46 protein-coding genes (2 of these 46 only partly in view) are annotated in these 57,671 nt (G+C 47.4%); 16 read left to right on the forward strand and 30 right to left on the reverse strand.

What is annotated here, in order from left to right; genetic code table 11:
- Window positions 1–675, forward strand: partial view of a flavodoxin family protein gene (locus tag CRN95_RS04970; RefSeq protein WP_097020245.1) — the 3' portion only. It extends 81 nt beyond the left edge of the window; 675 of the gene's 756 nt are visible here — the last part of the coding sequence; its start codon lies beyond the left edge, outside the window; the stop codon is at window positions 673–675.
- A 218-nt stretch (window positions 676–893) separates the two neighbouring features.
- Here CRN95_RS04970 and rpsI read toward each other — a convergent pair whose 3' ends face one another.
- The 4 genes from rpsI to sppA all read right to left on the reverse strand — a co-directional run bounded on the left by rpsI (window position 894) and on the right by sppA (window position 5,785).
- Window positions 894–1,298, reverse strand: coding sequence for a 30S ribosomal protein S9 (rpsI, locus tag CRN95_RS04975; protein ID WP_014545713.1), 405 nt, complete (start codon window positions 1,296–1,298; stop codon window positions 894–896).
- Between the two features lie 18 nt (window positions 1,299–1,316).
- Window positions 1,317–1,745: a 50S ribosomal protein L13 gene (gene rplM, locus CRN95_RS04980; protein WP_014545714.1), complete on the reverse strand. Its 429-nt coding sequence runs from the start codon at window positions 1,743–1,745 to the stop codon at window positions 1,317–1,319.
- 614 nt (window positions 1,746–2,359) lie between these two features.
- Window positions 2,360–3,418: a hemolysin family protein gene (locus tag CRN95_RS04985; RefSeq protein WP_097020246.1), complete on the reverse strand. Its 1,059-nt coding sequence runs from the start codon at window positions 3,416–3,418 to the stop codon at window positions 2,360–2,362.
- 57 nt (window positions 3,419–3,475) lie between these two features.
- Complete coding sequence (sppA, locus tag CRN95_RS04990; RefSeq protein ID WP_235002883.1) at window positions 3,476–5,785, reverse strand: signal peptide peptidase SppA; 2,310 nt, start codon at window positions 5,783–5,785, stop codon at window positions 3,476–3,478.
- A gap of 54 nt (window positions 5,786–5,839) precedes the next feature.
- Here sppA and CRN95_RS04995 point away from each other — a divergent pair, with 54 nt between their 5' ends.
- The 4 genes from CRN95_RS04995 (at window position 5,840) to CRN95_RS05010 (ending at window position 12,623) form a co-directional block, all read left to right on the forward strand.
- Window positions 5,840–7,066 (forward strand): FISUMP domain-containing protein, encoded by a 1,227-nt coding sequence (locus tag CRN95_RS04995; RefSeq protein ID WP_097020247.1) that lies wholly within the window; start codon window positions 5,840–5,842, stop codon window positions 7,064–7,066.
- Between the two features lie 70 nt (window positions 7,067–7,136).
- A complete protein-coding gene (locus CRN95_RS05000) occupies window positions 7,137–9,233 on the forward strand; it encodes a polysaccharide biosynthesis tyrosine autokinase (RefSeq protein WP_097020248.1) in 2,097 nt (698 codons plus the stop codon).
- On the forward strand, window positions 9,208–11,133 hold the full coding sequence (locus CRN95_RS05005) for an LTA synthase family protein (protein WP_159462275.1): 1,926 nt from the start codon (window positions 9,208–9,210) through the stop codon (window positions 11,131–11,133). Before CRN95_RS05000 ends, CRN95_RS05005 begins: the two co-directional genes overlap by 26 nt.
- Before the next feature lie 47 nt (window positions 11,134–11,180).
- A complete protein-coding gene (locus tag CRN95_RS05010; RefSeq protein WP_097020250.1) occupies window positions 11,181–12,623 on the forward strand; it encodes a lipopolysaccharide biosynthesis protein in 1,443 nt (480 codons plus the stop codon).
- A gap of 161 nt (window positions 12,624–12,784) precedes the next feature.
- Here the strand turns inward: CRN95_RS05010 and CRN95_RS15070 are convergent, their stop codons facing one another.
- Complete coding sequence (locus CRN95_RS15070; protein WP_254917973.1) at window positions 12,785–12,913, reverse strand: hypothetical protein; 129 nt, start codon at window positions 12,911–12,913, stop codon at window positions 12,785–12,787.
- A gap of 409 nt (window positions 12,914–13,322) precedes the next feature.
- Window positions 13,323–13,460 (reverse strand): hypothetical protein, encoded by a 138-nt coding sequence (locus CRN95_RS14770; RefSeq protein ID WP_159462276.1) that lies wholly within the window; start codon window positions 13,458–13,460, stop codon window positions 13,323–13,325.
- 207 nt (window positions 13,461–13,667) lie between these two features.
- On the opposite strand from CRN95_RS14770, the gene CRN95_RS14775 reads away from it, so the two are divergent.
- Genes CRN95_RS14775 through CRN95_RS05050 form a run of 8 tightly spaced genes read left to right on the forward strand, consistent with a single transcriptional unit; the run spans window position 13,668 to window position 21,980 of the window.
- A complete protein-coding gene (locus CRN95_RS14775; protein WP_159462277.1) occupies window positions 13,668–14,468 on the forward strand; it encodes a sulfatase-like hydrolase/transferase in 801 nt (266 codons plus the stop codon).
- A gap of 51 nt (window positions 14,469–14,519) precedes the next feature.
- Window positions 14,520–15,635, forward strand: coding sequence for a DegT/DnrJ/EryC1/StrS aminotransferase family protein (locus CRN95_RS05020; protein ID WP_088631186.1), 1,116 nt, complete (start codon window positions 14,520–14,522; stop codon window positions 15,633–15,635).
- 5 nt (window positions 15,636–15,640) lie between these two features.
- Window positions 15,641–16,879: a hypothetical protein gene (locus tag CRN95_RS05025; RefSeq protein ID WP_088631185.1), complete on the forward strand. Its 1,239-nt coding sequence runs from the start codon at window positions 15,641–15,643 to the stop codon at window positions 16,877–16,879.
- Window positions 16,880–16,881: 2 nt separating this feature from the next.
- Window positions 16,882–17,820, forward strand: coding sequence for an ATP-grasp domain-containing protein (locus CRN95_RS05030; RefSeq protein WP_088631184.1), 939 nt, complete (start codon window positions 16,882–16,884; stop codon window positions 17,818–17,820).
- Window positions 17,821–17,877: 57 nt separating this feature from the next.
- Window positions 17,878–19,005 (forward strand): TDP-N-acetylfucosamine:lipid II N-acetylfucosaminyltransferase, encoded by a 1,128-nt coding sequence (locus tag CRN95_RS05035; protein ID WP_097020252.1) that lies wholly within the window; start codon window positions 17,878–17,880, stop codon window positions 19,003–19,005.
- Between the two features lie 9 nt (window positions 19,006–19,014).
- The gene (locus CRN95_RS05040) at window positions 19,015–19,947 is read left to right on the forward strand and encodes a glycosyltransferase family A protein (protein WP_097020253.1); all 933 of its coding nucleotides are present in this window, start codon (window positions 19,015–19,017) and stop codon (window positions 19,945–19,947) included.
- Between the two features lie 18 nt (window positions 19,948–19,965).
- Entirely contained in the window at window positions 19,966–21,090 is a 1,125-nt protein-coding gene (gene glf / locus CRN95_RS05045) for a UDP-galactopyranose mutase (RefSeq protein ID WP_097020254.1), read from the forward strand.
- Window positions 21,091–21,107: 17 nt separating this feature from the next.
- Window positions 21,108–21,980, forward strand: a complete 873-nt coding sequence (locus CRN95_RS05050) for a DUF4422 domain-containing protein (RefSeq protein WP_097020255.1) — start codon at window positions 21,108–21,110, stop codon at window positions 21,978–21,980.
- Window positions 21,981–21,998: 18 nt separating this feature from the next.
- Here the strand turns inward: CRN95_RS05050 and CRN95_RS05055 are convergent, their stop codons facing one another.
- The 7 genes from CRN95_RS05055 to CRN95_RS05085 form a co-directional block, all read right to left on the reverse strand.
- Window positions 21,999–24,038, reverse strand: coding sequence for a polysaccharide lyase family 8 super-sandwich domain-containing protein (locus CRN95_RS05055; RefSeq protein ID WP_097020256.1), 2,040 nt, complete (start codon window positions 24,036–24,038; stop codon window positions 21,999–22,001).
- Window positions 24,039–24,068: 30 nt separating this feature from the next.
- Complete coding sequence (locus CRN95_RS05060) at window positions 24,069–25,007, reverse strand: glycosyltransferase family 2 protein (RefSeq protein ID WP_097020257.1); 939 nt, start codon at window positions 25,005–25,007, stop codon at window positions 24,069–24,071.
- A complete protein-coding gene (locus CRN95_RS05065) occupies window positions 25,001–26,074 on the reverse strand; it encodes a glycosyltransferase family 4 protein (RefSeq protein ID WP_097020258.1) in 1,074 nt (357 codons plus the stop codon). The genes CRN95_RS05060 and CRN95_RS05065 overlap by 7 nt, the downstream gene beginning before the upstream one ends.
- Window positions 26,075–26,083: 9 nt before the next feature.
- Window positions 26,084–26,947, reverse strand: a complete 864-nt coding sequence (locus tag CRN95_RS05070) for a glycosyltransferase (RefSeq protein ID WP_097020259.1) — start codon at window positions 26,945–26,947, stop codon at window positions 26,084–26,086.
- Entirely contained in the window at window positions 26,944–28,113 is a 1,170-nt protein-coding gene (locus tag CRN95_RS05075; RefSeq protein WP_145993961.1) for an O-antigen ligase, read from the reverse strand. Before CRN95_RS05075 ends, CRN95_RS05070 begins: the two co-directional genes overlap by 4 nt.
- 181 nt (window positions 28,114–28,294) lie before the next feature.
- Window positions 28,295–29,359, reverse strand: a complete 1,065-nt coding sequence (locus CRN95_RS05080; protein WP_097020261.1) for a glycosyltransferase family 4 protein — start codon at window positions 29,357–29,359, stop codon at window positions 28,295–28,297.
- Window positions 29,360–29,384: 25 nt separating this feature from the next.
- The gene (locus CRN95_RS05085) at window positions 29,385–31,202 is read right to left on the reverse strand and encodes an alginate lyase family protein (RefSeq protein WP_097020262.1); all 1,818 of its coding nucleotides are present in this window, start codon (window positions 31,200–31,202) and stop codon (window positions 29,385–29,387) included.
- Window positions 31,203–31,350: 148 nt separating this feature from the next.
- Here CRN95_RS05085 and CRN95_RS05090 point away from each other — a divergent pair, with 148 nt between their 5' ends.
- Window positions 31,351–34,128: a TIGR02171 family protein gene (locus CRN95_RS05090; protein WP_097020263.1), complete on the forward strand. Its 2,778-nt coding sequence runs from the start codon at window positions 31,351–31,353 to the stop codon at window positions 34,126–34,128.
- On the forward strand, window positions 34,125–35,132 hold the full coding sequence (locus tag CRN95_RS05095; RefSeq protein WP_088631170.1) for a CotH kinase family protein: 1,008 nt from the start codon (window positions 34,125–34,127) through the stop codon (window positions 35,130–35,132). The genes CRN95_RS05090 and CRN95_RS05095 overlap by 4 nt, the downstream gene beginning before the upstream one ends.
- 419 nt (window positions 35,133–35,551) lie before the next feature.
- On the opposite strand, the gene CRN95_RS05100 is transcribed toward CRN95_RS05095, so the two are convergent.
- The 13 genes from CRN95_RS05100 to CRN95_RS05160 form a co-directional block, all read right to left on the reverse strand.
- Window positions 35,552–36,763 (reverse strand): glycosyltransferase family 4 protein, encoded by a 1,212-nt coding sequence (locus CRN95_RS05100; RefSeq protein ID WP_088631169.1) that lies wholly within the window; start codon window positions 36,761–36,763, stop codon window positions 35,552–35,554.
- A gap of 5 nt (window positions 36,764–36,768) precedes the next feature.
- On the reverse strand, window positions 36,769–38,082 hold the full coding sequence (locus tag CRN95_RS05105) for a nucleotide sugar dehydrogenase (protein WP_088631168.1): 1,314 nt from the start codon (window positions 38,080–38,082) through the stop codon (window positions 36,769–36,771).
- Window positions 38,083–38,104: 22 nt separating this feature from the next.
- Window positions 38,105–39,475, reverse strand: a complete 1,371-nt coding sequence (locus CRN95_RS05110; RefSeq protein WP_088631167.1) for a nucleotide sugar dehydrogenase — start codon at window positions 39,473–39,475, stop codon at window positions 38,105–38,107.
- A gap of 90 nt (window positions 39,476–39,565) precedes the next feature.
- On the reverse strand, window positions 39,566–42,343 hold the full coding sequence (locus CRN95_RS05115) for a CotH kinase family protein (RefSeq protein WP_235002884.1): 2,778 nt from the start codon (window positions 42,341–42,343) through the stop codon (window positions 39,566–39,568).
- A 118-nt stretch (window positions 42,344–42,461) separates the two neighbouring features.
- A complete protein-coding gene (locus CRN95_RS05120; RefSeq protein WP_097020264.1) occupies window positions 42,462–43,295 on the reverse strand; it encodes an EamA family transporter in 834 nt (277 codons plus the stop codon).
- A gap of 3 nt (window positions 43,296–43,298) precedes the next feature.
- Window positions 43,299–45,578 carry a transglycosylase SLT domain-containing protein gene (locus CRN95_RS05125; RefSeq protein WP_088631197.1) on the reverse strand — a complete coding sequence of 760 codons (2,280 nt, stop codon included), beginning with the start codon at window positions 45,576–45,578 and terminating at the stop codon, window positions 43,299–43,301.
- A gap of 20 nt (window positions 45,579–45,598) precedes the next feature.
- Complete coding sequence (gene ptsP, locus CRN95_RS05130) at window positions 45,599–47,431, reverse strand: phosphoenolpyruvate--protein phosphotransferase (protein WP_088631164.1); 1,833 nt, start codon at window positions 47,429–47,431, stop codon at window positions 45,599–45,601.
- A complete protein-coding gene (locus CRN95_RS05135; RefSeq protein WP_088631196.1) occupies window positions 47,403–47,675 on the reverse strand; it encodes an HPr family phosphocarrier protein in 273 nt (90 codons plus the stop codon). The genes ptsP and CRN95_RS05135 overlap by 29 nt, the downstream gene beginning before the upstream one ends.
- 7 nt (window positions 47,676–47,682) lie before the next feature.
- A complete protein-coding gene (locus CRN95_RS05140; protein ID WP_088631163.1) occupies window positions 47,683–48,603 on the reverse strand; it encodes an MlaD family protein in 921 nt (306 codons plus the stop codon).
- A gap of 61 nt (window positions 48,604–48,664) precedes the next feature.
- Complete coding sequence (locus CRN95_RS05145) at window positions 48,665–49,321, reverse strand: RNA methyltransferase (protein ID WP_088631162.1); 657 nt, start codon at window positions 49,319–49,321, stop codon at window positions 48,665–48,667.
- Between the two features lie 3 nt (window positions 49,322–49,324).
- The gene (locus tag CRN95_RS05150) at window positions 49,325–50,407 is read right to left on the reverse strand and encodes a hypothetical protein (protein ID WP_088631161.1); all 1,083 of its coding nucleotides are present in this window, start codon (window positions 50,405–50,407) and stop codon (window positions 49,325–49,327) included.
- A gap of 20 nt (window positions 50,408–50,427) precedes the next feature.
- Window positions 50,428–51,948: a pitrilysin family protein gene (locus CRN95_RS05155; protein WP_088631160.1), complete on the reverse strand. Its 1,521-nt coding sequence runs from the start codon at window positions 51,946–51,948 to the stop codon at window positions 50,428–50,430.
- A gap of 373 nt (window positions 51,949–52,321) precedes the next feature.
- The gene (locus tag CRN95_RS05160) at window positions 52,322–53,350 is read right to left on the reverse strand and encodes a VWA domain-containing protein (protein WP_097020265.1); all 1,029 of its coding nucleotides are present in this window, start codon (window positions 53,348–53,350) and stop codon (window positions 52,322–52,324) included.
- Between the two features lie 225 nt (window positions 53,351–53,575).
- Between CRN95_RS05160 and CRN95_RS05165 the strand changes: the two genes are divergently transcribed.
- On the forward strand, window positions 53,576–54,745 hold the full coding sequence (locus tag CRN95_RS05165; protein ID WP_088631158.1) for a GGDEF domain-containing protein: 1,170 nt from the start codon (window positions 53,576–53,578) through the stop codon (window positions 54,743–54,745).
- A gap of 167 nt (window positions 54,746–54,912) precedes the next feature.
- Here the strand turns inward: CRN95_RS05165 and CRN95_RS05170 are convergent, their stop codons facing one another.
- The 4 genes from CRN95_RS05170 to CRN95_RS05185 all read right to left on the reverse strand — a co-directional run.
- Window positions 54,913–56,016: a VWA domain-containing protein gene (locus CRN95_RS05170; protein ID WP_097020266.1), complete on the reverse strand. Its 1,104-nt coding sequence runs from the start codon at window positions 56,014–56,016 to the stop codon at window positions 54,913–54,915.
- Between the two features lie 398 nt (window positions 56,017–56,414).
- Window positions 56,415–56,735, reverse strand: a complete 321-nt coding sequence (locus CRN95_RS05175; RefSeq protein WP_088631156.1) for an AzlD domain-containing protein — start codon at window positions 56,733–56,735, stop codon at window positions 56,415–56,417.
- Complete coding sequence (locus CRN95_RS05180) at window positions 56,732–57,442, reverse strand: AzlC family ABC transporter permease (RefSeq protein ID WP_097020267.1); 711 nt, start codon at window positions 57,440–57,442, stop codon at window positions 56,732–56,734. Before CRN95_RS05180 ends, CRN95_RS05175 begins: the two co-directional genes overlap by 4 nt.
- A gap of 165 nt (window positions 57,443–57,607) precedes the next feature.
- A protein-coding gene (locus tag CRN95_RS05185) for a hypothetical protein (RefSeq protein ID WP_088631154.1) crosses the window boundary here: on the reverse strand, window positions 57,608–57,671 show its 3' portion. It continues 380 nt past the right edge of the window; the window shows 64 of its 444 coding nt (coding positions 381–444); its start codon lies beyond the right edge, outside the window — the gene reads right to left on this strand; the stop codon is at window positions 57,608–57,610.

Genomic DNA, 57,671 nt, shown 5'->3' on the forward strand with positions numbered 1-57,671 from the left:
TTTGTCGAGGGACTGGAACAAAACGGCGACTACGAGACGGAATACATTTTCATTGACAAGATGAACATCAAGCCGTGCCGCGGTTGTCTCAGCTGCTGGGGGCGCGAAGACGGTTCGTGTTTCATGAAAGACGACGATGTTCCGATGATCCGCGAAAAGCTCATCAATTCGGATATTGTCATTTGGAGTTTTCCGCTGTTCCTGTTTGGCGTCCCGGGCCAGATGAAGGTCTTGATGGACCGCATCGTGGGCATGGTCCATCCGTACATGGGCCAGAAGCTCAAAGAAGGGGCTAACGCCATGAGCACCCCGCTACACGGGCTGCAGTTCCAGAAAGAAGGTCAAAAGATCATTCTGCTTTCGAGTTGCGCCTGGATGGACTTGGACGTGGTTTACGAGCCGGTCCGCAAGCAGTTCGACATCATTCTCGGGCACGAGGGCTACACGCTTATCGCCTGTCCGCAAATGCGTGCGCTCGACCACCGTGGCGGGCCGCGCCGCTTGAACATGCTCCGTGAAAAGTACCGCAAGGGCGGCGCCGAACTTGCCAAAACGGGGACACTCTCGCAGGAAGCGATTGACCTGATGCAGAAGCCGATCTTTAGTGACGACGCCTACGAGACGCTCGTCGTGGAATTCGTGACGCACATGTTCGATAGAGACGATAATTTCTAGTAGGAAGGGCTCCCGCAAAGCGGGAGCGTTTTTTTTGCAAAAATAACTGGATTGGGCTGAAGCCCCAACTCTTTGGCTCGGTTATAAAAATGAGCAAACTCATTTTTGCAACGCTCGCCTTCTGAGTTGTCTTCGCTACGCTTAGGATGACGTATTGGGAGCAAATACAGAAAAACCCTGGCAGATGCCAGGGTTTTCCGTAAAAGCAAAATCGCAGATTAGCGCTTGCTGAACTGGAAGTGCTTACGAGCCTTCTTGCGGCCGAACTTCTTACGTTCAACGGCACGTGCGTCACGAGTCATGAGGCCTTCCTTCTTGAGAGCCGGCTTCACTTCTGCATCGTTAGCAACGAGTGCGCGAGAGATGCCGAGACGGACAGCGCCCATCTGGCCAGCGATGCCACCGCCACGAGCGGTAACTTCGACGTCCCATTCTTCAGCGTTGCCAAGGATGGCGAACGGAAGATTTGCAATCATGTCCTGCACTTCAGAATGGAAGTATTCCTTGAAATCACGACCATTGATAGTGCGCTTGCCGGAACCCGGCTTCAGAATCACAGCGGCGATGGCGTTCTTGCGACGGCCAGTGCCGCGGTAGATCTTCTTATTCTTTGCTGTAGCCATAGTTTTCTCCGTTCTAAATTAAAGTTCTACGACTTCGGGTTTCTGGGCAGCGAACGGATGTTCGGCACCTGCAAAAATCTTGAGCTTCTTGATCATCTTGTGGCCAAGAGCGCTGTGCGGGAGCATGCCCCAAATGGCAGCTTCGAGCGGAGCAGTCGGGTTCTTTGCCAAGAGGTCAGCAAAGTTGATCCAACGTTCACCGGCGATGTGGCCAGTGTGGTGGAAATACTGCTTCTGGAGAGCCTTGTTGCCAGAAACGGCAACCTTTTCAGCGTTAATGACAACCACGAAGTCGCCAGTGTCGACGTTCGGGGAATAGATGGCCTTGTGCTTGCCCATGAGGAGACGAGCAACTTCGCTTGCAACGCGTCCCATCGGCTTGTCAGCTGCGTCCACAAGCTTCCACTTGCGGGAGACAGTCTTCGGGTTTACCGTAATGGTCTTCATGTAAATCCTCTAGTGAGTGAAATTCCGGGGCACAGGCGCCCCGAGAAAAGCAGAGTAAATTTAGATGATTTTCTGCAAGGGTTCAAGGGTAAAAAGGTGTAATTTTTGAAAAAAGTAGTATTTTAGCGGTTTAAGCATTCTATCAATTGATACAATTACATCAATTAGTATAGTAATTTTTAGTTATTAGTCAATGGTCACAAACGCAAGCAACGTCATTCTGACCCGCAGGGGAAGAATCCAGGGCACTCCGTTTTTGCAGTTCCAAGACTTCACTGGATCCTTCGACTCCGCTCAGGATGACACGTCCCTACCTTAGAACGAATGTATTAATGGCGACCCCGTCCCCATACGCGGACCATGCTCACATAAGTGCTAGTTGCATTCAAGGCGAGTGTCGCGACAGGCTGCTTGCAGACTGTCATGATTGAGCCGAAGATGCTGACGCAAAGCGTCAAAGCACTAAGTGATCAAAGAAAATAAATCCGGGGTGACAATCGGGCATGACACCGCAACAATTCCTAATTGGATTATCGCTTCGCTCCTCAGGATGACACATTCCGCACCTTTCGTCTCTCGTCTGTAGCCGAAAGGCGTTCTCTCGTCTAAGTCCCCTACTGTCTACTTTTTTCTTTGCGCATGGAGGCGAGCGCCTTGGACTTGCGGCGGGCGGTTTCCTGGAGGTTCACAGCCACATCAAATTCATCGACGATTTCGCGCCCGAGGATTTCTTCGAGCACGTCTTCGAGACTCACGATGCCCGCAATCGCGCCCCATTCATCGACAACGCCCACGATATGCCCACGCTGCTTGAGGAATCGCAACAACAACTTGTCGGTCATAAGGCTGTCGGGCACGAGTTGCATCGGGCGCATGAGCTGGCGGAGTTTCACATCGCGGTGGCCCTCGGCAAGCTGGTTGTACGCATCGCGGCGGAGCACAATCCCAATCCAATTGTCCTTTTTACCATCGTAAAGCGGCACACGCGAGAACGGCCAGTTGCCGCGCTCGTCAAGAGTCTCGCCAATCGTACTGTCGGCAGAGAGCGTAAACACAACCTGTCGCGGCGTCATCACGCGGCGCACTGGGAGCGACTTGAGCGAAAGGATGTTCTTGATGACAAGCGCCTGCTGGCGGTCAATTACATCTTCGCGAAGCCCGAGACTCACGAGGCTGTTGATGTCCTCGATGCTCACGTCCTTCTTTTCTTTGTCCTCGTGCGTCCAGTGCTTGGTAAGCGTGAGGCAAAGCCAGATGATTCCCGTCCAGCTGAGGATTTTCGTGATGTAGTAAAACGGTACAGCCACGAGCGGTGCGCAGACTTTCGCCTGTTTAACGCCGAGCGTCTTGGGAGTGATTTCGCCAAAAAGCAAAATGAGAATCGTGAGTATCACCGGCAAGAGCATCGCCGCCGAAGGCGACAAGCGCTTCACGGCCAAGGCCGTCGCCAAGGACGCGCCCACCGTATTCGCAACCGTATTCACCACAAGCACCGAAGCAATATAGCGGTCGATGTTATCCTTCACGTGTTTCAGGTAACGCGCGGTAAACTTCTTCTGGCGCTCCAGGACTTCCACCGTCGAAGGCGGGACGCTATAGAACGAGGCTTCGGTCACAGAGCAAAATGCCGAAGCAGCAAGACAACAAAAAACAGTTAATGCAATTTCAAACATATAATCCTCAAGACTTAACTGGATCCTTCGCTACGCTCAGGATGACGCGCGAGGGGGTTATTCAACCAGCATCGGTTCAATGGCCCAGAACTGTGTGCGTTCCATGTCACGGATAAAGTCTCCAAACGATTTCGTATTCATAAACGGCACCACAAAAGAATCCTCCGTATTCAATTGCAACAGTTCAATTTCAGTAGACTTCGGGATATCGGCAAGATTGCGGACTTCGTCAAGGGCGTCGTCAAATCCCCCCAAGCCATGCACAAGCCCAGCCTCTTTTGCCTTCCAGCCAACCATTACACGGCCACCGCCGTACACAGAATCCACCACGGCCTGGTCAATTCCAGTCGCCTGCGAAACAACACCCGTAAAGCGATTGTAGAAGTCATCCATGTATTCCTGGAGCGCCGCCTTTTCGGTATCCGTCCACGGGCGTGCAAAAGAACGTGCATCCGAATAATCATTCGTCTTGACCGGTTCATTGCGCAACCCGACTTTCTGCATCAAGCCAGACGCATCGACCTTACCGCCATAAATTCCAATGCTACCCACGATGGCAAAAGGTTCTGCAATTATCTTATCTGCACCACAAGCAATGTAATAGGCGCCCGACGTTCCAGAACTTCCGATGCTTGCCACAATAGGAATATCAAAGCGCTTCAAATTCTTGAGAGCGCCCCAGATTTTATCGGACGCAATTGCGCTCCCGCCCGGCGAAGAAATCCGCAAAAGCAAAGCCTTCGCTCCAGAACTGGGCAGTCTGCGCAAGTTATCCAGCACAGCATCTTCCATGCGGGAATCAATCGTGCCGTTGATATTCAGCAGTGCCACTTTCGTGCGGTGATTCCAGCGTTCATCAAAAATCTTGGAATTCGACGGAGTCCACGTTCTGAAATTCGCATAAGGAGCATCGAGATCAAAGAACGTCTTCAACGCATACGCAGGCACCTGATCAATATAAAGCAGCGTATCGGCAAGACCCGCCTTCTTGGCGCCAAGAGCTGTAATTACGGGCTTTTGAGCCAAAGAATCCAATCTTTCCGTATTGAGAGAAGCCGGTCCCTTTTTCATGCGAGCGGCAACGCGCATGCGGACAAGTTCCCAAACATCCTTGTAAAGCGTTTCAATGTTTTTGCGGGCGTTCACCGACATTGAATCAGCCGTATAAGGTTCCACAGCCGACTTGTACGCACCATGGCGCAAGAATTCCACCTTGACGCCTAATTTATCCAAAAGCCCCTTGTAGAACGTGATTCCGCCACCAAGCCCAAGCCACGTAAAATGTGCCGAAGGCTCCACGACAACGCGGTCCACATTGGCAGCCGCCATAAGAACCGCCGGACGCACGTCATCCATGTACGCAATCACGAGGCCACCACGCGCCTTGAGTTTTTTTACGTAACGGTTGATTTCTTCGGATATCGCCAAGTTGCCACTATAGCCCGAGAAATCAAGCACCACAAGGCCTGCCGCCGGATCGCGCAATAGATGTTCAAACAAATTACGCACCTTCATGAGTCCAATGGACGAAGGACCTAAAAAGAGCATTTTCTTTTCGACTTCGGTCACATCCATATTGAGCGGCACACGCACAATCTGCGCCGAGCGCGAGGCATACGGGTTGCGAGAGGTATGGAAGCCGATGCTACCGCCTTTAGGCAAAAAGTCATCAAAAATTTTCAGCGAGGCATCGACATGCCCGCCAAACGAAGCAGAAAGCGTCAGCGAGTATTCATTGTCATCGCCATAAATCGGCATCTTGAATCCAAAGCGATACCCGTAAAGCGAAAGTTCCAGAAGCAGGCGGTGTTCTTTCCAGTCCTCGACATCGTAACTTGCACTAAAGAAATCGCCAAAGCGAAGTGTCGCACCAGCGTTGTGCACGCGCTCCATCGAAGACGGCCCGAGATACAGCAAGTTATCGCAAGAATAGCCTAGCGAAAGCATGCTGAACGGGCGAATCAAAATGCCCGGAGAATAAGTCCATTCCGTCCCCTTGAAATCGGCACTGCGGAACGCCGTAACGCGACCGCCCCAAAACACGCTGCGGTCAAAAAGCGGAAAGCCATGCGTCAAGTTCCAGCGGGATTCATCCATTCCCTTATCGTTGAAGCGGTATTCAAACCCTGCCCCGATGCGGTCCAAGTTACCGCCCACGCGAAATTCCGTAATGCCATCGTCAAACTGGTACGAAGCTAGAGCCCCCTTGGAATCTAAAGCCGAGAGCCCAGCCGGGTTCCCGAAAACACCGTGCGCCCCGTCGAGCGAAACAAAGCGCGATTCACCCGGAAGGTAGGCGTAGGCCATTGCAGAAAAAGCGACAAACGCGGCAGCAAATGCTGAACATGGGAATTTTTCTTTCTTCATCGTAAATATTTTAGTAATTTTATAAGAAGACAAAAATTCCGAAAGGGGTAAATCATGAAAATCACAGCCATTCTCTCAATCCTCCTTTCTATTTTCATTATTTCCTGCAGCGACGATTCCGGCAGTTCTGCAAGCCAATCCAGTACAGAACCCGCAAAAGAGGAAAGCCCAACGGACACCCTCCTTTCATTTGCAAGTCTAGGCTTAGATGCATGCACCCAAAAAATAGAAAGAAAAATTGAAAAAGCTTACGATGCACAAATAGATGAAATTTGCACGCCTTTAGCAGATGGATATGGTGAGAGTTGCTCCAATAAAATCACCTCCATAGATAGTTCCAAAAAAGTCCATTACATTTGCAGAAATCATGAAGGCTATGAATTATCAGGCAAAACGGAGTATGATTATAAATTGTATTTTGGAGGCTGGTGGTGGGACAAAGCGAACGACAACGACATGGAAACATCGGATCTGGAATGTTACAAAGAAGGCAAGATTGTTTCTAAGAAAGACGACCCTTCAAAGCAATATGTCTGTGACTTCGATACCAGCACCCACACATTTGGAGTTTTAAGATTAGCGGATTCGTTGGAAATAAAAATTGGCACAGGCTGCACATATTACACAAACGGCGGATACAGAATTGCAAACGATAGCAAAACATATTTCTATTGCAAAAAAGAATTCGATCCGAATGATATAGAAGAGCGCTATTATCGCCATTGGATTTATTCGGTCAAGGAAAACCTAGACACCATCAGGGATCCCCGAAACGGACGCCCCTACAAAACACTCCATCTTGGTAAAAAGACCTGGATGACCACAAATCTATGCTATGAAGACAGCACAAAATATCCAAGCATGCTTGGACGAAATAAGGTCGACCCCTACGGAAGACTTTACACATGGAGCGCGATCATCGATTCCGTCTATTGGGCTCACAAAGGGAAAACATGCGGCAACCTACCGAGCAGCGCAAAGACATGCGAATTGCCCGACGTGGTGCAAGGAATTTGTCCTGAAGGCTGGCATGTGCCAAGTATTGCCGAATGGGAAGAAATGGTCGCATGGACAAAAGCCAACAATGTCTATTTTGACAGCATTGGATTTGTACCGCCATCGACTTATCAGGAATTTCCTTTTTGGAGTTCCACAGAAACAAGCGGAGACTCGTCCCGCATTCACGTGATTGACCAAATTGAGCCAGAATCCGGCACGAGCTTTAGCTTAAATAAAGCAAAAGACTCCTTACTCCCAATCCGCTGCGTCAAAGATGACTAATGCCCAATGTAAAAATTTCTATTTTAAAGCATTGAGTGTAGGAAATAATATTTAAAACAATGGTGGTTACATGTCTGCATCTTCTAAAAAAGAAGAAACCGATCTTTTTGACATACTGAAAGATCTTGCAAAAAACTGGAGAATCATGATTCCATGCATCATCGTCGCTGGAATCGTTGGTGTTTTTGTCGCCATGTGGATCCGCCCCATTTATAAGGTGGATGCATTACTCCAAATAGAAACCAAGAGCAACAAAAGCGTCGGTCTCATGGGCGGACTCCCGAGCCTGTTTGCAAGTTCAAGCCCAGCCGAAACCGAAATTGAGCTCATCAACAGCCGTCAGATTATCGGAGACGCTGTTGAAAAGATGCATTTGCAATACGAAGCAAACCCCATCAACGTCATGGACCGCCTGCTGCACCGCGAAGGCCGCATGGAACTGAACCAGTACGAAATTCCATGGGACAAGATTCCGGAAGACGAAAAAATCAAGCCATGGATTGCCGAAGCAACGGACAGCACATCGTTCAAGCTCATCGACCACAACGATAAAGAAGTCTTGAGCGGAACGGTCGGAAAAACATACCATTTCATCTACGCCGGCGATACGGCAACGTTCAGCGTTTTCAACATGAAGGCAAGGGCCGGGCAAAGATTCGAACTTTTCAAAAGGACCCGTCTTGACGCCATCGCAAAATTCAAGAGTGCATTTGACGTTGGCGAAAAGGGCAAAAAGACTGGCATCCTGGAATTCAGCTATCAGGACATCTATCCGGACCGCGCCACCAAAATCCTGAACGAAATTGCAACATCTTACTTGAGACAGAACGTCGAACAGCGCAATGCCGAAGCTCAAAAAACGCTTGAATTTTTGGAAAAGCAATTGCCCGATGTCAAAGCCCAGATGGACAGTTCGCTCCTCAAGTTCAACACCTACAGAAACAAGGTCGGCTCTGTCGATATCGATGCCGAAACAAGACTTATCCTGGAAAAGCGTAACAGGCTCCAGCAAAACCTTCTGGACCTCCAGCAAAAGAAGCAAAGCGCCATCCGTTTGTTCCAGCCGGAACACCCGACAATCAAAACTCTCGAAGAACAGGAAAACAACCTGAAGCGAGAACTTGCAAGCACGTCAATTGCAACGAAGAAACTCCCGAACACGCAACAGGAAGTGTTGAAGCTCACCAACGAAGTGGACATGAGCAAGATCATGTACACGACGATGCTCAACAACATTCAGCAGCTTAAGCTTGTTTCCGCAGGTGAAGTCGGTTCTGTCCGCATCATCGACTTTGCCGAAGAAGTGACGCGCCCCGCAAAGCCAAAGAAAAGCTTGATCATCTGCGTAGCCTTGTTCCTCGGATTCCTTTTGGGCGCATGCATTGCAACGCTCAAGAGCAAGCTCAGTAACGGCGTCCGTGACGCACACTTCATCGAACGCGAAACTGGCTACAGCGTTTACGCCAAGGTCCCCAAGGGCAACCCCAAGGGCACAAAGGGCACACGTCCGCTCGCCGTTGTCGAACCGGACGATGTCGCTGTCGAGTCGCTCCGTACATTGCGCAGTTCCCTGGAATTCAGCATGGACGACGGAAGCAGTCCGATTATCGGCATCAGCGGTCTCATTCCTGGCGTCGGCAAGAGCTTCATCTCTGTAAACCTCGCCGCCCTTTACGCAGGCTTGGGCAAGAAGGTCCTGTTGATCGACGCCGACCTCCGCAAGGGCCGTCTGCACAAAGAATTCGGCATCAAGCGCGGCAAGGGCCTCTCGCAGATTCTTCTGCACTCAGCCACATTTGAAGAAGTTGTAAGCAAGACGGAAGTCGAAAATCTCGAAATCATTCCATGCGGAATGGTCCCTAGCAATCCTTCTGAACTGCTCGGCTCCAAGCGCTACTTAGACCTCATCGATGAACTCAAGAGCAAATACGACTTGATCATCATCGACACCCCGCCTATCATGCTCGTCACCGACGCAGCCCTCGCCTGCCGCGTCGCCGCCCAGATTGTCATGGTCATCGAATACAACAAGCACAGCATCGACGCCATCCAGGACGGTATGAAGCAGCTTCTGAAGGGCAATAATACGGCCCATGCAAGCTTTGTCATCAACAAGTACGAGCACGGTCACAGCGACGGCTATGGTTACAAATACGGGAAGTATTAAGGGATTCATCAAGAAATTCCAAGCCCATCCGGCTTGGCATTTCTTTTTAATCGTTTTCATTGCAAGAACAGTCCAGCTCGGACAGCTTTACTTCTTCAAGACGCCTTCGGGCGGCGCATTTGTCGAACGTGCCGCACTTGGATTTTTTTGCGCCCTGATTGCAGACTTTGCAGCCATAGCCATTCTCACATCAATCTTTGCGCTGAGCACGCTCGCCAAAGGCAGGCTAAGAACCGTCTTTTGCAGCGCCACCGCAGTAATCACATGGGTTTACCTCGCCGCCTGCGCCTCCAATGACCAGATTTTGCGCTGGATGGGGCAGCACCTGACATTTTCGTTCTTGTCGACATATTCTGTTTCAAGAATGGATTCGACGCTTGCATTCAATGTCATTTACGATGGGCTTTTTAGTTTTGGCTTGACCGCCGTCATTTTACTACTGGTCCTCTTCTTCTTTTTCCGAGTCCTCAAAAAAGAGAAATCCGTAGACGTTCCTAAAATCACAACCGCAGGAATTGCAACGGTTCTTATCGCAATCGCATGCGTATGCGGTAACGCCCACAATTTCTTCAAGCCCTGCCACATTCGCTGGCAGCTAATCCAGCCGCCCTACATTACGCTTGCCGACGAACTGGAATACATCAGGGAACACAGTCAAAAGCCCGAAAATTTCGATACCGGGATTGCTCTTCTCGGAGGCAATGCACAAAAGGATTTTCCGTTTTTCCACGCGGTAAGCAACGAAGATTCCCTCGCCGAAGCGTTCAAGCAGAAGCCCATGGCCGAAAAGAAAGACGTCATATTGCTCTCTCTGGAAAGTTTCCGCGGATGGGCTGGCGACTTTAGAATCGGGAAAAACTGCGAACGCATGCCGAACCTTTGCAGGCTCAGCAAAGCAGGAACGACATTTCCATACACCTATAGCGTAGGCTACCCCTCCACCGAAGGGATGCTCGGCCTACAGCTAGGCATCTGGAGCCACCCGAACAAAGTATTTCTCACAAGCCTCATGAATACAAGATCAAGGGCACTGCCCGAGATTCTTGGAAAATTCGGCTACCACAGGATCGTCATCACCGCCGCAGAACCCAGTTTTGACAACTTTACGCCCTGGTTTGAAAAATGGTTTGACAGAAGCGAGTACAATTCCAAAATCAATACGGACATTCCGCTCGCCGAACGATTCAAGGAAATATACACGAACAGGCCTGATGACAAGCCCCTTTATTTTGAATGGATCAACTTTGTCACACATACCCCATTTAATGTTCCAAGTTCATACGCAGAACCTGCCGCCACCTCCGATGAACGTTACGCGCAGGCCACAGCATATCTGGATAGCGCCATCGGCATCATTCTCGATGCAATCGAAAAGAGCCCAAGATCGAACGAAACGATTATTGTCGTCACGGGCGACCACTCCATAGCAGGCGCAAAGTCCCAAGAAAAACTGAGTGAGCTCGGAGAGGCAAACAGCGCCTACACATGGACATCATTTATCTGGAAAGGTCCAGGCATTGCCGACAGTTTATCGATAATAAAGCCGGTATCGCACGTAGATTACGCGCCAACCATTCTCCATCTTCTCGGGATTGAAGCCTCCAACCATTTCGTAGGACACAACATCTTTAGCGAAGAGACGCATAACGTCATATCGTTCCGGCACAAAGACGCCATTCTCCGAAACGATTCCATTGCAGAATTCGTGAAAGTCGGTAGCCCTTCATTTACGCACGCCCGAATACAGAGCAAAACTCCCGACTGGGACACAACGGATGTCATCGGCGGATTTATCGCCGAAAAGAAAATCGATAGAAATATCGATTTGCAATCAAAAGCCCTCCTGGACGCCATGGATTCGTGGGTCTGGGTGCTGGACAAAAACCTGCTGATGCCATAAGCCATGGCATTTTCTAAATTGCAAACCATATACGTATAGCGAGTAAAATGGCAGACAGTCTAAAAAAGAAAACAGCAAAAGGCGTTGTATGGAGCGCCGTAGAAAGATTTTCGACTCAAGGAATCCAGTTTCTCTTTGGAATCGTCCTTGCTCGATTGCTGACACCCAATGATTACGGCGTTATCGCCATGCTCACCATATTCCTCGCCGTGAGCCAGACTTTTATCGATAGCGGGTTCAGCAACGCCATTATCCGCAAAATAAACCGTACCGAAGAAGACATGGCAACCATGTTCTTTTTCAACATCGGCATGTCACTGGCCTGCTATGCGGTCATTTTCCTTGCGGCGCCATTTATCGCAGACTTTTACGAGATGCCCGAACTCACGTTGATCCTCAGAGTTCTCGCCATTAAAATAATCTTGCAGTCCTTCAACGCCGTGCAGACGACAATGCTGGTGATCAAGCTTGACTTCAAGAAACAGGCAAAGATTTCCTTATGCTGCGCCATCTTTTCTGGAATCGTGGGAATCGTCTTTGCTTACCTAGGCTATGGCGTGTGGGCTCTCGTCATCCAGGCGCTTCTCGGGACACTCCTCCTTTCCATTTTGTACTGGATGATTGTACGCTGGCGACCGACATGTTTCTTTTCCAAAAAATCCTTCGGTTACCTCTTTTCGTTTGGCTCCAAGCTTTTAATCTCTGGGCTTCTCGATACCGTCTACAACAATATTTACCCGCTCGTCATCGGAAAGTTTTACACGCCGGCGCAACTGGGAAGTTATTCAAAGGCAGAACATTTTGCTCAATTTCCGTCCCAGAACATCATGCGAATTTTGCAGCGCGTTTCTTACCCGGTTTTAAGTTCACTGCAAGAAGAACCTGAACGCCTCAAAAAGAATTTCCTGAAATTTCTGGATTATTCAACATTGCTTATTTTCCCACTCATGATTGGGCTCCTTGCACTGTCCAAGCCTTTGACATTGTTTATGCTAACTGACCGTTGGGCAGACATGATTCTCCCACTGCAACTGTTATGCATTGCCATGATGTGGTATCCGGCCCATGCCATCAACCTGAATCTTTTACAGGTTCTCGGGCGCTCGGATTTGTTCCTCAAGCTTGAAATTATCAAAAAAATCGTAGGCATCGCCATCCTTTGCGGAACATTGCCTTTTGGAATAACGGCTCTTTGCCTTGGGAAAATTGCCGACGCATGGATTTCCCTAATCATCAATACTTACTATTCCGGTTCGCTAATGAAAGCAGGATTTTTTGTCCAAATGAAATTCATGATGCCGACATTTTTGAATTCATTGGCCATGGGAGCTATCATTTTAGGCGTAATCCACCTTTTACCGGAAAATCTATACTCTCTTCAAATAGGGGTAGGCTTTGTCGTCGGCACCACCTATTACCTGCTAATCAACTGGCTGTTCAATAAAGAAAAAATGTCAGAAATGCTAGACTTGCTGAAACGGAAAAAATAAGGATTGAACATGTTCCATCAGGAGAAAATAACATATTGGAAGCGCTCGCTTAAAAAGGCAGTCCTAAGCACGCCCTTTCTTATTTTTGTCATTTTTGCATTCGCCCTTTTTCTAAAATGTTACCTATTCAACGCCTTCGCCTTTGAAAGCTTTATACCGGCTCACAAAAAATTGCGGTACCTGGCAGCAGCCTTCTGCGGCATGATTTCAGCCTCAACTTTTATCGCCGCATTCACAATCTTATTCAAAAAGAACATCTGGTCCATTGTCGTCTCGGCCTTGTTTGACATTTGGTGTATCGCAAACCTCATTTACCTCCGCTGCAACGGTTTTTTCATAAACTACGACGCCATCAAGCTCGTAGACCAGTTAAATGGGTTTGAATCGTCCATCTTGTCGGCCGTCAATTTTCAATTATTCCTATTCCCCATCATCACCATCATCTATTCCATCTTACTTTGGAAACTGAACAAAGAGAAATCTGTCGCTAGCAACTTCAAATGGAGACTCGTTTCTTTTATCACAGTCCTTGCGCTCACATTCCTTTTCGTGGCCCCGCTATCGCATATCACTAAGTCACACGAAGTAAAACGCGTTTGCAAGACACACGATATCATTTTGACGACCGCGCATAAAGCGTGCCTGTACTTTATGCCATTCTGCACCATACATGCAGAAACCCAATGGACCCCGACGGGCCTACAAGTATTCGATGAAGAAGGATACATTCGCAACCAAAGCATTCTCGCCTATTTGCCAGCCATTTTCGTCGCACAGATGAACCGCGAATATATCACCCTTACCGACAATGACATAAAGGATCCTGATTTTCAGCATGTTTTTTCAAAATCTACAAGCACGAAAAAAGCAAGTCGAAATCTCATTATCATCCTTGTAGAGAGTTTCGAAAGTTGGTTAATCACGAACAACGACAAACTATCTTCGCCAATACCCAACATTGTTAAATTCATTCAAAGCAACAATGTGCTTTTTGCGTCAAAGGTGAAATCCCAAATACGGTACGGGAGCTCTGGAGACGGACAAATGATACTGAATACAGGACTGCTTCCCATTTCTACAGGAGTCGCTTGCATTTCGTATGGCAGCAACGCTTACCCGAACATCGCCAGTTTCTACGAGCATTCAGCAATAATCAATCCATGTCAAAACAATGTGTGGAACCAGAACCAGGTAACCAGAAGTTACGGGTACATGCAGCAAATTAGGGCAAAAACCGAAACCGACACGGCATCCATAGCAACGCTTATCCGCTACACCGATACGGCAACAGTACCCTTCCTTGCCCACGCCATCACAATCGACACCCATCTGCCATTCCGCAAGGGCGAGAACAACAAGCTGGGCCTATCAGAAAAAACACCCAAGATTCTGAGCAACTACATCAACGGCTTTGCCTACACCGATTCCATACTTGGAATATTCCTAGATAAATTCAAACAAGATTCGGTCCTGCAAAATTCCATCATCCTCATTACCGGAGACCATACCATATTAAATAACGAGAACTTAACTTCCCTCAGAAATTATGCTAAGGAAAACGAGCTCGAGTTTGACGGTCAAAACTACGTTCCGCTCATCATCTATTCCCCGGATTTCAAGAAAAGCACTTTCATAGACGAAGTCACTTACCAGATGGACATTTTCCCGACTATACTTCCGCTAATCAACGGGGAGGATTATTTCTTCAAGGGATTCGGTGTCAATCTGTTGGACAGCGCCGCAAGACATTCCAGATACTATTCCGAAAATACAGCCTATACCATTTCCGAGAAAATCATCAGGAACGACTATATTTCGCAAATCAACGGAAGCGACGACGACTAAAAAGAAACAATTACTAGATTTGATTTGAATAATTTCCCAGGAACCTGAGCCATGAACGAAGAAAAATTAATCACCGTAACCTCGCCACTTCTACCGGACTTGAATGATTTCAAGACCATGTTGGAGGACATCTGGAAACGCAAATGGCTCACCAACAATGGCCACTACCACGAAGAACTTGAAAAGGCCTTAGCAAACTACCTTGGTGTAAAGTATATCAGCCTGTTCACAAACGGAACGCTCCCGCTCATCACGGCACTCCAGGCCATGCGAATCACGGGTGAAGTCATTACGACACCATACAGCTTTGTCGCTACGACGCATTCCATCTGGTGGAATGGCCTCAAGCCCGTTTTTGTCGATATCGACGAAGCAACCGGCAATATCGACCCAGAAAAGATTGAAGCCGCCATTACGCCGCACACGACAGCCATCATGCCTGTCCATGTTTACGGCACGCCCTGCAACATGAAGCGCATCCAGGAAATCGCAGACATTTACGGTCTAAAGATTATCTATGACGCCGCACACGCCTTTGGAGTACGCGTCAACGGAGAATCCGTGTTGAAAGCAGGCGATATGAGCACCCTCAGCTTCCACGCCACAAAGGTCTACAACACGATCGAAGGCGGCGCCCTGATCTGCCACGACGAAGCCACCAAGAAGCGCATTGACTATCTCAAGAACTTCGGTTTTGCCGACGAAACGACCGTCGTTGCGCCAGGTATCAACAGCAAGATGGATGAAATCCGCTCGGCATACGGGCTTTTGAACTTAAAGCAAGTCGATTGCGCCATCGAAAAGCGAAAGGCCATTGCAAACAAGTACAGGGCTGCGCTAAAGGACATCGCCGGAATCCGATTCCTCCCCGACATCGAAGGAGTTCGCCACAACTACGCCTACTTCCCAATTTTCATTAGCGAAGAATATGGCGTTAGCCGCGACGATCTTTACACATTGCTGCAAAAGCACAACATTTACGGACGCCGCTATTTCTACCCGCTCATCAGTACGTTCAGCGCCTACAAGGGTCTGGATTCAGCAAATCCGGCGAACTTGCCTGTCGCCCACAAGTTGGCAAACCAGGTCCTTTGCCTCCCCATGTTTGCAACGCTCGATGACGAAGGCGTAAATAGAGTAATCGAAGTCATTACCAATAAGAAATAATTGCAATGTTTGAACTCATTAAAAAAGTCGACCATGAATGCGGCACCCCGTTTTACTTTGTGTACCCAGAGCGATTCGTCAATAACTTGCAATCGTTCCGCAAGGCATTTACGGATATATACCCAAACTTCATTCTTTCTTATTCATTCAAGACGAATTACACACCGCCCCTTTTAACGCTAGCCAAGGCAAACAATGTTTATGCCGAAGTTGTATCCACCATGGAATACAACATGGCTATCCAGCTGGGGTATCCGACAGATCACATCATTTTTAACGGACCTGTCAAAACTATAAATGACATAGACACGGCGACCCGGAACAATTCCATATTGCAACTAGATAGCGCTTATGAAGTTGCTCTTCTATTGGAATTACAGCAAAAGAACCCCGGTCACACCATTAGCGTTGGGCTCCGAATCAACATGGAAATCAAGAATGATTCGGGAGAATCCTCAATTCAAGCCGGGCTACACGAAAGTCGCTTTGGTTTCACAAGCGATCTTTTAAAAGACATCATACCCGTCCTGAAAAAAAACAACATAAAGATTATATCGCTCCACGGACACACTACATCATCTGACAGGACGGTCAAAAACTACCAGACCATAGCAAACAGGCTCCTTTCGGTCTGCAAGGAATTTGACTTAGACGATGTCCAGTACCTAGATGTAGGCGGCAGCTTTTTTGGGGCAGCACCTGAAGAAATTGACGTATCGCGCAAGCCCCAGTACAAAGACTACGCGCAAGGCATTTGCGATATCATGCTAAGTGACTCCTGGTTCCAGGCGCACAAGCCATACATTGTCATAGAGCCGGGTTCAGCCGTAGTTGCCAATGTTTTTGAACTGGTGACAAAGATTGTCCAGCACAAGCAGGTATGTGGCAAAAATTTTGTCGTCGCAGACGCAAGCCAATTCCAGGTGCGAACGTTCTTGAGCAACAACTGTCCTTTCTGTACATTCAGCGAAAACGCCGATGAAGAAACGATTACGGCAGACATCGTCGGATCGACGTGCATGGAAGTGGACAAAATCGCAACTGAAGTAAAGCTCAACCACTATTCCCATGGTGACTATATCGTCTTCAAGGGCGTAGGTGCCTACAGGCAAAATCTCACCCCGCTTTTTATCAATCCCCAATGTCCAATTATAAAGCAGGACTCACAAGGGAATCCTGTCATCATCCGGAAAAGACAAAACTTAAATACAATTCTTAAACACCTCGGATACGAAGGTTTTTAACTATGAACATCCTAATTACTGCAATTGGCTCCATGTCTGCAGCCTGCGCCATTTCCAAGCTCAAGGAAAAGGGGCACTTTATTGTCGGTTGTGACATATATCCAGGCGAGTGGCATCACGAAACCAAGCTCTGTGACGTATTCATCCAGGCTCCATTCGCAACAAAAGAAGACGTATATTGTCAATTCCTTGTAGACACCTGCAAAAAACATAACTTGCAATACATCATTCCACTTACGGACCTAGAAATCGACGTCATCAACAGGAACAGGTCTTATTTCAAGGATACCGGAATCCATCTCTGCATGCAAAGTGCGGATGTACTTGTCCTTGCCCGAGACAAGTACGCCCTCTACAATTTTTTCAAAGACGATCCATTCGTTCCCTCAATCAGGACATTCAAATTCAGCAACCTCCCGGAAACCATTGATTTCCACTGCGTTGCCAAACCGTTTAACGGAAGAAGTAGCGAAGGCCTGCTCCTTGATGCGACAAGAGAACAACTGAACGCCATCAAGAACAAGGATGTCTACATCATCCAGGAAATGATTGACGGCGAAGTCTTTACAGTGGACTACTGCCGTTCATCAAAATTTAGTACGGATGTCGCCATTCCGCGTCAGGAACTTCTAAGGACAAAGAACGGAGCAGGCACATCCGTAGAAATCACGCCGGATGATTCCTTGATTGAGCTCACACGCCACATCGGCAGTAAGCTCAACATCAATGGATGCGTGAACATGGAATTCGTCGAGAATAACGGGAAGTATTACCTTATCGACATCAATCCCAGGTTTTCAGCAGGAGTCGCCTTCTCAGTGCTCTGCGGCTATGACATGATCAACAGTCACATGGCTTGCATGGAAGGGAAGGAAATTCAAGGCCAGATAAAACTTACCAAACAAATTATCATCAAAAAATATATTGAAGTCATCCAATGACAACAAATACAAAGCCACGAGAGTCCATTCTTTGCACAACATTCAAATAGAAAATTTATGAGAATCGCCCACATAAGCCTTGACGAAAAATTTATCGATTGCGCCATCAATCAGTTCAGCCTCCTGAAAGGCGTCGACTCCGTTTTTTGCGTAAAGACTGAAAATAGCACTCTCAAGTACATCAAAAGTCCAGACGTCAAGTTGTTCCAGACTTTCGATGAAATTGTTGAATTTATAAACAACGATCATTTCGACTACGTCGTTTTACACTCTTTCTGCATCCCGCAATACAAGGTTGAATCTTTAAACGTTCCTATTCTCTGGAACTCTTGGGGATACGACATTTACTCCGACGAAAGCAACGTCTTGGCAAAACCGATAACGCTCTCCTTGTATAAGCCTAAAACGAGAGCCGCGGCTAACATCAAGCCAAAAACATTGCACGACCGCATTGTAATTTTAGCCCGCAAATTCGGGATTGTTTCAAAACGCCAGAAAAAATACGATGCGCTGATAAGTAAAATTCCTTACTTGTCCGTTGTTCTCCCGATTGAATTCGACTACATCCATAAAAAATACCCGCACTTTAAATTTTTCCCGTTCCGCTATATCGATCCCTCTGACTCGATCGCCTTCACGCCATACACAAAAGCAACGACATCCATTCTTCTTGGAAATAGCGTAGACCCAACAAACAACCACATTGATATTTTATCGATTCTCGAAAAGAGGAATATCCAATGCACGGTCTACATTCCCATCAGCTACCCAAGCAATCAGGAAACGTACAAAAAAGCGCTGAAGTCGTTTGCAGCAACATTAAAGACCGTCAAAGTTCGCTTTTTAGAAGACTTTATTCCAAAAGAAGAATACTTTAAAATCATTGACGAATGCAGTGTCGCCATATTCGGGCATATCCGCCAGCAAGCAGTCGGGAATATATTCAGGATGCTCTACACCGGAAAGAAAATCTTGATGTACAAGGACTCCGTTGGCTATAATTACTTTAAGCAGCACAATGTAAAAATTTTCAATATCGAAGACGACCTACATCAAGCCTTTTTCGAAAAACCTCTCGATATTGAGTCTCAAAAAGCAAATTACACTTTTGTTCTTAATGATGAAAATTTCGAAACCTATATAAAATCGTTGCAAGGATTTTTCGACAACATCACCAAGGTTTAAACAGAGCTTATGCAATATAATTTTTCCATTATTATCCCGCACTACAACATCCCGCAGTTGCTAATGCGCTGTATAAGCTCCATTCCACAGCAAAACGATATACAGGTTCTCGTCGTTGACGATTGCAGCAATTCCGATTCTGTCGCAAAGCTTAAAGAAATGGAATCGCAATTTTCGTGGATCCAGTTCATTTACCAAAACAAAAATCTTGGCGGGGGCGCCGTAAGAAACAAAGGGCTTTCTTTAGCCACAGGCAAGTACATTCTTTTTATTGACGCCGACGATTATTTCAACTACTGCATCCGTGATGTTTTCCAGCAGTATAAAGACAGCGATAACGATATTATTTTCTTCAACGCCATTTCGATAGACTCTGATTTGTACACACAAACCTATCGGTGCAGCCACATCAACAAAATTTTCGAGCTCTACAAAAAAGACCCCGCCAAAGCAGAATTCCAAATGCGCTATGCATACGGGGAACCCTGGGGAAAACTGATCCGCCGAGATTTCATTGAAGAGCACGACATCAGATTTGAAGAAACAAAAATCCATAACGACACCCAGTTCTCGTACATGGCCGGCTATTACGCAAAGAAAATCGCCGTAGACATGCGAGCACTCAACTGCATTACAAGCCGCGAAGGAAGCGTTTCCAAACAAATTTCCAATGACCGCCTCGAAACAAGAGTTCAGGTTTTCGCAAAGCAATTCCAGTTCTTGCACCAGAACCATATTGAATATTTGGACGATCGCATATTCCTCACCTTCGATTACTGTGAACAAAACCACTTGAAAGACGAAGAACAGGCATGTTACAAGATTGCAGAGGAGTTCGGATTAAGCAAGAGCATTCTGCAAAAAAAGCACCGTCGCATAAAGCTCAAAAGGAAAATCAAATCCCTGAAAAAGCGACTGTCCAAAATAAAGAAAATCATTTAAAAAGCTATATTGCCTATTATGAATCATTTCGACTACCTCATTGTCGGTTCCGGTCTTTATGGCGCGACATTCGCCTACCGTGCCGCCAAAGCCGGGAAAAAAAGCCTTGTCATCGACAAACGCCCGCATTTGGGTGGGAATGTTTACTGCGAAAATATTGAAGGAATCAACGTACACAAGTACGGAGCCCACATTTTCCATACTTCAAATAAGCGCGTATGGGACTTCGTAAATTCCATTGTCGAGTTCAATCGATATACAAACAGCCCCGTCGCCAATTACAAAGGCAAGCTTTATAATCTGCCGTTCAACATGAACACGTTCTACCAGATGTGGGGTGTCACGACACCGGCAGAAGCTTTGGCAAAAATCGAGGAACAGAAAGCAGATGCCCTCGCCGCACTGAACGGCCGCGAGCCCGCCAATCTCGAAGAACAGGCGCTCACGCTTGTCGGCAAGGACATTTTTGAAAAGCTCATCAAGGAATATACCGAAAAACAGTGGGGCCGCAAATGCACGGACCTGCCCGCATTCATCATCAAGCGCCTTCCGGTCCGTTTAACATTCGACAACAATTACTTTAACGACAAATACCAGGGAATTCCCATTGGGGGCTACAACAAGCTCATTGACGGGATGCTCCAGGGAATCGAGACTCGTACTAGCGTAGACTTTTTCAAGGAATACAAGGACAACTGGCGAAACACCGCAGACAAGCTCGTCTTTACAGGAGCCATTGACGAATTCTTTGATTACAGATTCGGCAAGCTCGACTGGCGAACCGTCAGTTTCAAGACTCGCATCGAAGACACTCCGAATTTCCAGGGGAACGCGGTCGTCAACTACACTTCGCATGACCAGCCCTACACACGCATCATCGAACACAAGCATTTCGAAATGTTCGGTAACGACGTCTACGCTTGCCCCAAGACCGTCGTATCGGAAGAATATTCCACGGAATACAAAGAAGGCATGGAGCCATACTATCCCGTGAATGACGAGCGCAATAACAAGCTGGCTGAGGAATACCGCAAGCTTGCCGAAAAAGAACCGGATATCATTTTCGGTGGACGCCTCGGGCAATACAAATACTTTGACATGGCGCCCGTCATTGAACAGGTGCTGAATATCGAAAACATTTAATAATTGCAGAAAACCACATGACCCACGCAAATGTCAAAATTCTTGTCTGTTGCCACAAAAAAGATATCATGGCAACCGAAGCGCCCTATTTCCCGATCCACGTTGGAAAAGCTCTTTCTGACAAGGATTTAAGCATACAGCCCGACAATGAAGGCGAAAACATTAGCCACAAGAACCAAAGCTATTGCGAACTGACCGGGATGTACTGGGCTTGGAAAAATCTCAAGAATGTAGACGTCATTGGTCTTTGCCATTACCGTCGCTATTTCGACTTCCATAATCAATGTCGAAAAGGCTTTCCACAAACAAATTTCCCGACCGAAAAGTTTGAATCCCTGAACTTGTCAATTCCTCAAAAATACATCGACAAGGTAAGCGAAGGGAAAGTCATCGTTGCAAAGCCAAAGCTTTACACCAGGACGCTTGTCGACGACTACTGTTTCAATCACATCAGTGAAGACTTGCGAACGCTAGAAAAAATAATCGTCGAAACGCAACCTGAAAATATCCGAAGAGCCTATTTCAATGTCATGATTCAAGGCCATAAGCTAAGGCACTTCAACATGTTCATTATGAAATGGCAGGATTTCGATCAGTACTGTTCCTGGCTCTTTCCGCTTTTAAAATCCATCGAAGAAAAAACGGACATCAGCCATTACGACAGCGTTCAAAAAAGAATTTACGGCTACATTGCAGAAAGGCTTTTCAACGTATGGCTGGAAGCCCAGAAAAAAGATCTCGTTGAACAGCCCGTCATCTGGTTTACCGAAGCAAAAGACAATTTGCTCCACTACAATATCATCTCTTATAAGTTAAAGGAGTTGAAGAATTCCTTGGCATTCAAGTTGCTGTTGCCAAGGTTTCCGCCCAAATCCTTTAACCTAAAGTGATTTTCGTTCCGTCAAAAATTACAGTTCAAACCAAGCGTTTACACTTTTCCCGGCCTCAAGATTTTGCGGGAAATTCACGATAACAGAGTAAGCCAAAGAAGGCTTGCTCTTTGTTATTTTTTCAACGGTAATCTTCATATTCTGCAAGTTCTTTGTCGGATCGGCCAATACAAAATGCATTTCCGAACCGCTCTGTCTCATCAAGAATGTGCAAGGAGCCGAGAAGCTGATACGATGCGATTTCAGTTCAATCGTCTGCGGTTCATACAAGGTGCCTGCGACATAAGATTTCGGAATATAGCGAATCACTTGCGCTTTTGAATCATTGGCAAGAACTTCGATATCTTTCTTATTTATCCATTTCGGGAACTGCTTGCTTCCGACATTCATTTCGATGGCATAAGCGTAGCTCTCGTCCTTGGGCGTTACACCATGCACACGCACAATAGTAATAAGAGAATCGCTTTCATCACCCTTTTGCGTGCCAATGTTTTTCCAAGAGCCCTTTCGATTCTGAGTCTTTACGTAGATGGGCTTTCCATCCAAGCTCTTATAGCCAATGCTATCGTGCCACACCGCATTAAAACTATAGACAGAATCCGTGACCTTGGTCAATTTTTTATCGCCCAGGACCGCCGTTCTAAAATAGCGCTGGTCCAAGGTCGTCAAGACTTCATTGTCTAAATTGCTTTTGATGTCTGCACCAAGAGCCACGACTTTATTGTCCAAAAAGATCCAGCTTTTGCGCCCTTCCAGTCCCGACCTTTTGCTTTCCATCGATGCAACGCCAATGTTTTCATCGCCAAGACCGCCAACAAATTCAGACTTGTTCGTCAGCTGTTTATCTTTCTGCGCCGATACACCGTAGCTAGTCACTCCAGGAATTTTCGTCCAGTCCCAAAGCGGGTAGATATTATCAAAATCATAGCCATGACGGTACAGGGAAAGAACACCCATTCCAAGCCAGAATCCCTGGCTATTTTCACGGTTGACAAATTCACTACCTACAGTTCTTCTCGAAGACATTTTAAGGGAGATATAATATCCATTCGAGCGGCAAACCATAAATTCACTGCGCCAAAAATATCGGCATCCGTTCAAAGAATTTGCGCCAGAAATTTCACGGTTCCAAGCATCATATTCCTTTTTATGGAGAGTATCTGCAGCGCTCAGGTTTTCGATAATCGGCAAGAATCCAGACGCAATCTTGTTTTCGCCCTTACGAGAAATTTCACGACCCATCGTCATCGGGTCTACCATTCCCTTCCACATCATCCAGCGAGTCCCATCAAGAGCCAACGCCGACAACGCATTCATTGATTCGCCGTTAAATGCAAACTTTGTTCCGCGGCATACAGAGGCCCAATGGGAGGCAATAGAAAGCGTCACCTTTCCATAACCACCGCTATACAAAAGGTTGCCATGCATATAATAAGAATGGTCAACTTGATGACCTTCTCGACCGGTCTCCTGAATCGTAGATACAATCTCGTTCACGCCCAATTCGATGAGAGAATCACGCTTTTCAAAGATGCCACGGATAGCCACCAATTCCGCAAGCCAGGTTCTATTAGTTCCATTGCCGCTCGGAGCTTCCGGGAACTGCGAAATCATCTGTTTTTTCAAGGATTCCGAAAGTTCATTCCACATCATAAAGAGTATCGGAGCTAATTCCTGCTGGATGCCGATTTCGTTTGACCACCAGTTGTCACTGACATAGTCCTTGTTATTCGAGAACCAGTATTGCAGCGAGTTGACAACAGAACCTTTCAGATTATCGCAAAAGTCCTTTCGGCTTGCTTCTGGACAATAGCGGTTAAAGCCCTGCGACAAGTATCGCGTTTTTTTCAAGTGGTTTATAGGGACGCTCCCCTTCTTGTACTTCACATCGGGCCACGTGCCATCCTTACGCTGTTCCTGCATCAGTTCCTTTACGGACTCCATCGATTCTGTAAAAGCGTAACCGTTTTTCAATCGCTGGAACAGGGTATCCGTTTCATTAGCCATGGAACCGGCGACAGCCAAGAGAGTAATGAAAATAACCTTGCAATACTTCATATAACCCCTTTTAATTTTTTTGTCTGAATTTTACTTAAGCAGCGATTTGATCTGCTTGACGATATTCTTTCGTAAAATATAAGATTTCACAATCATGCGGACAAGTGCAATGCGCCAAGAAGCAATGCCAACATAGTTCCTATAATAATACGCTTCCGATTCAAAGCGCAGCATAAGCCTCCGGCCATAATTATAGTTCTTGCCGATAATTTCGGAGTGGTTATGCAGCATGTGCACAGAGGGCAAATAATGCGTTTCGTAACCCCGGTCATGGAGTTTTCGCGACAAGATTAGTTCTTCAGCAAACAAGAATGTATGCGGATCAAAGCCATCGACTTCTTCGAACTTGCTCCTAGAAATAATAAAGAAGGACCCCATAACCCGAAATACTGGATTTTCAACAAATTTTTCAACGAGGTCACTCGAGCTCCATTTTTTCGGCAGTAACCTAGCAAATGGATAACAGAGGTTTTCTAGCCCCCAACGCAAGAAGAATGACTTTTCGAAATAGGGATTTTGCGGTTTGGAATCCTTCCCGACAATGGACGGCCCGACAATCGCCACATTCGAAATATTCGCTTCCGCGATTAATTTTTCTACGGAAAGTTCCTCGTCCAGCACAACGATATCATTGTTGGAAAAAATAAAATAGTCGCTGTTCAAAAATTTGGCACCTATTTTTGCACCATCATTATTGCCCTTGGCATAGCCCGCATTGCATGTGTTTTTCCACAAAAAAAGGCGATACCCGTCAGCAACCTTTTCTTCTAGGACGGAATCGTCATACTCGCAGCAAGATACAGAAGGCCATGCAGCAGAAAGCTTTTCAAAGTTTTCAATGTCATCACTATTGTCAACGACAACAAACGAAATCGGTTCCTTTGAGCTCTTGCATTTCAAAGCATAATGAGAGACACAGTTGATGGTGGCCTCAGCAGATTTGTAATCCAGCAAAACAAACGTCAGCATGATTCGCCCTCATACAAAGAAATCCATTCATCCTTATGGGTTTTCCAGGAATTGCGTTCCATATAAATCTTTGCATCGTGCTGTTTTTCCAAAAGTTTTCCCGACTTATAATCCGCATAAACCAGCATCAGCATTTCAGAAAGTTTCTCTATATGTTGATCTTCTGAACTGTAATGGTAACTGTACAAGCAATCGTTCTCTTTAACAATATCCTTCACACACGGGATATCAGGACAAACAATCGTCTTTCCATACGAGAACGCCAGCGGAATCGTCCCGGAATTAAGAGAAGAACGATAGCTGTAAGGAGCCACTAAAACTGTAGCCGCCTTTATATAGGCCGCCAATTTTTCATCCGGGATAAATTGCGGATCAAAAATCACATCCTTTTCATCGTCTAATAATTTCTGAATAGAATCCTTATACGAAGATGGTTCGACCTTGCCGCAAATCAACAGGACCGGTTTGCATTCTATTGCACTTTCGGAGTTCCAGTCTTTCTTGAAAGACTTTATCAGAACTTCGATATTTTTATAAGGCTGAATTGCACCCGAAAATAAGAATATAGGCCTACTTCTTTCTATGCTATAATGGCCATAGACATCGAAATCGCTTTCGGGATACGAGCCATAATAATCTCCATGAGGAATGCGCTTTATCTTTTCCGCATACTTTTCCAGATGCGCAATTTGGACCGTATCCTTGCACATGATATGTATGGCATCAGAAAAACGGGCAAGCATCTTGAACAAAATCTTATTGTAAAAAGGAGTCTTCTCGTGCGACGTTATATTGTGAATCGTCCAGACAATCCTTTTGTGCTTCAACTTAAGCGCTACCAAAAAATACAGACGCTTGAGAAATGAAACCACATCTTTGCTTTGATCAAACCAGTTGATATGATAAACATCTGCAGAAAAAATCTTTCCCGGAGATTGTTTTTTTACATCCTTGTAGCCAACGCAATTGAACTTGCCAGAAGATTCCAAAAGCGTCGAAAGATTGAACAGAAAATGATTCGTTCTTTTTTGATTCGTCGGATAAAAGCAAACGGTTTTCACACTCATTTTTCAACCTCAAAAAAGATGCAAAATTCGGGAAGGAATAAATTCAACCACCAAGCGCATAAATCCGTAATAAAGCATCTTTAGTTTTTTTCCGGCACGCATATGGCGGCGGAAAGCATCCTTCATCAAGGTCGCATGATAAGCCCAATTTTCCATAAAGGTCAAATCATCATATAACGCTTTATGCTTATTCCTAATATACGATACGTTCTCTTTCCAGTTCAAAACTTTATTCGAGACGCGCGACTTGACGCCGACTTCATCAAGGCAGACGACGAGCGGTTTCTCAACGCAATGGAATTCTGCAACTTGCGCCAAACGGATGCAAAGTTCATATTCCTGCCAAAAGGTCAAGCGTTCATCAAAATTTCCGACCTTTTCAAGCAATGCCCGTGGGAAAAACAAGCACGATGTCGACGTGACATAAGTCATTCGGATCAATCGCGAAATATCGCCCGTAAACTTTTTCGGCGGAATCACCGTATGCAGTTGGACATTTCCATCGATAACTTTTCTGAAAGTCCTTCCGCAAAAAATAACGGAACCGGGATGTTTTTGATACAGCGCCAGCTGTTTTTCTAGCTTATCGGAAGCCCAGGTATCATCGTCATCCAAAAACGTAAGGAATTCACCTGTTGCATGGGCAATTCCCTGATTGCGTGCATAATTGCCACCACGAGAATCCTTAGCATCAATGCGGACATAGACAATGCGCGGGTCCTTCTCGTAAGTTTCCTTAGTTCCGTCTTCAGATGCATCATCAACGACAACACATTCCACATCCTTCACCGTTTGCGATAGGACGCTTTCGATAGCTTTTTCCAAAAGCTCTTTGCGATTCCGAGTCGTTATAATGGCAGAAAAAAGACTCATGCGCCCAAGGCCTCCGTTTCAGAATCTTCATCATCCGGAGACTTTTCGGTTTCACGGGTTCCATCGCTTTCGTCTTCTTCTTCCCGACGAGATGCCCCCATGCAGTAGCCCATTAGCATATACGCAAAGGAGTTGTTGCCCCCGATTTCACCCGAAAGGCAAGCGAAGACAAAGAAACAGCACGTAATAAGCAGCCCCGCTTGGGCATGCGTAAACCGCCTGCGCCTAAAGAAGTAGATAAAGGCAAACAGGAACAAGAGAATATAAGAAACAAGACCGATCAGGCCGTAATCAATCAGCTGGAAGAAAATAACCGATTCCAAACCGCCAATTGACGAATCGACCACGCGATCATTATAAGTATCTCGCTCCATCACATACTTACTGATATAGCGGACACCATTGCCATAGATAGGGCTTTTCACAAAGTGCAAATAAGAGAACAGAAGCTGTTCTTCTCGCATGCTCATGGAGCTTCCCTGCCCTTCTACAGAAAACTCCTCTATGGCCCTAGGTAAAATAGCCGCCATCATAAACCCGACAAGGACCAGAATCATAATCCTAGCGCGGATACCGACCTTCATAAAGACATAAAGCCCCAAGCCCATCATGGCACAGACAACAGCCGTTCTAGACCCAGAAAGGCAAATAAGCAAGCAGAGCGAACCCCAGATAAGCCACATCTTATTTCGCGGAAGAGACAAGGACTTCATCCGGCAAGTGAAAAACATCAGGGCGCAGCACAAGATACTCCCAAAAGCCGTAGGATGTGTCGTCGTGAGAAAAATTCTGGAGCGATAAGTTCTGGAAGCCGTGACGGCATTCGTCAAGTCGTAGTACCCATCATAATAGGGGAACGCCTTGCAAATCAACGGGAAAACGATATTGGACTTCGAAATAAATTCAAGGATTCCCAAAATGCAAACGACAACAACCGGATAAAACCAGTGCTTGTCCAAATTGATCTTTTTATAATTCAGGCCACCCACAAAGGCAACAATAAGATAAGCGTAATTTTCCATGTAATAGCGGAATGCATTATAACCGCCCTTGATCCCTTCCCCATTCAAAAAGGCCGAGGCCATCAACGACATGGCAAGCATCGCTAAAGGAATCCGCAAGGGATGCTTAAAAATAGCTTCGACAAGGTCCTTGCGATTCCACAAAAAACAAACAATAAAGAACGTATAAAGAAGAAGTTGCTGAGGAGATACCTGCGGACTTTTAGTAAAATAAATACATGGAGGGAAAATCAAAAGGCTCAGAAAAACCCATATGTAGGATTGGTCCTTACGGCCCAACAGCATTCCGCCTAAAAGTGCAAAAAAGATCAAGTAGATAACAGCACTAAGCATTTTTCAATTCCAATCTATCGTAACAATCTCTCAGCAATTTTAAAACAGTCACACCAGAAAAACGGTCTTTGCATCCATTCCAAGCATCACGCCCCATCTGGACGCGCATTTTTTCATCATCCACGAGACATTGCAATTTTTGGGACAAAGCCTGCACATCACCCGCATCGATCAAGTAGCCGTCTACACCATCGCGCACCACAAAAGGAACGCCTCCCGAACGCGCCGCAACAACAGGGAGCCCAATCCCCATCGCTTCGACAAGGCTCATGCCAAAAGTTTCGGCATACGAGGGCAAGGCCAGCAAATCAAAGTTTGACAATTGTTTCAGATAGTCCCCATGCTTCAGCCAATCAGAAACATGAATGTGAGTCGCTTTAGGAGAGGCAGCCGCTTTCGCCTTAACTTGTTCCACCTCGCCGTCGCCAAACAAATAGAGTTCCACAGGAGTCTTGAAAGTCGCTTTAGAGAAAGCCTCAATCAAATCGTACACGCCCTTTCGATGCCCATAGCGGCCAGAAAAAACAATCTTGACAGGCAAGCCATGCGATATCAAATCAACAGGCGCAGCTGCGATAGTCGGGCTCGGGTTTGGAATAACGACATAGCGGCAAGCGCCCTTCCCGACAAAATTATCCAGGAATTCCTGCATATCGGGCGTAATGCAGATGACCATCGCTGAATGTTTAAAGTAACTGCGAATAAAGCATTTCACCAGAGCAGGCGATGTCGTACACATTCTTTTAAACTGGCTACCGTGAATATGGGCGATATATTTTTTCCCGCGCAAACGGAGACAGAGGCTTATCAGGAACTTACGAAAGAAGCTGCCGTTAAAAGAGGTGTGGATCTGAAAATAAGGAGCCTTGGGCGGATTCAGCAAAAGCTTTAAGCACAAGCAAAAAAACAAAGGCAAGGATTTGATAAACGAGCCGTTATAGCTAGAAATAAAGTTCTTTTCAGGAAGATCAAACAAATCCCTATAACTTACAAGTACAGAGCTAATGCCCCCCTGAACATTTAACGCAGGGCCAATGTGACAAACCTTTTCAAACATGCATGAAATCTAGAAAAATAAAAGACTACAGCACGCTTATCTTCGTCACGATTTCTACAGAATCCCTGCATTCAATTTTTGCATATAGGTATCGCGCCGGTTCCTTATCGCCAAAGTGCTCAGAATACCAGCCGTCTTCACGAATGGAATACGAAAGTTTCTCGTCAAGAGCAATCTGAACGCGACGGGCCCCAGGCACCTCAACCGTAGCCAAAGACCCCTTCAGCAGCACATCCGCAGTCGGATATAAATGGAACGGGATTTCCGCCGTAAACGGCGCGCGCCCATACAATGTATCCGTAATCGTGAATTCATCCTTTTCACGATTGTATTCGATTTTGCGGACATGCTTCACGCCATCCTTGCGGTAGCCATCGTGCGTCGCTTCGACAAAGTCCTCGACAACATTCAACGTTTTGCAATGGTAGTGCGAAAGCCACATGGTAGGGCCCGCCTGCAAAGCCTGATTTTTACCGTTCACGCAAACCGTATTGTGCGCAAGCGTACTTACAAAGTAACTACGTAAATCCTTATGCGTATGGTACGTAAACGTACCCGGGTCGACAATCACGGGGTTGCCATCGACATGCAGAATAAAGCTAAGCGCATCGGCATGGCCATGAGCGGCAATGCTTAAAAAGCCAAGCGGGGCCGCATCAAAATGCAGATACGTCTCGCGCACACCCGTAAAATCGCCTGCGCGTTTCACATCGTCACAAGATTTTACGGCCTTGCGGAAAATAAAATGTCCGCTTTCCGGGCAAAAATGATTGCGGCCAAGCGATTCTTGTTCATCCGCAACCATGAGCGATTTAAACTTTTCGCGACCTGTAGCACCGAACAGCAATTCATTCTTTTCATCCCAATCATTATTTGCGCGTTTGAGCGAAGCATCTTCAAAGTAAGTTGCAAACGAAACAAGCAACGACTTGAAGTTGTTGAAATGCCCCCCAACATCAGGGCGGAGTACAAAGCCGTCATCGCCATCACCGTACATCGGGTAATTGAAATTGCAATCTAAAAACGCATTCATGTAACGCGCCATTTCATGCAAACGCTCATTGTAAGCTTTCGAAAATTCAGCACCAGCATGGCGCCCTGCGACAGCGGCAATCAAGAAGAAATCGTCTATAAACTGGATGTACTCGGCAGCCTCTTCGCGATTTACACCTTCTGTGGTATTCTGCAAAAGAATTTCGCGTTCAAGCCCAGCCTGCGCATACTTCAAGCGAGCATCCCGATTCGGGATGTTCCATTTGCAAGCAGCCACAAACAAGCCTGCATATTCCGAAATCAAATGGTTATTAGCCGAAGAGCAAAGCGACGGATGATTATACGAATATTCCGCATGTTCAAAAATGAGCGGCTGCCAGACAGAATCAACAAAATGCGAAAACACCGTATTCGATGCACAGAGATTTTCGACATCAAAAACTTGCCAGCAAAAATACCAGCAGATCAACCGCAGATTGACTTCGATATTGCTATACCAGTTGACCCCCACCATGTACGGGTTTGCGTTTTTCCAGCTCAACAAATGATAGCAGAACAGATCCAAATACTTTGCATCACCGCTTTTTTTATAAAGCATCGCAATATGCAGCATAAACTGCATGCGGTTCACTTCCCACACATGTTTTGCGCTACCGTACTTGTCACTACGGATATCGATCTTATGCGCAAAAGACTTCGGGAATGTTCGCGCTGTCGAAACATCCAGATGCCAGTCAATCGGTTTAAAAATATCGATTGACTTTTCAAATACCGGATAATGCAAATGCGCCGATGGGTCATCAATCACAGATGATTTTGGCAAATTCACCGGGGCATTGGACAAACCCATTACACGCTTATCCCAAATGTGGGTTCTAATACGCTGACGAACGCGAAAAAGAATTTCACTGGCAGAAAATGTCTGCAATCTTCTAAGGTACCACTGTAGATTCACGGGGAAAAATATATATTAATTCAAAATCTCTTTTTGGTGCATTATGGAAAAAACGAGCTATCTATTTATTCTGTTTTTATTGCTAGTGGGGGGCTGCGAAAACCATACCCTAGACATATCCGAAGATAAGCCAGAAGCTATTGACGGCATGATATTTGTCCAAGGCGGCATAGCCACACTCGGCAGCAACGATCCTGAATTCAAGGCCTCGGAACGCCCAGCCATGAAGGTTAAGCTGGATTACGACTTTTATCTCGCCATTCATGAATTGACCTGCGGAGAATACCGCGCTTTAGCCAAAGAGCAAAAACTTAAAGATTTCGGCAAATGCGAAAACGACAGTCTACCACTTGCAAACGTCACCTACTACGACGCAGTTCTTTACGCCAACGCCAAAAGCAAATCTGAAAATCGCGACACATCATACACATACTCCAAAGCGACATACGATAGCGAAGGGCACTGCACGTATTTAGATGCATTCGTATTCCATCCAGAAATAAAAGCCTACCGACTTCCCACCGAAGCCGAATGGGTTCTAGCGACATCAAAGGGCTGGAACCCAGCAAAGTTCAGTTGGAACGCAAACAACTCGGAATACCGCGCTCATGACGTATGCAGTGCGGGCGCAGACGCATTCGGGTTCTGCGACCTCGCCGGTAATGTAAAAGAATGGGTGAACGACTGGGCTGGGCATTTTCAAGACACGACCGTAACAAACTACGTCGGCTCCCTTGATGGAGGCGACCTAGGCGAGCGCGTACTCAAAGGCGGCTTTTATTCAGAGAAGCCTTCCGAAATGAATACCGTTGCCCGCGGCGATGACTACACCGTTGAAGCATCGACGCGCGCAGAACGCATCGGATTCAGACTTGCATTCGGTCAAATACCATCCCCAACTTGGCTTGACGCTAACGGCAAGGCAAAGACAAGCGTCGTATCCGCATTGGCAGACGCAGCCGCTCTCAAAAAATTAACCGGCACTTACAACGCAATTCTCGTCTTCCGCAATGATATCAGCGGAAACCTAGCCTACATCAACTACAACGCAGGAAACTTATCCGTAACAGAAATTTACGACTCCATCGAAGTCTATCATCCCGATATTTCTCCTGATGGAAAGCATGTCGCATTTTGCACCAAGCCCGAGGGAATCTCAGGAATATCAGAACTCTACGTGCGAGACCTGAACGCCAAAGGTACACATCGCATAAAACTGGATATCAAAAGCGCCGCCATCCCGCGTTGGCGTATTCAAGACAACGGCGACACCGTTATTGTTTACGTCACCGACGCCGGCAACAACAAAGACGAATCCGCATTCAAGGAAACGTCCACATGGCAAGTTAAATTTGAAAACGGCAAATTCGGCACACCTAAAAAACTTTTCAACGGAGCCTATCACGGAGGCATCAGCGAAGACAACACGCTAGCCATTTCAGGGGCTCGCCTCCTCCGTGCGCGTCTTGCTAAAAAGGGCTCGACCATTACAGAAAAAGCACGCGATACAATTTGGTACGACAAACAGCAAGCATGCAATGCTTCACTCGCCCAAGACAGAAGCAAACGCACGGCATTTCTCGACTTTAGCGGAGAGCCCGGCGAAGATTTTGTCGGGGAAAGCTATACCACACACGAGCGCATTTTCATCGCCGATAGCACAGGCAAATTAATCCAAAGCATTAAGTCCCCCAAGAGTTATACATTCGACCACAGCGAATGGGCAAGCAACGGAGAAACATCCAACATCGTTGCCACACTCACTAACATAAACGGCGCTCACACACAAATCGTACTTGTAAATCCTTCTGACAGTAGCATCCTTGAACTTGCTGAAGGAGTAGAACTTTGGCACCCGTGCCTTTGGGTCGAACACAAAACACAATCGTCCCAAGATGCAAGCAGCGAGTTCGTTCTTGACCCCGACAGCGCCGGCGTTTATTACACATCAAACGCAAGTGCTAGAGCCTTAAAATGGCGATATAAAATGGAGGTTCTATGGCAACATAAAGATTCCGCCAATATTGCTATTATGGGATCATCTCGTGCATACTACGGTCTCGACCCCACACTTTTCTCGGCTCCAATTTATGCAATTAATATCGCTATGGTAGAAAATACTATACAAGGAGTACTAAGTTTTGCCAATAATTATATCATTCCTCACATTAAAAAACTTAAATGCATCATTCTCAGCACTGATTTAGATAGATTCAACTCTCGTGGAGGGTTTTGGAATAAAGAAGCATGGACTTTGCCCGGATACGCGTACGATCGAAACCATGACTTTTGGTCAATTAATTTTCCTGAAAGCCTTCTAGAAAAAACAAAAAAAGGGTTAGGTGACGAGGAGTATGTAAAAAAGATGTTGCCTTATAAAGGGTATTGGCACCATGCAAGTTATGATTGGAATGAAAATCCATCGCCCTCCAATGATAGCAATTGGTTTGATTTAGATTCAACTCGTTTTTACAGCAATTTAAAAGATTTAGAATCCTTGATTGAGTTAGCTGAAGAACACAACATCTGGGTTATAGCCGTCGAGGTTCCACAGAATCCAAATTACAACAAAACAGGCGCGTATGGGAAATATGGACTTAGAAGAAGTATTGCGCCAAGATTACTCAAATCTATCAATAATTTATCAACGACCCACTCCAACTTTATTTTTATAGATGAATACAACATGGGCGAAAACGACTACACAAGCGGTGTTTCCAATGACGATGATCACCTGGGAGATAAAGGGGCAGAACTTTTAACTTTCCGTATAGATTCCCTTATCAAAACTCTAGACATAGAATTCAAAAGTTCAAAATGATCCATAGCAACATGCGCATCCACAGCCTTCATTCTTTTGGCGCAATCGTGCTGTTTCTTGGTCACAGCATTTTGAGCGGTTGCAGCGACAACGCTTTAGACAACGCTACAGAATACGACTTTTCTCAACTTAACGCCCCTAATCGAGAAACACCTCAGACCATACCAGAGCTATTCATTTACGCCAATCATATAAACAGCAGCGATTACACGGACGCCTACTTCTACCTTTTTGATGCAAGCACCCACTTTTCATATTTCTCCCCCACAGAGGACTTCGAAAGTTCGGGGCATATCAAAATACGCGGAAATTCAACATCACAAAGTCCAAAGAAACCTTACAATATCAAATTCGAAAAAAAGACAAACCTTTTCGGCATGGGCAAAACCAAAAAATGGGCTTTACTTTCCAACCCCTTCGACCCGACGCTAATCCGCAACAAGCTGATTTACGATCTCGCCAGCAACTTGTCATTCATTTATTCGCCAGAATCATACTTCATTGATGTTTGGGTCAATGACACGTTCATGGGCAACTACCAGATTGTCGAGAAAATCGAATTTCAAAAGAGCCGCATCCCCTACGATGTCGATAACGGCGATTATCTTTTTGAACTAGTCGATAGCGAGAAACGCAACAAGGCAGACGACGTCTATTTCCGCACTCCCGTGAACCATCTTCGCATCACCATGACAGAACCCGAAGACCCGTCCTCCAAGCAAATGTACGATTTTCAGGAGAAGATGGAACGCATTGAAAACGCCATCGCAACCCAAGACTTCTCGGAATACGTCAAATACGTAGACCTGAGATCCATGATTGATTACTACTGGATCGAAGAATTCGTCAACGACCCGGATTTACACACTGGCTCGCTATTCTTCACCATCCACAACGGAATCATGAGAGTCGGTCCCGTTTGGGATTTCGACTTAACCCTCGGAAACACCAAATCCGAGAAACACTTCTCTACGGAAGGAATCAACGCACAAAAATACTGGTAGCGAGAGCTCATTCGCGACCCCTCGTATCAAAAGATCGCTTACGAAAGATACCTGCAAATCGAACCTTATTTCGACAACCTTGCCAACGATCACGAACTTGGCAAGAACAAGATTGACTCCATTCTTGATTACTTCAACGAGTCCTTCCGCCGAAACTACTCCGATTCCGGGTGGGCCTATTGCGGCTCGCAAAAAGATAACGAAAAAAGGCAGCTCAGCTGCCCTTACAATCCCATTCCCCAGCCGACATTCGATGAGAACATCAAGGTTTTGAAAGAATGGATTACTGATAGAAACAAATACCTTAAAGCAACCGCATCTCGCAAATTAAAGAGCTTGAAAAATATAGAACTTACGCTAGACCGGGCGCTTGAAATTCAGGATTCCATCTTCTCAAGCCACTAGGTCCGTATAAAGTTCTACATTCCCAAAATCTTCTTGTAAGCGCTAATCAACTTCGGTTTTTCGTAATCCCAGCTGAGTTCGTTCTGCACGCGCTTGCGGCCAAAGTCGCCCATTTCAGTAGCCTTTTCAGGATTATCCAGGAGCCACAGGATCTTATCGGCAAAGTCGTCCGTATCGGTATTCTTTGCGTAAAGAGAAGCTTCCTGAGCCGAGAACCTGCCTTCCTTGAGCGTAAACTGCACAATCGGCTTTCCAAACGCCATGTACTCCATAATTTTGTTCATGGTGGACTTGTCATTCATCTCCGAAGGCAAATCCGGATTCACGCAAACATCGGCCGTATTCATCACGTCAGCGAGGTATTCATCACTCACGCGACCCGGGAATTCCACGTAATCGGTAAGCGCCATCGTCTTGTTCAATTCGCGAAGCTCTTCCAAAGACGGGCCTCCGCCCATGATGCAGAAACGGATGTCCTTGCGGCCTTTCTTGTTTACGATGTAATCGACAGACTTGAGCAAAAGATCAATGCCTTCCTGCTTGCCCATCACGCCGATATAACCCACCAAGTACTTAAAGCCATTCTTGACTTCCGGCTTGGCTGGGCCAATCTTCAACTTCGAAAGGTTCGGACCGCTGCGCACGATCGTTACGTCTTCTTCGCGCTTATGGCCACGGCGCATCGCAATTTCCTTGTACGATTCATTCGTGACAATGGCATGCTTTGCGAAATGGTACGTCAAGCGTTCCACAAGAATCATCGCACGGTAACCAAAGCCCTTCTTGCCAAACTTTGCAATCCAGAGTTCCGGATTGATATCGTGATGGTCAAAGAGGAATTTGCAACGAGTAAACGTAAAGAACAGGAACGCAGCAATGAAAATCAAGTCAGGCGGATTGCAGGCATGAATCACATCCTGCACACCCTGCTTTCGAAACACCTTGAACAGGAGGCGCGTTTCGTGATACAGAGCGCAAAAATATTCCTTGAAATAATCAAGCGTTCCCTTCGCTTCCGGCAAAGGATGGCGATAAATCTTGATGCCCTCGAGTTCCTCGTATTCCTGAGGATACTTTTTTGTCTTCGGGCAAATAACCGTCACTTCGGCACCAGCTTCATGCAAGGATGTCGCTTCCTGCCAAACACGGCGGTCAAAAGGCACCGGGAGATTTTCAACAACAATGCAAACTTTCTTGCCAGAAAGTTCCTTCAAAGACTGTTCCATAGAATTTACCAGCAAAAGCCTTCGTAATTAGGAAGCGTTTCTACAGACGAATCTTTCAAGCGCACCAAGTCCAAGAAATGGATTCCAGGATTCTTGCGAATAAGTTCTGGAATTTCCGGATTTCGAACCGTGATAATGACAAGCGAAGCCGATTCCACGACATTCTCGACATTCTGTACCAGAAGCGGTAACAAGTGCGGAATTCTCTTGTTGAGTTCGCGCAAGTTCGTTTCTTTTTCGCGGGCGATATTCAGATAGCGGTCGTAAATGCTCAAGGAGCAGCCCTTGCCAAGCACACCTTCGGCCAAGCGGATTGCAGCCGAATTGCGCAGGTCATCTGTCCCCGCCTTGAACGTAAGGCCGACAATACCCACAGAGCGCACGCCAATCTGCTGCACGCGTTCAAGCACGCGTTCAATATGCCTGTTATTGCTGCATTCAATCGAAGAAAGCACAGGAACTTCAACCTGGTTGGATTCAGCCAAAAAATTAAGGCCGCGCAAATCCTTCGGAAGGCAGGATCCACCATAAGCAAATCCCGGCTTGAAGTAATACGGCGAAATATTCAGCTGCGTATCCTTGCAGAACAAGTTCATCACGCTATGGCTATCGATATCGAGCTTTTTGCAAATGGCACCAATTTCGTTACCGAACGTCACCTTCAGAGCATGGTACGAGTTATTGACAAACTTGATGATTTCAGCAACCTTCGGTTCGACTTCGACAATTTCGCTACCAAGGGATTCGTATATACCTCTAAGGCTATCCAAAGCACGGCGGCTATTGCATCCAATCACGGTCAACGGCGGATTCAGATAATCAGCCACAGCCATGCCTTCGCGGAGGAATTCCGGGTTCGAGGCCACAGCAAAGTTAATGCCTTCGCGCTTGCCCGAAATCTTTTCGATCAAGGCCGTTGCAAGAGCGTTCGTTCCAGGCGGAACCGTACTGCGGATTACCACAATATGGAACGTCGACTTAGAACGGATAGCCTCGGCAATCGAACGCACGGCAGACATCAGATACGTTGTATCCAGGCGTCCATCTGGAGCATTAGGAGTGCCAACGCACAAGAACGAAATATCCGTTTTAGTAACAGCCTCGATAGCCGAAGAAGTCGCCGAAATGAGTCCAGCTTTATAGCCGTCCTGCATTACCTCATCAATATCGCGTTCAACAATAGTTGGGAGACCTGCTGCGATTCGGTTTACTTTACTTGCGTCAACATCGCAGCCAACAACCCGGTGTCCGAGCTTGGCCAAGCAAGCGATACCAACGCACCCTACATACCCCAACCCGAATACGCTAATAGAAGCCATAATCCATTTACTCTCTAATAAATTACTCTGCCTTACCCTTACCAATGCTAGTCACTTCAAACCCAATTTTGCGAAGTGCATCAGCATCAAGAATATTACGACCGTCAAATACAAATGCGGGCTTTGCCATCGAGCTGTAAATACGCTTCCAGTCAAGTTCGGCAAAGCACTTCCATTCCGTGCAGACGACAACGGCGTGTGCACCTTCTGCAGCCTTGTACGGGTCTTCTTCAAAAGAAACCTTTTCAATGACATCCTTCAAGTCGCGCTTGGCATCAGGAATAGCCTTCGGATCCGTCACGACAGGCAGCGCATGTTCGGCAAGCAAATCGCGCACAACGAGGTTTGCCGGGCTTTCGCGGGTATCACCCGTATTCGCCTTGAACGCAAAACCGAACACGGCAATCTTCTTGCCTGCAATCGTATTGAACATCGTTTCGAGCATGCGGTCCACAACACGGTGCGTCTGCCACTCGTTAATCTTCACGACGCTTTCCCAGTAAGCAGCCACTTCCGGCAGTCCGTAATATCCGCAAAGGTAAACGAGGTTCAAGATATCCTTCTTGAAGCAGCTACCACCAAAACCGATAGAAGCCTTGAGGAATTTGGAACCAATGCGGCGGTCCTTGCCCATCACGTAAGCCACTTCATCGACATCGGCACCGGTGCGTTCGCAAAGGGCACTGATGGAGTTAATGGAGCTGATGCGCTGTGCAAGGAAAGCATTAGCCGTAAGCTTCGTGAGTTCTGAACTCCAGAGGTTCGTCGTAAGGATGCGGTCACGCGGCACCCAGTGGGCGTACACGTCCACAAGCTTCTGGCAGGCAGCGAGGCCCGATTCCGTCTGATGGGAGCCAATGAGCACACGATCGGGCTCAAACAAGTCGTTGATGGCTGTACCTTCGGCGAGAAATTCCGGATTCGAAAGCACTTCAAAGTGAAGGCCCTTGTCGTTCGAATTCAAGATGCGTTCCATGGCAGCGGCCGTGCGTACCGGGAGCGTAGACTTTTCGACGATGATCTTTCCTTCGTCAGCAATTTCCAAAATGTTGCGTGCAGTCTTTTCCCAGTACTGCAAGTCAGAAGCCTTACCGGCACCGTGACCAAATGTTTTTGTCGGCGTATTCACCGAAACGAAGATGATATCCGCTTCCTTGATGGCAGCAGGGATATCCGTGCTAAAGAACAGATTACGGCCACGGGCACGCTTTACAACATCATCCAGGCCGGGTTCAAAAATCGGAAGGTTTTCGCTATTCCAGGCATCAATACGAGACTGGTTAATATCAACAACGGTGACCTTGACATCGGGGCACTTGTCGGCAATTACAGTCATGGTGGGGCCACCGACATAGCCAGCACCAATGCAAACGATTTTAGTATCAAAACTCATGATGTTACAAGATAGCAAATACCACTTGTAGGTTTTTTCGCATTCCGTAAAAAGTGCGTTTTTTGTAAGCTATAAGTATGCCCAAACGGCCTATTTAAAGAGCGCCGTGACCGTACTTGCGTATTCTGGCTGTATAATGCGCTTCGGACTTGTTTCGCCATCGCTCCAACCTACAAAAGTACTTCCTGTTTCGGCTTCTGCATACAGAGTCACCGGGAATCCTTCAAAGAAGTCCACCGTCAATTTCGACGATTCGACAGGGAGATTGTGAACGAGAATCCGTCCCGGGCCATCGACAGCCAAAGTTACAGGAGCCACCGCGCCCAATTCAAAATATTCCTGAAGTTCGCTAGTCAATGTCGACGCTCTATTTCGAATAAATTCCTTAATCTTTTCAAGTTGATCATCCATTTCAGATGCATCATGTTCCCATCTTTTTTGATCGTGCGGAATTTCCGATTCAATTTCAGACATCATCTTATCCACGCGAGCAAGGACTTTTGAGCTTTCAAAATTCATCTGCAGAAGTGTCGCCATGCGATTGATAAAGGCCGCCTTGAATCCTGGATTTTCAAGCAATCGGCGCAACAGCAAAGTATGTTCAGGGCCATTCGGCCATGAGTAACCATTTTCTTCCGTAATAAATTTAAAAATGTTGTACGTAAACATACTGTTTCCGCTGTCGAAACCAAAATCTAAGTCATAAAGGAACCATTTCCATTTTGTCTGTAAGCTTGTATTGCGCCACTTCTTGAGGTTATTCGCCGGCCAGTCGCGATTGTCGGCATACAGCTCCGTATGCACGTAATTGAGATAATTGTCAACATCCATTTGCGATGTCACATATGCATAATTTTCTTCATCATCCAGATTATTCGATTCAATCCAGTCCATTAAAGCGGCATAATCAATGGCATTCCCAGAAGACGCCTTATTATTCGCATCCAGCAGGTCGATTGCGTCAGGATCCATCCCGTAATGCGTTTCAAAATAATGTTCATTAGAACGCTCGCGGATATCATGGATGCCATAATATTCACCATTGTAATAGACCACGGCAAAGCGCCCACGCTGATAGTCCACGCCAAGACCCTCGCTTACAGAACTGGCAAGCCTATCGCGGATATAGTCCTTTCCAAAATTGTTGCCGTTATTGCGCAAAATAAAGCTCTTAAACTTTTTCAATCCCGGAAATTCGGGGAAAAGATTGTAATCCAGACGCTTGTCGCCATACTGTTCGCGGAAGGTAATCGCAACGGACTTTTTCTTTTTGATACGGCTGTAGTTTCCAAATATCTTGAGTCCGGCAGCTTTTGCAAAGGCTGGTTCACTTGCACCCGATTCCATCAATTCGATAAACACCGGGATTTCCTTATCCTGCCAATAATTGGAGCCGTAATAAGGCGAGACTTCATTTGCTCCGGGGCCCTTCACATAAATTCCGGAATCAGGATCGAAAAGCGAATTCGGATTTGCCGTCAGGAACACCGCCGGAACAGACGGAGCCTTTTCAAAGACATAAGTACGTACAAGCTCTTCTCCGGGAAGCATTTCAGAGACAAATGACGCACAACGAATCGTCATAGTAGAATTCACTTTTAACGAAGTCACCACAGAGCTTTCTGCCGTAGGAAGATCCCCCCCTTTTGCACAGCGTACAGCAGCGCTTTGCGGGAACGTCAACGTAAACGAGTTCGTATAAAAGCCCGAAGAAGGGGCTACCGTCAAGGAATCCAGCGCAGGCGAGCGCGTCGACACCACAGCCCCCACAGTAAAATCATAAGGAGTAGGTTCACTATAGCCAAAGCTTGCCGTAGTTCCATCATCCAAAGTTCCTAGCGACCACGACTTTTCAGACGGCAGATTGGGATAGTCGACAAAATCAAGGATCTCTCCATTACCATCCAGCAGATAAATGTTCCCACCGTTTTTTTCAAGCTTGAAATTTGCATGCGGTTCATGGCCACGATTTCTGGCGATGTACGAAAACGCCTTCATCTCGACTTCTTGCATTTCCATATCTTCGGGACTAAAACGAGTACCGTAGATATGCTCCAAGTCAGGGTACGAGCCCCCCTGCGGCAAGACCAACCGGTACACCGTCGAAGAATCCCCCGTTCCGGTAAGCACATACTCATAGCCCTTCCAGTCATCGACATTGGGCTGCGCAAGGCGCATAGAAACCTTGCGGTCCTTTGTAATGTAGGCGTTCAACAAGATTTCATTCGTACTCGAAATATCGATATCGTCCGTCTTATCCGAAGAACCCGTCCCAACAAAAGCAGAAATTGAAGACCAGCCGAGCAAGTCATTTTCCATCAAGCGCATTTTTGCGCCAAACATGGACTTACCTTTTTCCTCGAAGCAGAATTCATCCTTGCCTTCGAGCGGATCCGCATAGCTTTCACCCGGAGTCTCTTCATTTTGTGCATCCGTCCACACCCAGCAACCAGGGCCAACCATACTGATCGTATCATGCGGAGCCACGAAATCAGGCAAGTTCTTTCCAGACATGAATACAACCATAAACGAATTCGGGGCCATCAGCACATTGCCGAATTTCCACTTCAACGGATCCTTGGCATCATCCGTCAAGTACATACCCGACAGATTCACCGTATCAGAAGACCTGTTATAAAGTTCAATCCACCCGGCATCGCCACCTTCATGGTCTTCGTACACCAGGTTCACGGTATTAATTTCAGAAATGACAACTGGAGAATTCCCCGAAAACGGGGGCTTTGCCACCGGCAAATACTCCACTCCAGGTTCTTCAGATCCTGTGGTAATAACAGGGTTCGAATCTGTACACGCAGCTAAAAAGCCAAGCGTCCAGAACAGCAAAAATAAAGGGGAAATTTTTTGCACCACACACCTCAAACATCCGAATTTAAATATATATGCAGTTTAAGGTGGTATAACTTTTTAAATGAATACTTTTTAGGCGGTTTTTACATGCACAGGCCACTAAAACACTACACAAAGCTTACTTTTTCCTTCGCGGTCTGCGAACAATAAATAAGCACGCCCCAATCAGCACAAGCGACACAGAAATCACCTTGCCCATCGGAAAAGCCTCATAGAAAACGAGCGCCCCTGCAAGCGTAGGCACAGCAGCCCCGACCGCAGCGCTGAACGGGATAATGAACAATGCACGCCCGCGCGAGAACGACACCTGCGAATACAAGAATGCAATGCCGTAAGTTGCCACATAGCCAAGCGTCCTAAAATCCAAAATCAAGTTCGCCACCGACGAAAATTCGATATTGTCGAGGTCAAAGTCCATCGCGAGACTCTTGTAAAAAGCAGCCGAAAGACCAAAGCCAACGCCCATGATGAGCGAATCCACCATCTCGCGGTCCTTCACCCAGAGGTGAGCGATCAAAGTCGCAAAACTGAGTCCGCCCGCATACAGCCAAAGCGTCCCGATATTTTGCACCGCCGTCGATTCCCCGAGATTTTCGACCGAGTAAAGGAGGCCCGCCACGACAAAGCAAATCGCAACGACAATGCGCTTGGTCAAGACCTCTTTCAAAATGCAGAATCCCATCAGCGCCGTCAGCACCGGATTCAAGACCATCATCGGCTGCACCTGGCTCAAGTCATACTGGGCCATGGCAATGTAATAGCCAAGCGTTGCAAGCCCCGAGCAACCAATACCTAGCCACCAGAACTTATTTGTGACAACGCCCTTGAAGAATTCCCAAGGTCTAGAGGTGCCGCCCGTGCGCTTGCCAACAGCAGACACCCCGGATTTCTCCAGGATGTTTCCACAAGCAAATAAAAACGCAGGACCGATTGTCAAGAGCAGGAAAAGCATCCGCTAAATCCCGTCATAGATTTCTTTGTAGATCCAGTAGTTTCCCATGACGCGCTTGACGTAGTCGCGGGTTTCCCAGTAGCTGATTTCTTCGACGCGCAAATCCCACGGGAGGCCTTCGCTTTCAGACTGCCAGCGCTTCGTCGGCTTCGGGCCCGCATTGTAGTTGCAAAGCACGTACATGTAGTCGTTCTTGTATTCGTCCTTCAAGTCCACCAAGTAACGAATACCTAGGCGGATGTTCATGTAGGCGTTATACAAGCGTTTCGGATTAAAGCCCGAGATTTCTTCCTTGTCGGCAAGCATCTTGCCCGTCGCAGGCATAATCTGCAAGAGGCCGCAGGCGCCCGCAGGTGATGTAATCTGGAAATCGAAAATCGATTCCTGACGCATCACGCTATACACAAAGAACGGATCAATGCTCGTGCCCGAATAGTAAACCACCGGGTCAGCATACGGGACCGGGAAAAGGTAATGCAGCACATCAATCGGCGGCGACATAAACAAGCGCCTATCCATCTTTGCCTGGAACTGGCGAGCAAGCCTGTAACCGGCAGCCGTTTCGCCCATTTCATAGAACAGCTTTCCGTATTCGTACAAGAAGTCCATGCGCTTGAAGTTTTTCTTCTTGATTTCTTCATAGAGCCTAAAGGCTTCTTCTTCAAAGCCGTAGAGGAACAGCTTCTTGATGCGTTCGTAACGTTCCTTGCTATAGGAGGCGTCCGGCTTTCCGAGCTTGTTGACCGAACGGATCCAGTCCATCGTTGCGGCATGGGACATCGGCACGCCATGAGCGTACGGAATCTTGTCCGCAGGCAACAGCTTATTTTCCAAGAGCTTCATGCGGCTGCGGTGCGCGTAATACGAAAGCGGGAAATCCTTGATACAGTCGAGGTAAGCGGCACGGGCAAGAGAATCTTCACCCATCTTCTTGTACGTATCGCCAAGGAACATCCTAGATGCGCTACCGCTCCAGAGGAACGGATCCTTCGTCGCATCACGGAAATATGCAGCCGCTTCAACCCACATGCCACGCTTAAAGTAGCAGTAGCCAATGCGGAATCTCGCCCACTGACGCTTCAAATTATTCTTGAAACGCTTATGGAGGAGCTTTGTATAGCATTCAATAGCCTTGTCGTACATCAGCTTCTGTTCGAACTCAAAACCGCGCAACCAGAGGTTGTTGGCGTTTTCGGTACTGAACTGGCTTACATCCTGCAAAAGCGAATCGTAGCTGTGGATTTCTTCGTCAAACAGCCCTGCTGCTTCCTTGCGATAAAGCTTCAAGATTGCCTGAATCCAGGACGGACGCGGTTCCACATTCTCGATCAGGTAACGGTACTGTTCAATGGCGGCATCACTGCGGTTGAGCGCACGCAAGGCTGCAGCACGCTTTTCCCACAAGACTATGCGGGTGTTCAAATCAAGCGTACTCTTCTTTAAACGCGCATAAGCCGGATCGTCGAGCACCACAACTGAGGCCGGATTTTTCTGAGCCTGCTGTGCATCCATAATCTGGATGGAATCAAGCAGCACGAGGCAGTTTTTCATCTCGTCCTTCGTGCAGGCCATCTTGGCATAAGCGACCTTTTCGGCAAGCGATTCCGGGGCGCCAAGGACTTCTCTCAGGCGGCGGATTGAAGCATAAGCCGAATCCTTGTACGAAGTACGGCTCGTCAAAAGCTTCATGTACATGCGCTTCGCCTGCTTCAGCTGGTAGGAATCTTCCAAGTAGCGGGCATAGCGGTACTTCAGCGGGTCCACATCGTCGCCATCTGGGTTTCCATTGAGGAACACCATCAGGGAATCTGCACGGGCCACATCGTTCAACGAGAAATCCGCCATCGAGGCTTCAATTCTCAAGCGGTCCGCCGCATCGCGCCAAGCCCTGTCATTTTCCAGGCTCTTTTCGAGGCGGAGCGTTTCGCGCATCTTGGCATACTTTTCCTGCTTAAAGTTCGCCTTCGCCATGCGGAGCACGACCGTTCCAAGCAGTTCCGGTTCACGATGGCGCAAGGAATTATAAGCCGCATAGGCGCTATCCCACTGGCCACTGTAATAGTAATAAGCAGCACGCGCAAAATCACGGTGGTTCTGCGAAATCGAAATATCATTCATCGTTTTCTTGGCACGCGCAGCGCGGACAACGGCATCCTGGAACTGATCCGGAGCGATCATTTCCTGATCCGAGAACGGAGTCTTGTACAAAGAATACACCGAGCCATCCACCTGTGCACACACGGCGGCTGCACATGCAAGTAATAATGAATAAAATAATTTCATCGGCAAACCAACCAACTGTTTTATTTTTCAACCTGTCCCACAAAACCGGATATGCCAAGTTCCATAATCGTTTGAGCATACTTCTTATGCAAAAACTCATTCACACTCTCGGCATCATCCATTTGCAAAACAGTCAACGCAGCATCACGAACATCTTCAAAGTTGATGGAGCGGATAATCTTCTTCGTCGTCATCACGCTCCACGGAGTCATCGAAAGTTCATCAACACCAAGACCAACCAACAAAAGCACACTCATCGGGTCCGTACACATTTCACCGCAAACCGCCACCGGGATTCCTTCACGGTGTGCCGCCACCACAGTCTGGTAAATCATGCTGAGCACTGCCGGATGGTGCGGCTGGAACATGTCGGTAATAAGTTCGTTTGTACGGTCAACAGCAAGCGTAAACTGGATCAAGTCGTTTGTACCCAGGCTAAAGAAGTCCACTTCCTTAGCAAGCTTGTCTACAATCATCACAGCAGCTGGGACTTCGATCATCGAGCCAATCTTCACGACAGGGAGCTTATGCCCTTCGTCTTCGAGCTGTTTGCGGGCCTTGGCAATGCAGGCCTTCGCACGGCGCAGTTCCGTCATGCTCGAAATCATCGGCAAGAGGATGCGCAAATTGCCCTTTGTATTTGCAAGCAGCAGGGCGCGCAACTGCGTGATGAAAATATCTTCGCGGTCAAGGCACACGCGGATAGAACGCCAACCCATAAACGGGTTCGATTCGTTCACCGCAGAAACCCCCGAAACAAGCTTATCGCCACCGGCATCAAGCGTACGGATGACAACCGGATACGGATCCATTTTTTCGAGGATATGCCTATAGGCACTTTCCTGTTCCTTTTCAGTCGGAGTATCCTTCTTGAAGAACAAGAACTCCGAACGGTAAAGGCCGATACCCGTAGCACCAAAGTCCGTTACCTTGTCTGCTTCGGTCGGGATTTCGATATTCGCGTGCAGCACAATGTACTTGCCATCGCGAGTCATCGGCTCCAGCTGGCGCATCGTGAAAAGCTCACGGCGCTGGCGTTCGAACATTTCCTGGCGTTCGTGGAACTTGCGGATATCCTCATCGTTCGGGTTGATGATAACCTTACCATCAGCACCGTCAACAATAATCGTATCGCCACTCTTGACGAGGGCAGCAACATTTCTAAGGCCTGAGACTGCAGGGATCTGCAATGCTCTAGACAAGATGGCCACATGGCTTGTACGGCCACCCGTATCCATCACGATGGCGTTCACCTGACCAGGCTTGAGCGTCATCAAGAAACTTGGAACAAACTCATGGGCTACAAGGACAATGCCTTCTTCGTCAGACACATCCTCCAATACCGGTCCGGAGTCGTCCATCGCAGACATCAGGCGGTTATACAAGTCCCTGAGGTCTGCCGCCTTGTCACGCATGGCAGGCGAGTCGATCTTTTCAAACTTTTCGATGTAGGCGCCAAATACGACATGTACCGCCCACTTCGCATTCTTGTGTTTTTTCTTGATCTTGTCGAGAACTCCATTCACGAGTCCCGGATCCTGCAAGATCATCAGGTGGGTTGCAAAAATCAGGCTGTCCTTGACGCCAGCTCTGGTTTCCGAGATTTCCTTAATCTGGGCAATTTCCTTGGAGGTCTTACTGATGGCCTTCAGGAACATCTGTTCTTCTGCAGCAAGGCGGCTCTCCGGGAGAGTCTCATCGACCACAGAAAATTCACGGTTTGCAACAGGAAAAACCGTACCCATGGCAAAGCCAGGGGACGATGGCACACCAACGAGTTCAATCCTCTGGGACTTCACTTCATTGGCGGTCTTCGCTACAAAATCAGCAGGGTTCTTCGTTGAAGTGGTCATCAAAAAGCTTTTCCAACTGCTGAACGACTAACTCTTCATCCTCGCCATCGATTTCGAATTTCACTTCGGAACCAGCCGGGATAGCAAGCATCATCACGTTAAGGATGCTCTTCGCATTGGCCTTCGAACCATCAAATACAATGGACACATTGCTCTTTGCCTGGCCCGTGATATCAACTATCATACCGGCCGGACGAGCGTGAATGCCCAGTTTGTTGGAAACAGTAAGTAACTTTGTAATCATCAATTCCTCAGAAGAAATCCACATTAATGTCAAGACCATCCTGCAAGATAATCTTGAACAGGCTGTCCGCAGAACGCACCGTCTTGACCAAGTCGTCATGCAGCTGTCTGTCGTTCAGCAAAATGCCCACCGTATTGTCTTTTGAATCCATCTTGGACTGCACCTTGGCGATCAGGCCATCCAAGTGCTTGGTCACATCTTCCAGTTCGGAGATCAAATGGTTTGCATTTCCCATGACCTTGTCCGTTCCGGCAAAAAGACCATTGATCGGTTCCTTGACACCATCGACAAGTTCGTTCACCTTGACCGTCACCTTGTTCAAGTTCGCAAGGCTCTTCTTGAGCTGCGGATCGGTAGTCGTCACAAGGGACATCAATCGGTCTTCAAGATTTTCAGCCTTCACCAAAAGCGTCTTGAATCGGTCCTGGAAATCCGGATTTGCAATTGTCCCGTTCAAGGCAGTCTTGACCGCTTCCAAGAGCACCTTCGTGGAATCGCAAACTTCACCGGCAAGGCCAAGCGCTTCGGCAATGCCCGCATCGAACTGGCCAGTGATCGTATCGCCCGGCACGTAGTATTCTTCGGAATCGCCGAGAATCATGCCAATCTGGCGTTCACCCATGATGCCGATATTCTGCACGCGGATTTCGGAATCTTTCGGGATTTTCACGTTGGACTTGAGCCTGACCGTCACCACGACGCGGTGGCCAGCAAGTTCAATGGATTCCACACGGCCAAGCTTCACGCCATTGATTTTGACCGGGTCATCCAAAACAAGCGTACTCACCTGCGTAAAGCGCAAGTGGTACACGTCAAACGTTTCACGCAGATCCTTCTCGTTCAAGAAAAACATGCCAAAAATCAAGATGAAAATGGCAAGAAGAACGACAAGTCCGACGGAGAAGTATAAAGCGGTATTCTTTTTCATTCTAAAAACAATCTAGCATATTTTGCGATTGGCATTGGATGCCTCTCGAAAAATAAGAGGATTATCCCTCCACCCTCACGATGGGGCTGTTTGTTTCAATTCCGTTCACATGGCGGTCAAGCCAATCGAGCAACAAAGCGTCGCGTTCCGCCTGCGGCAAGGCAAACTTTTCGCGGCCCTGCTTCTGCATGAACACATCAAGGTAAGTCATCAGCACGCCACCGGCCACGGAGACGTTCATCGATTCGGTAATGCCATACTGCGGAAGCTTGAATTCATAGTCCGCATGGGCAAGCGTATCCGGATGGTTGCCATGGAATTCACTGCCCAGGTAGAATGCCATCGGCTGGCTCAAATCAAGGTCGAGCACGGAGTTCGTGGTATTCGTGCTTGCAACAGCAATCTTGTAGCCCTTGGCGCGGAGCTTTTCCATGCAGAGCATACGCTTCTTGTACAGATAAATGCTCATCCACTTGTAAGAGCCCTTCAAAATGGACTTGTTCACACTGTAGGCGTTGTCTTCTTCGATGACATGAACATCCTGGAGGCCAAAGACCTCGGCAGTACGGATAACAGCGGAAATGTTGTGCGGATCGAACAGGTCTTCAAGCACCATGCAGAAATGACGCGTACGGCGATTGACCACAGACGTCAAGAGTTCACGACGGCGTTCCGTCACACGTGCAAGCAAAGTTTCCAAATCCTTAGGTTCACTCATTTTCTAGTCCTTTTTGATAAAAGTATTTGCTTTGAAATCGGGAGAATCAATCGGTTCCTTAGGTTCTCTCGGTTCTGCCGGCCTAACGACCGGCTTCGGAGCGCTAAGTTCCATTTGACGACGTTCAATGCGTTCAGCATCCCCGAGTTTCCAAGTGGCGCCCGAAACAACCTTATCGAATTCCTCGATATGGCGGATATTTTCGGGAGTCCGCAATTTAGCATTTTCCTTAAGAGGTTTACGATTGCCCTTGTAGTACATCGATGCCGCCTTCTTGATATCGTTCACGACATCGTCAATCTTCGAATTCACGACGCTCTTGAAGACCCTCAACTGCATAATGGAATTGAGCACGGAATTTCCAGGGAACACGACTGCGGTGAGCTTATACTTCAGCGTCCTCGGAGCGACAAGGTCCATGTCCAGGAATGCGACAGCCGTTCCCTTGAGCGACCACTTCAAAATCTGCGCGTAGCCATAGCCAAAGAACATATTGCGAAGCATGGGCTTTACGCCGGCACTGTCCTGCAACGCCCAGTAAAAATCACCCGAGAGTCCATGACCGTTACCGCCCGAGAAATAGCGGCGGTTCGTACTGTTGTACTCCAGCGTGTATTCCGATTCCAAATACGCATTAATCAAGTCCGCCGTAAACGGCATATTATCAAACAGGAACGTAATTTCGTTGACCTCGAGCGGAAGAGTTCCTTCGCTTTCGTAAATCGCCCTGTACTGGCGGCCTAGACGCATGAACAAATCCGTCATCATGGGCGCCTTGATATCGGTCGAAAAGCCGCGCTTGACAATTTCCTTATAAGGAGCACAAAACTCGTTGTTGTACTCGATTTTCGGCCACGGCTTCATATCGACATCTGTACAGGCCTCGTACTTGATATCCAGGCACTTGTACATGCCCGAACAGAACGAGCGCATATTGTCGGCATTGTTCTTCATTTTCATCAAGAGCTGCCGACGGGAGACCTCCGATACCGAAACGCTTTTAGCGGCATAAGACAGAGAAGAGCCAAGCACCATCAAGACGCTAAAGCACATCAACAACGAAAAACGCAAACTCTTTCCCTGCATATAGACCTCGCTCCTTAAGGTTATCTAAATTCAAGACTATCTAGCGGAATCACCGTGAACGGTTTCAGAGAATCGAACATGGCGACAGGACCGACAATCGAAATAGTCATTTTTTCTCTATCAAAATACTTAGCGATCATCGCCTTGACCTGTTCAGCCGTCACCGCATTGATTTCCGTCACATAATCTATATAATGATTGTCCGATTTGCCAAGCAATTCGCCCTTTGCAAAGATCGAAGCCGTTGATGCCGGGGAATCAAAAAGGCTCGGCAGGCTCTCGACCAGGGATTTTTTAGCCTGGGAAAGTTCTTCGGCAGTCGGGCCGTCCTTTGCAAGCTTTTCCACTTCTTCAAAAATGAGCTTCATGGCATAATCCACCGTCTCCACCTTCGTCTGGAGAGCAATCGTCGTCATGGCCGTATCGCGGTAGTCATTGCCAACCGTGCTATAGACGCTATAGGCAAGGCCTTCATCGCTACGGACACGGTTCATGAGTCTAGAACTGAAGCTACCACCGCCCAAAATGAAGCTAGCCACAGCGGTCGGATAGTAATCCGGATGCGGGCGCTTCACAAATGGCTGGTTCATGGTGATGTTCGCCTGCGTGATATCCTTGTCGACGACATAGACACCCGGCTTGCGGGCAAAGGTAAGTGGCGTCGGCTTTGGCTTTTCGGTCTTCGCAGGTTCCACTTTCCAGTCCGCAAAGAACTTCTTGAGTGCCACAACAGCGGAATCCTTATCCACATCACCGGCAAGAGCAAACACAATGCGCTTGGACGAGAAGACGCCCTTTGCAAGTCGTTTCACATCGGCGGCAGTCACTGCCTTGTACTCAGCGGCGTTTGCATCCCAAAGTCTCGGGTTCGGCGCATAGTTCACCTTGGACTTGAGTGCCGAAAGCACCTTGGCAGGCGTTTCAAAGCGGCGTTCGTATGCCGTAACGTAATTCGCCTTTACGATTTCAAGCTGATTCTTGTCGAAAGACGGGTCCGTAAGAACCTTCTTTGAAAGCTCAAGCATAGACGGGAAATACGCAGAAAGGCAGTTGATGTCGAAAGCCGAGAGGAACGTACCGACGCTTGTCGAAATCGAGGCGCTTACAAATTCCAGGGAGTCTTCGAGCACGTGCGGAGTAATCCCGCCGCCTGAACCGCGACGGATCATGGAGCCCACCATTTCAAAGGCGGCTTCATCCTTCAAGACCTGCGGCAAGTTGCTTTCTTCAAAATAAACCGTAAAATCCACCAGCGGGAGCGAACGGTCGCTTACGATATAGCCCGTAATGCCATCAGCAATTTGCACACGGAAATCCTTCGGATACGGGGCCACGTACTTATATTCCGGAAACTCAATCTTGCTATAGTGTTCAGGCAAATTGCTCCCGGCAGGCAAAACAGAGCTCGAGCTCTCTGCAGCGGTGGCATACATATCCGGTGTATGTTTAACATGAGACGTTTTTTTAGGCATCATGGAACATGATGTCAAAGCCACTAAAGCCGCAAAAGCAGCGGCAGGAATCATATAATTCGTTTTCATCAAGTAGAAAATAGTAAACTAATCGGGAACATTCCAAAATAGACCAATCATTTTAAGGTTTATCGCTCCCCATTCTGTATTTAGACATATATTAATAATTGAGCCTTCCTAGTGGCCACAACACGCGTAGTAAGCCTACCTCCGGCTTCCGCACAGTTCTCCAGTCGAGACACAAGCCCCACCAGGAAGGCTTCTTCAATCCCTCCTATGAAAAAGACCCGACGCGAGCGCGCCGGGCCTTTTTTCATTCCATGTCATTCCCGCCCACTCTATGTCATTCCCGCCTTGAGCGGGAATCTCCATCTTGTAATAAAAATGCCCGCATGAATGCGGGCAAGACATATCCTAATAGCTAATGACCATTGACCAAAGACTAACTGAATCTTCCGTTGAGCTGCTTGCGGCGGCGGCCGCGTTCCGAAATGACAGCCTCGATCAAGAACAGGAGGGCTGCAAGCCCGAGGAAAATCTGGTAGCGGTCCTGATAATTTTCCATGCGGTCGCTGCTCTGGTCTTTCTTTTCGAGCGTTGCTATTTCGGTCAAGACCTTTTGCAGCTGGAACTCGCCCGGGCTCGCATAAAAGTAGAGCGCACCCGTCACGTTTGCGATTTCCTGAAGCGTCCCTTCTTCAAGGCGTGTCGTTACGATATTGCCTTGCATGTCCTTCTTGTAGACACTTCCGCCATTCTTGCTTTTGAGCGGTATAGGAACGCCTTCGCGAGAGCCGATACCAATCGTGTAAATCTTGATGCCAAGTTCAGCGGCTTCCTTGGCGGCATTGACGGCAGCATCTTCGAGTTCTTCGCCATCGCTCATGAGAATCATCACGGAATGCTGGCTAGCGCCACCGGAATTTTCGAACAAAGTCATTCCCTTACGGATTGCGCTTTCGAGATTCGTGCCCGGCATAAGCCAGCCCGGATTGAGTTCACGAAGCACCATCTGCACAGTACCGTAATCAAGCGTCAGAGGAACCATCACTTGCGCCTCGCCACTGAATGCCACAAGGCCAACGCGATCCCCCGTGAGAGATTCCAAAAATGCAGAAATTTCATGACGGCTACGCACCAGGCGGTTCGGCTTTACATCTTCGGCAAGCATCGAAAGCGAAATATCCTGCAACAGCACAAGGTCCTGACCGCGGCGTTCCACATGTTCCATCTTGCGGCCCCACTGCGGACGGGCAAGTGCCACAAACAAGAAAGCAATAGCAAGGAGCAAAAGCAGGACCTTCGTGAGGCGCCTCCACGGCGAGACGCTCGTCGAAAGTTTAGAAAGCATCGAAAGCGAGACAAAGCGGGCTGCTAATTTTTTACGACGATGATAAGCATAGACAAACAAAAGCGCAAATAGAGGCAGAGTAAAAAGGCCCCACAAAAAATTCGGTTCTGCAAATCTCATTATCTACTCCGATAAAATTCCTTGCATCAAACAAGCACCAAGAATATACAAAAGTCTACGAAAAAAAACTTCCTTTCACCAAATAACGCGAGGCTAGAAAACTAAAAACAAATCAAAAGAAATCGTCGAGAGAAATTTCAAAAATGGTTTTGATTTCTTTTCATAAAGCCTTCATACGAAAAGCTTTCAAATAATTATATTTCTTTTCAAGGTTAGGTTGCGAAAATGTCTTATCCAAGCTTAATAGAAATCAATATCATTTGCATAGCAGTATTGCTCATTACACTGCTACAATTCAGGGATAGCATTCTCAGGCACCTCGAAGAGCGCATTCTCGGTTTCACCATCATCGACACCATCATCTATATCGTGTTGAGTACCGTGACCAAGATGCTTTACTCGGTCCACATGCAAAGCGACCTGTACTCCAGTAACCAGAAAATTTGCGTCATATACGCCGTTCTTTACGCACTGAGCTTGAGTTCTTCGCTTTTACTTGCGCAATTGTGGTTCTCGTTCATCTTCCTCCGCATCCGCAAGAGCGTTTACTCTTACAAGCACCTGTTCCCGCTTTTTTCGACACCGAGCATTATTGGCATTTTCATTTGCATTGGCATCAGCATTTACGGTTTTACAAATGACTGCCACACGACGTCACTCCAGTTCAGGCGCCTTTTACCGTTCCTTATCGGGCTGAACTTCATTTACATCTTCGCCACAATGTTCCTCGGCATCCAACATGCCATTACGCAAAAGAACTCCACCAACCGAAAAGAAGCGTTCTACCTCTCGTTTATCGCCTTCGTGCCAAGTTGCGCTTGCATTATCCAGTATTTCATTCCAGACGTTCCGCTCACCGATCCGATTTTCGCCCTCACGCTCCTACACGTCTACGTTACACTTTTGAAGTACAGAATCACATCTGACCCGCTGACTGGCGTGAACAACAAAATTCGACTGGTCGATTACCTCCAGTACATCACGCAGCACCAGGACCCGAGCAAGCGACTCTTCCTTCTCGTTATGGATGTGGACTATTTCAAGGAAATCGTGCGCAACTTCGGCTACGAAATGTCTGACCGCGTGATTGCAGACCTCGCCTCTTTCTTCAAGCGCCAGTGCAGAGGGCAAAACGCCTTCCTCGCAAGGACTAGAGAGAACCAGTTTTCGATTGTCATGGAACGCGATGAAGTTTCTGAAATCGAAGCCTTCTGCCAAAAGCTCGTACGCGAATGCGACCGCGACAGCATGCAATCTGACATGACTTCGTGGAAGATTTCGTTCAGCTTGCACTACGCCGAAATCTCGAACATTTCCACAAGCAATATTTCGCAGATCTTTGCCGAAGCCAAGAAGAACTGCTACAAGCCAGAAACTCCGGCACCGAAAGACTAAAAACTTAACTGGATTCTTCGGGCTATGCCCTCAGAATGACGAAGGCAAACATCGTCATTCTGAGCGATGAGACAAAGTCTCAAAAGCGAAGAATCCAGTCATTTCTTGAAACTAGACTTTACTGGATGGGGGCAAGCCCCATGACGAGTGAAGCGTCGGATGCCGAATCACGGGATTCTCACGAATCTTGTATTTGCGAGGATGAGTTCCAGCAAAATGAGGAGCGCCCCGACCAAAAGCCACGGGTAGAATTTTTCGGCATAGCGTGCGTAAGCGATCGTCTCGATTTCCGTCTTTTCGAGTTCATCGATTTCAGAGTAAATCTTTTCGAGTTCGGCCTTGTTTTCGGCACGGTAGAAACGTCCACCCGTCTTCGAAGCAATCGCCTTGAGCACGTCTTCGTCAATGCCTTCTTCAGGCGTAATGTCGCGTTCGCCCCAGGAGATTTCACCCGTCCACGGGTTCTGCTGGAACGAAAGGATCTTGCCATTCTTTTTGCCGACGCCAACCGTATAAACCTTCACGCCCAGAGACTTCGCCACTTCAGCGGCGCGCACCGGCGGAACGACACTTGCGTTATCGCGGCCATCGGTCAAGAGAATCACCACACGGGACTTGGCATCGGACATCTTGAGCCTTGCAAGCGCGTTCATCAAGCCATCGCCAATAGCGGTCCTGTTATTCACAAGCGTATCGCGAGCGAGGTCGTCACTTGCCTTCAAGATTTCGAGCAGGGAACCGTAATCCATCGTGAGCGGGCACTGCGTAAACGAACGGGCGCCAAAAGCCGAAAGGCCAATGCGGTCGCTATGGCGCTTGCCTATGAATTCGGCAATCACGTCCTGAGCGTAACCAAGACGACTGTATTTCCAATATTCACCGCGCTTCAAGATACGTTCGGCATTCATCACGCCAAGCTTTGCCTGTTCGGTACGGGTAAGCATGTCGAGAGTCCCCATAGAGCCCGAAACGTCAAGCGCAAGCATAATGTCGACACCATCCGTCGAAGTGTATTCGACTTCCATCGCGTTCTGCGGGCGGGCAAGCGCCACCACAAAGCAAACAAGGGCTGCCAAACGGAGCGCAGGGACAATATGCCTAAACTTCACACGACGGCTAGGAACCGCCTTCTTTGCAAGTGCAAGCGCCGGGAACTTGATCGTACTCTTACGACGCTGCTGGCGGTAAACATAAAGCGCAATCAACAGCGGAACAAACAACAACAGCCAAAAGGCTTCGGGATTTTGAAAATGAAGGGCTCCAATATCCATTTCAGCTCCAAAATAACGAAAAACGGTAAATTACACGCAAGAATATACAATTTAGTGGCTGTAGAAACATGCTTTTCACATTCAGAAAAAACAAAATTTTCCAAAAAGCCCCTTTTTTACGTGAATTTCTAATCAAATTCATCTTTTTTCACGTAATTTCACAATGTTATATGTAATATATTCTGTATTTTCCCAAAGATTCCATTCTTTAGGAATGGCCATTTAGTCCCAAACAAGTATTCGCGCACTCAAAAAGCAGAAAAAAAAGACTCACGAGCAGACATTTTTAAGCACATTCATTTATGTTGTCGTTAATTTTACGTGAAAAAATCACAAGCAAAACTCATTTTCACGTAAAAAACGGCAAAATTTTAGAATTTGCCTTTCAAATCCAAATTCTACAAGAGCATGAGCCCGTCGACGCCGAGCACGGTAAGGCAAGAGACCGCAGCAACAGTCACAAGGCCACCACCGAGGAGCGATGCGACCACAGCGGCAAGGAGCGCGCAGGCGCCCGTCAAACGGCTATCTGTTGCAAAGAAGATGGCAGGCACTGTCATCGCGCTGAGCACCGTGTACGGCACGTAAGCGAGGAACGAGCTCCAGAACACGCTTTTGAGCTTCTTGCGCAGCAAAATGAACGGCACCGCACGCAAGAATAGCGTCACGCCAGCCATCACGAGCAAGTAAATCAGGTAAGTCTGCATGTCGATCTTCATTTGGCCTCCTCGTCATCTGCATTGACGTTTTGCATCGGGAAGAGCCACGCCGCAACAAAGGATGCTACAAGCGCGCAAATGATAATCGCAAAACCGACAGACACGCCGCTCAGCGGCGGGAAGAACTTAAATGCGCAACTGAGCGCTACAGCAATAACGACGGCAAAAACCGTCGGGCCATGCACCTTCATCTGCGGCACGACAATCGCCACAAACATGCCATAAAGCGCAACGCCAAGGGCGTTCGTCACCATCGCCGGGAGAATTTCACCACAAATGGCACCAACCATCGTTCCAAGCGACCAGCCAATGTAAGGGAGCGTCGAAAGTCCAAGGAAATATATCGGCGTCACGCGCTTCTGCGACATCGCCACTGCAAAAATTTCATCCGTAATGCCAGTCGCGAGCAAAAGGCGCTTCACCGTACCAAAGTCCGGCGAAACCTTCTGGGAAAGTGAAATTGCCATCAGCGAATAGCGGAGGTTGATAAAGAACGTCGCAAGCGCCATCTCGATAAACGTGCCGGCGGCATCAGCCATGATCTGAAGCCCGGCAAACTGACCTGCCGAGGTCAAGTTCGTCATGGATATAAGCGTCACAAGCGGCCACGAAAAAATTTTCGAGCCAGCGATACCAAACGAGAACGAGACCGCAAAGTAGCCAAGTCCAATCGGGGAACCGTCTTTTAAGCCCTTCAAATAACTCATGGGCGCAAAGATAGCATTTTTAAGAGACTTTTGGGGGATTTATGCAAATATTTAAATACATGCAATTTCTGTAGGTAGTTGGATTACGGGCAACCTGCAGAACTTAGGGAATAAAAAAAGCCCGCAGCACTAAGCCACGGGTCAAACAAGCTTGAATGTCAACAACTAGTTTTCGTTGTTGCGGATTTCAATCTGTTCACGGTCCATCGTGTGCTGAAGGTATTCCTTG

The sequence above is a fragment of the Fibrobacter sp. UWB16 genome (assembly GCF_900215325.1).
Lineage (GTDB): Bacteria > Fibrobacterota > Fibrobacteria > Fibrobacterales > Fibrobacteraceae > Fibrobacter.

Bases quoted from the DNA above. Each gene is read 5' to 3' on its own strand.
- CRN95_RS05030 (WP_088631184.1), top strand. From the start codon at position 16,882: ATGAACATCCTAATTACTGCAATTGGCTCCATGTCTGCAGCCTGCGCC.
- CRN95_RS05055 (WP_097020256.1), bottom strand. From the start codon at position 24,038: ATGAAGTATTGCAAGGTTATTTTCATTACTCTCTTGGCTGTCGCCGGT.
- CRN95_RS05120 (WP_097020264.1), bottom strand. From the start codon at position 43,295: ATGCTTTTCCTGCTCTTGACAATCGGTCCTGCGTTTTTATTTGCTTGT.
- CRN95_RS05070 (WP_097020259.1), bottom strand. From the start codon at position 26,947: ATGAGTCTTTTTTCTGCCATTATAACGACTCGGAATCGCAAAGAGCTT.
- CRN95_RS04985 (WP_097020246.1), bottom strand. From the start codon at position 3,418: ATGTTTGAAATTGCATTAACTGTTTTTTGTTGTCTTGCTGCTTCGGCA.
- CRN95_RS05005 (WP_159462275.1), top strand. From the start codon at position 9,208: ATGGTTACAAATACGGGAAGTATTAAGGGATTCATCAAGAAATTCCAA.
- CRN95_RS05170 (WP_097020266.1), bottom strand. From the start codon at position 56,016: ATGGATATTGGAGCCCTTCATTTTCAAAATCCCGAAGCCTTTTGGCTG.
- CRN95_RS05145 (WP_088631162.1), bottom strand. From the start codon at position 49,321: ATGAGTGAACCTAAGGATTTGGAAACTTTGCTTGCACGTGTGACGGAA.
- CRN95_RS05100 (WP_088631169.1), bottom strand. From the start codon at position 36,763: ATGGAACAGTCTTTGAAGGAACTTTCTGGCAAGAAAGTTTGCATTGTT.
- rpsI (WP_014545713.1), bottom strand. From the start codon at position 1,298: ATGGCTACAGCAAAGAATAAGAAGATCTACCGCGGCACTGGCCGTCGC.
- CRN95_RS05065 (WP_097020258.1), bottom strand. From the start codon at position 26,074: ATGAGTGTGAAAACCGTTTGCTTTTATCCGACGAATCAAAAAAGAACG.
- ptsP (WP_088631164.1), bottom strand. From the start codon at position 47,431: ATGACCACTTCAACGAAGAACCCTGCTGATTTTGTAGCGAAGACCGCC.
- CRN95_RS05160 (WP_097020265.1), bottom strand. From the start codon at position 53,350: ATGAGATTTGCAGAACCGAATTTTTTGTGGGGCCTTTTTACTCTGCCT.
- CRN95_RS04995 (WP_097020247.1), top strand. From the start codon at position 5,840: ATGAAAATCACAGCCATTCTCTCAATCCTCCTTTCTATTTTCATTATT.
- CRN95_RS05020 (WP_088631186.1), top strand. From the start codon at position 14,520: ATGAACGAAGAAAAATTAATCACCGTAACCTCGCCACTTCTACCGGAC.
- sppA (WP_235002883.1), bottom strand. From the start codon at position 5,785: ATGAAGAAAGAAAAATTCCCATGTTCAGCATTTGCTGCCGCGTTTGTC.
- CRN95_RS05080 (WP_097020261.1), bottom strand. From the start codon at position 29,359: ATGTTTGAAAAGGTTTGTCACATTGGCCCTGCGTTAAATGTTCAGGGG.
- CRN95_RS05000 (WP_097020248.1), top strand. From the start codon at position 7,137: ATGTCTGCATCTTCTAAAAAAGAAGAAACCGATCTTTTTGACATACTG.
- CRN95_RS14770 (WP_159462276.1), bottom strand. From the start codon at position 13,460: ATGCTGAAAATCAGGATCCTTTATGTCATTGTCGGTAAGGGTGATATA.
- CRN95_RS05165 (WP_088631158.1), top strand. From the start codon at position 53,576: ATGTCTTATCCAAGCTTAATAGAAATCAATATCATTTGCATAGCAGTA.
- CRN95_RS05095 (WP_088631170.1), top strand. From the start codon at position 34,125: ATGATCCATAGCAACATGCGCATCCACAGCCTTCATTCTTTTGGCGCA.
- CRN95_RS05140 (WP_088631163.1), bottom strand. From the start codon at position 48,603: ATGAAAAAGAATACCGCTTTATACTTCTCCGTCGGACTTGTCGTTCTT.
- CRN95_RS05010 (WP_097020250.1), top strand. From the start codon at position 11,181: ATGGCAGACAGTCTAAAAAAGAAAACAGCAAAAGGCGTTGTATGGAGC.
- CRN95_RS05125 (WP_088631197.1), bottom strand. From the start codon at position 45,578: ATGAAATTATTTTATTCATTATTACTTGCATGTGCAGCCGCCGTGTGT.
- CRN95_RS05110 (WP_088631167.1), bottom strand. From the start codon at position 39,475: ATGAGTTTTGATACTAAAATCGTTTGCATTGGTGCTGGCTATGTCGGT.
- CRN95_RS05085 (WP_097020262.1), bottom strand. From the start codon at position 31,202: ATGGGTTTGTCCAATGCCCCGGTGAATTTGCCAAAATCATCTGTGATT.
- CRN95_RS05050 (WP_097020255.1), top strand. From the start codon at position 21,108: ATGACCCACGCAAATGTCAAAATTCTTGTCTGTTGCCACAAAAAAGAT.
- glf (WP_097020254.1), top strand. From the start codon at position 19,966: ATGAATCATTTCGACTACCTCATTGTCGGTTCCGGTCTTTATGGCGCG.
- CRN95_RS05155 (WP_088631160.1), bottom strand. From the start codon at position 51,948: ATGAAAACGAATTATATGATTCCTGCCGCTGCTTTTGCGGCTTTAGTG.
- CRN95_RS05135 (WP_088631196.1), bottom strand. From the start codon at position 47,675: ATGATTACAAAGTTACTTACTGTTTCCAACAAACTGGGCATTCACGCT.
- CRN95_RS05090 (WP_097020263.1), top strand. From the start codon at position 31,351: ATGGAAAAAACGAGCTATCTATTTATTCTGTTTTTATTGCTAGTGGGG.
- CRN95_RS05040 (WP_097020253.1), top strand. From the start codon at position 19,015: ATGCAATATAATTTTTCCATTATTATCCCGCACTACAACATCCCGCAG.
- CRN95_RS05035 (WP_097020252.1), top strand. From the start codon at position 17,878: ATGAGAATCGCCCACATAAGCCTTGACGAAAAATTTATCGATTGCGCC.
- CRN95_RS05025 (WP_088631185.1), top strand. From the start codon at position 15,641: ATGTTTGAACTCATTAAAAAAGTCGACCATGAATGCGGCACCCCGTTT.
- CRN95_RS15070 (WP_254917973.1), bottom strand. From the start codon at position 12,913: ATGTCAAACAAGGCCGAGACGACAATGGACCAGATGTTCTTTTTGAAT.
- CRN95_RS05180 (WP_097020267.1), bottom strand. From the start codon at position 57,442: ATGAGTTATTTGAAGGGCTTAAAAGACGGTTCCCCGATTGGACTTGGC.
- rplM (WP_014545714.1), bottom strand. From the start codon at position 1,745: ATGAAGACCATTACGGTAAACCCGAAGACTGTCTCCCGCAAGTGGAAG.
- CRN95_RS05105 (WP_088631168.1), bottom strand. From the start codon at position 38,082: ATGGCTTCTATTAGCGTATTCGGGTTGGGGTATGTAGGGTGCGTTGGT.
- CRN95_RS05175 (WP_088631156.1), bottom strand. From the start codon at position 56,735: ATGAAGATCGACATGCAGACTTACCTGATTTACTTGCTCGTGATGGCT.
- CRN95_RS05150 (WP_088631161.1), bottom strand. From the start codon at position 50,407: ATGCAGGGAAAGAGTTTGCGTTTTTCGTTGTTGATGTGCTTTAGCGTC.
- CRN95_RS05060 (WP_097020257.1), bottom strand. From the start codon at position 25,007: ATGCTGACGTTTGTTTTGCTGGATTACAAATCTGCTGAGGCCACCATC.
- CRN95_RS14775 (WP_159462277.1), top strand. From the start codon at position 13,668: ATGATACTGAATACAGGACTGCTTCCCATTTCTACAGGAGTCGCTTGC.